General features: G+C 45.9%; 42 protein-coding genes, 1 pseudogene and 1 riboswitch. Of the genes and pseudogenes, 11 read left to right on the top strand and 32 right to left on the bottom strand.

Going from position 1 to position 57,619, the window contains the following annotated elements:
* A partial coding sequence (locus ACHBIF_RS08955) for a transposase (protein WP_394720019.1) occupies positions 1 to 176 on the top strand: 176 nt, incomplete at its 5' end.
* On the opposite strand, the gene ACHBIF_RS08950 is transcribed toward ACHBIF_RS08955, so the two are convergent.
* The 9 genes from ACHBIF_RS08950 to pbp2a all read right to left on the bottom strand — a co-directional run bounded on the left by ACHBIF_RS08950 (position 147) and on the right by pbp2a (position 11,943).
* Positions 147 to 1,760, bottom strand: a complete 1,614-nt coding sequence (locus ACHBIF_RS08950; RefSeq protein ID WP_394720016.1) for an ATP-binding cassette domain-containing protein — start codon at positions 1,758 to 1,760, stop codon at positions 147 to 149. The two genes, ACHBIF_RS08955 and ACHBIF_RS08950, sit on opposite strands and share 30 nt — an antisense overlap.
* A gap of 133 nt (positions 1,761 to 1,893) precedes the next feature.
* The gene (locus tag ACHBIF_RS08945; RefSeq protein ID WP_257104907.1) at positions 1,894 to 3,501 is read right to left on the bottom strand and encodes a CTP synthase; all 1,608 of its coding nucleotides are present in this window, start codon (positions 3,499 to 3,501) and stop codon (positions 1,894 to 1,896) included.
* A gap of 152 nt (positions 3,502 to 3,653) precedes the next feature.
* Positions 3,654 to 4,238 carry a DNA-directed RNA polymerase subunit delta gene (rpoE, locus tag ACHBIF_RS08940; protein ID WP_105111758.1) on the bottom strand — a complete coding sequence of 195 codons (585 nt, stop codon included), beginning with the start codon at positions 4,236 to 4,238 and terminating at the stop codon, positions 3,654 to 3,656.
* 125 nt (positions 4,239 to 4,363) lie between these two features.
* Positions 4,364 to 7,519 carry a pneumococcal-type histidine triad protein gene (locus ACHBIF_RS08935; RefSeq protein ID WP_394720013.1) on the bottom strand — a complete coding sequence of 1,052 codons (3,156 nt, stop codon included), beginning with the start codon at positions 7,517 to 7,519 and terminating at the stop codon, positions 4,364 to 4,366.
* 58 nt (positions 7,520 to 7,577) lie between these two features.
* Entirely contained in the window at positions 7,578 to 8,492 is a 915-nt protein-coding gene (locus tag ACHBIF_RS08930) for a metal ABC transporter solute-binding protein, Zn/Mn family (RefSeq protein ID WP_172095363.1), read from the bottom strand.
* A 115-nt stretch (positions 8,493 to 8,607) separates the two neighbouring features.
* Positions 8,608 to 9,144, bottom strand: a complete 537-nt coding sequence (gene nusG / locus ACHBIF_RS08925; protein WP_105111755.1) for a transcription termination/antitermination protein NusG — start codon at positions 9,142 to 9,144, stop codon at positions 8,608 to 8,610.
* A gap of 107 nt (positions 9,145 to 9,251) precedes the next feature.
* Positions 9,252 to 9,428 (bottom strand): preprotein translocase subunit SecE, encoded by a 177-nt coding sequence (gene secE / locus ACHBIF_RS08920; protein WP_105161231.1) that lies wholly within the window; start codon positions 9,426 to 9,428, stop codon positions 9,252 to 9,254.
* Positions 9,429 to 9,437: 9 nt separating this feature from the next.
* A complete protein-coding gene (rpmG, locus tag ACHBIF_RS08915; protein ID WP_002940258.1) occupies positions 9,438 to 9,590 on the bottom strand; it encodes a 50S ribosomal protein L33 in 153 nt (50 codons plus the stop codon).
* A 49-nt stretch (positions 9,591 to 9,639) separates the two neighbouring features.
* Positions 9,640 to 11,943, bottom strand: coding sequence for a penicillin-binding protein PBP2A (gene pbp2a, locus ACHBIF_RS08910; RefSeq protein ID WP_394720009.1), 2,304 nt, complete (start codon positions 11,941 to 11,943; stop codon positions 9,640 to 9,642).
* A 157-nt stretch (positions 11,944 to 12,100) separates the two neighbouring features.
* Between pbp2a and ACHBIF_RS08905 the strand changes: the two genes are divergently transcribed.
* A complete protein-coding gene (locus tag ACHBIF_RS08905) occupies positions 12,101 to 13,069 on the top strand; it encodes an NAD(P)/FAD-dependent oxidoreductase (protein WP_394720007.1) in 969 nt (322 codons plus the stop codon).
* Positions 13,069 to 13,935, top strand: a complete 867-nt coding sequence (locus ACHBIF_RS08900) for an RluA family pseudouridine synthase (protein ID WP_394720005.1) — start codon at positions 13,069 to 13,071, stop codon at positions 13,933 to 13,935. Before ACHBIF_RS08905 ends, ACHBIF_RS08900 begins: the two co-directional genes overlap by 1 nt.
* 258 nt (positions 13,936 to 14,193) lie before the next feature.
* Here the strand turns inward: ACHBIF_RS08900 and ACHBIF_RS08895 are convergent, their stop codons facing one another.
* The 11 genes from ACHBIF_RS08895 to treR form a co-directional block, all read right to left on the bottom strand.
* Positions 14,194 to 14,778: a DUF4352 domain-containing protein gene (locus tag ACHBIF_RS08895; protein WP_105161228.1), complete on the bottom strand. Its 585-nt coding sequence runs from the start codon at positions 14,776 to 14,778 to the stop codon at positions 14,194 to 14,196.
* A 9-nt stretch (positions 14,779 to 14,787) separates the two neighbouring features.
* Entirely contained in the window at positions 14,788 to 15,627 is an 840-nt protein-coding gene (locus ACHBIF_RS08890) for a mechanosensitive ion channel family protein (protein WP_394720003.1), read from the bottom strand.
* A gap of 63 nt (positions 15,628 to 15,690) precedes the next feature.
* Complete coding sequence (locus tag ACHBIF_RS08885) at positions 15,691 to 17,025, bottom strand: sodium:alanine symporter family protein (protein ID WP_125266549.1); 1,335 nt, start codon at positions 17,023 to 17,025, stop codon at positions 15,691 to 15,693.
* Between the two features lie 111 nt (positions 17,026 to 17,136).
* Positions 17,137 to 17,241: riboswitch (glycine riboswitch) on the bottom strand.
* A 106-nt stretch (positions 17,242 to 17,347) separates the two neighbouring features.
* Entirely contained in the window at positions 17,348 to 18,286 is a 939-nt protein-coding gene (gene msrB, locus ACHBIF_RS08880; RefSeq protein WP_125266550.1) for a peptide-methionine (R)-S-oxide reductase MsrB, read from the bottom strand.
* A 60-nt stretch (positions 18,287 to 18,346) separates the two neighbouring features.
* Positions 18,347 to 19,381, bottom strand: a complete 1,035-nt coding sequence (locus ACHBIF_RS08875) for a DUF389 domain-containing protein (RefSeq protein WP_125266551.1) — start codon at positions 19,379 to 19,381, stop codon at positions 18,347 to 18,349.
* A gap of 86 nt (positions 19,382 to 19,467) precedes the next feature.
* A complete protein-coding gene (gene trxA / locus ACHBIF_RS08870) occupies positions 19,468 to 19,782 on the bottom strand; it encodes a thioredoxin (protein WP_105108141.1) in 315 nt (104 codons plus the stop codon).
* 377 nt (positions 19,783 to 20,159) lie between these two features.
* Positions 20,160 to 20,813, bottom strand: coding sequence for a GNAT family N-acetyltransferase (locus ACHBIF_RS08865; protein ID WP_105111746.1), 654 nt, complete (start codon positions 20,811 to 20,813; stop codon positions 20,160 to 20,162).
* Positions 20,814 to 20,831: 18 nt separating this feature from the next.
* Positions 20,832 to 23,165 (bottom strand): endonuclease MutS2, encoded by a 2,334-nt coding sequence (locus ACHBIF_RS08860; RefSeq protein WP_394720000.1) that lies wholly within the window; start codon positions 23,163 to 23,165, stop codon positions 20,832 to 20,834.
* Between the two features lie 31 nt (positions 23,166 to 23,196).
* Positions 23,197 to 23,742, bottom strand: a complete 546-nt coding sequence (locus tag ACHBIF_RS08855) for a CvpA family protein (protein ID WP_105111744.1) — start codon at positions 23,740 to 23,742, stop codon at positions 23,197 to 23,199.
* 2 nt (positions 23,743 to 23,744) lie between these two features.
* On the bottom strand, positions 23,745 to 24,050 hold the full coding sequence (gene zapA, locus ACHBIF_RS08850) for a cell division protein ZapA (protein WP_105111743.1): 306 nt from the start codon (positions 24,048 to 24,050) through the stop codon (positions 23,745 to 23,747).
* A 53-nt stretch (positions 24,051 to 24,103) separates the two neighbouring features.
* Positions 24,104 to 24,817 carry a trehalose operon repressor gene (gene treR / locus ACHBIF_RS08845; RefSeq protein ID WP_105111742.1) on the bottom strand — a complete coding sequence of 238 codons (714 nt, stop codon included), beginning with the start codon at positions 24,815 to 24,817 and terminating at the stop codon, positions 24,104 to 24,106.
* A gap of 231 nt (positions 24,818 to 25,048) precedes the next feature.
* Between treR and treP the strand changes: the two genes are divergently transcribed.
* Positions 25,049 to 27,043 carry a PTS system trehalose-specific EIIBC component gene (treP, locus tag ACHBIF_RS08840; RefSeq protein ID WP_394719996.1) on the top strand — a complete coding sequence of 665 codons (1,995 nt, stop codon included), beginning with the start codon at positions 25,049 to 25,051 and terminating at the stop codon, positions 27,041 to 27,043.
* An 84-nt stretch (positions 27,044 to 27,127) separates the two neighbouring features.
* A complete protein-coding gene (treC, locus tag ACHBIF_RS08835) occupies positions 27,128 to 28,753 on the top strand; it encodes an alpha,alpha-phosphotrehalase (RefSeq protein WP_394719994.1) in 1,626 nt (541 codons plus the stop codon).
* 387 nt (positions 28,754 to 29,140) lie between these two features.
* Here treC and ACHBIF_RS08830 read toward each other — a convergent pair whose 3' ends face one another.
* Together ACHBIF_RS08830 and ACHBIF_RS08825 are read right to left on the bottom strand one after the other, a co-directional pair.
* Positions 29,141 to 30,271: a LysM peptidoglycan-binding domain-containing protein gene (locus tag ACHBIF_RS08830; protein WP_394719992.1), complete on the bottom strand. Its 1,131-nt coding sequence runs from the start codon at positions 30,269 to 30,271 to the stop codon at positions 29,141 to 29,143.
* Positions 30,272 to 30,503: 232 nt separating this feature from the next.
* Positions 30,504 to 31,487, bottom strand: a complete 984-nt coding sequence (locus tag ACHBIF_RS08825; RefSeq protein WP_394719990.1) for a Gfo/Idh/MocA family protein — start codon at positions 31,485 to 31,487, stop codon at positions 30,504 to 30,506.
* Between the two features lie 121 nt (positions 31,488 to 31,608).
* On the opposite strand from ACHBIF_RS08825, the gene rnhC reads away from it, so the two are divergent.
* From rnhC to ACHBIF_RS08805, 4 genes are all read left to right on the top strand, one after another.
* The gene (gene rnhC, locus ACHBIF_RS08820) at positions 31,609 to 32,496 is read left to right on the top strand and encodes a ribonuclease HIII (RefSeq protein WP_394719988.1); all 888 of its coding nucleotides are present in this window, start codon (positions 31,609 to 31,611) and stop codon (positions 32,494 to 32,496) included.
* A gap of 11 nt (positions 32,497 to 32,507) precedes the next feature.
* The gene (lepB, locus tag ACHBIF_RS08815; RefSeq protein WP_105111737.1) at positions 32,508 to 33,128 is read left to right on the top strand and encodes a signal peptidase I; all 621 of its coding nucleotides are present in this window, start codon (positions 32,508 to 32,510) and stop codon (positions 33,126 to 33,128) included.
* Between the two features lie 51 nt (positions 33,129 to 33,179).
* Positions 33,180 to 35,663: an ATP-dependent RecD-like DNA helicase gene (locus ACHBIF_RS08810; RefSeq protein WP_394719986.1), complete on the top strand. Its 2,484-nt coding sequence runs from the start codon at positions 33,180 to 33,182 to the stop codon at positions 35,661 to 35,663.
* Positions 35,664 to 35,759: 96 nt separating this feature from the next.
* Positions 35,760 to 36,500, top strand: a complete 741-nt coding sequence (locus tag ACHBIF_RS08805; RefSeq protein WP_394719984.1) for a hypothetical protein — start codon at positions 35,760 to 35,762, stop codon at positions 36,498 to 36,500.
* An 88-nt stretch (positions 36,501 to 36,588) separates the two neighbouring features.
* Here ACHBIF_RS08805 and ACHBIF_RS08800 read toward each other — a convergent pair whose 3' ends face one another.
* From ACHBIF_RS08800 to ACHBIF_RS08785, 4 genes are all read right to left on the bottom strand, one after another.
* Positions 36,589 to 38,013 (bottom strand): serine hydrolase, encoded by a 1,425-nt coding sequence (locus ACHBIF_RS08800; RefSeq protein ID WP_394719982.1) that lies wholly within the window; start codon positions 38,011 to 38,013, stop codon positions 36,589 to 36,591.
* 143 nt (positions 38,014 to 38,156) lie between these two features.
* On the bottom strand, positions 38,157 to 39,080 hold the full coding sequence (locus tag ACHBIF_RS08795; RefSeq protein WP_394719980.1) for a 1-phosphofructokinase family hexose kinase: 924 nt from the start codon (positions 39,078 to 39,080) through the stop codon (positions 38,157 to 38,159).
* Positions 39,081 to 39,184: 104 nt separating this feature from the next.
* A complete protein-coding gene (gene dinB / locus ACHBIF_RS08790) occupies positions 39,185 to 40,249 on the bottom strand; it encodes a DNA polymerase IV (protein ID WP_172074702.1) in 1,065 nt (354 codons plus the stop codon).
* A 319-nt stretch (positions 40,250 to 40,568) separates the two neighbouring features.
* Positions 40,569 to 46,577 carry an endo-alpha-N-acetylgalactosaminidase family protein gene (locus ACHBIF_RS08785; RefSeq protein ID WP_394719977.1) on the bottom strand — a complete coding sequence of 2,003 codons (6,009 nt, stop codon included), beginning with the start codon at positions 46,575 to 46,577 and terminating at the stop codon, positions 40,569 to 40,571.
* Between the two features lie 271 nt (positions 46,578 to 46,848).
* Between ACHBIF_RS08785 and pflB the strand changes: the two genes are divergently transcribed.
* Entirely contained in the window at positions 46,849 to 49,197 is a 2,349-nt protein-coding gene (pflB, locus tag ACHBIF_RS08780) for a formate C-acetyltransferase (RefSeq protein ID WP_394719975.1), read from the top strand.
* Positions 49,198 to 49,357: 160 nt separating this feature from the next.
* On the opposite strand, the pseudogene ACHBIF_RS08775 reads toward pflB, so the two are convergent.
* From ACHBIF_RS08775 to ACHBIF_RS08755, 5 genes and pseudogenes are all read right to left on the bottom strand, one after another.
* A pseudogene (locus tag ACHBIF_RS08775) lies at positions 49,358 to 49,939 on the bottom strand (Fic family protein); the annotation flags it as partial.
* A gap of 161 nt (positions 49,940 to 50,100) precedes the next feature.
* On the bottom strand, positions 50,101 to 51,321 hold the full coding sequence (locus ACHBIF_RS08770) for an MFS transporter (RefSeq protein WP_394719973.1): 1,221 nt from the start codon (positions 51,319 to 51,321) through the stop codon (positions 50,101 to 50,103).
* Between the two features lie 242 nt (positions 51,322 to 51,563).
* Positions 51,564 to 52,100 (bottom strand): DUF1697 domain-containing protein, encoded by a 537-nt coding sequence (locus tag ACHBIF_RS08765; protein WP_105110630.1) that lies wholly within the window; start codon positions 52,098 to 52,100, stop codon positions 51,564 to 51,566.
* Positions 52,094 to 53,035 carry a serine hydrolase domain-containing protein gene (locus ACHBIF_RS08760; RefSeq protein WP_394719970.1) on the bottom strand — a complete coding sequence of 314 codons (942 nt, stop codon included), beginning with the start codon at positions 53,033 to 53,035 and terminating at the stop codon, positions 52,094 to 52,096. The genes ACHBIF_RS08765 and ACHBIF_RS08760 overlap by 7 nt, the downstream gene beginning before the upstream one ends.
* The gene (locus ACHBIF_RS08755; protein WP_394719968.1) at positions 53,032 to 53,772 is read right to left on the bottom strand and encodes a CppA N-terminal domain-containing protein; all 741 of its coding nucleotides are present in this window, start codon (positions 53,770 to 53,772) and stop codon (positions 53,032 to 53,034) included. Before ACHBIF_RS08755 ends, ACHBIF_RS08760 begins: the two co-directional genes overlap by 4 nt.
* Before the next feature lie 171 nt (positions 53,773 to 53,943).
* On the opposite strand from ACHBIF_RS08755, the gene ACHBIF_RS08750 reads away from it, so the two are divergent.
* On the top strand, positions 53,944 to 56,214 hold the full coding sequence (locus tag ACHBIF_RS08750; RefSeq protein WP_394719966.1) for a Xaa-Pro dipeptidyl-peptidase: 2,271 nt from the start codon (positions 53,944 to 53,946) through the stop codon (positions 56,212 to 56,214).
* A gap of 42 nt (positions 56,215 to 56,256) precedes the next feature.
* Here the strand turns inward: ACHBIF_RS08750 and ACHBIF_RS08745 are convergent, their stop codons facing one another.
* On the bottom strand, positions 56,257 to 57,426 hold the full coding sequence (locus ACHBIF_RS08745) for an SIS domain-containing protein (RefSeq protein ID WP_394719964.1): 1,170 nt from the start codon (positions 57,424 to 57,426) through the stop codon (positions 56,257 to 56,259).
* Between the last annotated feature and the right edge of the window lie 193 nt (positions 57,427 to 57,619).

The raw sequence follows: 57,619 nt of genomic DNA, 5'->3' as shown, positions 1-57,619 counted from the left end.
CCTCTTGGGAGAGAGGCACGAACGAGAATCACAATAGGCTTATCCGACGGTGGTTGCCGAAAGGAACCACAAAAACGTCCCCGAAAGAAGTCGCTTTTATCGAAAATTGGATCAATAACTATCCCCAAAAATGTTTGGGCTACAAGTCACCGAGAGAATTTCTTATAGGTGGCTAACTCGGAATTGAAATTTGCCTTTCTTCTCTCCAGCACCACTATCTGATCATAGTCTGCCTCATGATATGAACGATGACTAATATGAATGACCGTTGTCCTCTCCAAGTCAAGCAGGGCTTTTTCCACCATGGCAAAAGTCTGAACATCTAAACCTGAAAGGGATTCATCTAGGAGCAAGACAGGTTTGTGGAGCAAGAGGGTCCGCACCAAGGCCAAGCGTTGTTGTTGCCCACCTGAAAGAGTTGATTCTGCATCAAATAGCTCACTTTCCAACTGCTGACGACTTGCAAAACGTTGTCCCAAGCCTACCAACTGCAACCAAGTAAGAACCTCCAACTCGTCAATATCCCTTCCCAAACTAATATTCTCCCAGATGCTGGCATGGAAAAGTTTCACTTTTTGTGGCAAAAAGGCAAGATTAGCTTGAACCACCTCTTCTCCCACTTCCTTCAAAGGCTGTCCATTCAGATAGACCCCTTCATCACCCTGACCCATTTGTCCCATCAGGAGGTAAGCTAAGGTCGATTTACCTACGCCGCTCTCTCCCTGAATCAGATACTTCTTCCCAGGCTCAAAGTTTTGACTCAACCCCGAAAACAGGGGAGTTCCCTCTATAGAAAAAGAAAGATTGCGCACCTGAAGAGAGATGAATGGGTCTTTGATTTTTTTGGAAAAAGGCGGAGCTGATTCCTGTTTTAAGAGCTGCTCACGTAGATCACGAACAGAAGCCATATCTGCGATAGACGATGCAATCAAACTAATCGGCATGGTCAATTCTAAAGAAATACTATAAATTGCCACCAAGGCTCCTACTGTCATTTGACCTGCCAAAATCCTTTGACCTCCCAAAAAGAGAATCAGAACCGTCAATAGATAGAAGAACAAACCAGATAGGACATTCAACAAGGCTGACAGAAAAGCCCTCCGGTCTTCCAGTTGATAGATTCGTTTATATTGATCATTTGTCTTGTCAGAAAAATACTGGCTACGATCGGCATTTTTGATAATGGCTAGACCTGAAAGGAGGTCATTGAGCAAAATCTGATAGACAGCCTTCTCCCGCGAGATGGCCTCCTGAACCCTTTGCCGACTATTTTGAAAAAGGTAGGGTAGCCCAATCGGTACCAAGGTCAAAAGCAGGATTGCTATGGATACCTGGCTATCCAAACCAAAGAGAGCCAGACAGGCAAACAAGAAGGACACCACTCCTTGATAGAGGGAAAACAGGGTATCATAGTAGAGTTCCTTGACCATCTCACTATCATTATGAATAGCTGAAACCCTTGCCGCTACTTCTGATTGCTTGAGCAAGCTGGGCCCCTGCAAAAAACGATTGACTAGAGTAGCCTGAATCTTGTAGCCAACCCTATTCAAAAACTGCTGATTACAGACTTGACGAACAAACTCTGCTAGCAGCATCAAGCATAAAATCGCAAGCAACTGCCAAATCTGTACCATAAAACCAGTCTTATCCCCACTAGTTAGACTATCGGTTATTCCTGCTAATTGGTAGTTAAAGAGCACGTTTAATCCTGCTACCAAGCTAATTGCCACCAATGTCGCGATAAAATGAAGACCCCTCACTCCTTCTCCCTCCTTTTCCTAGATCACTCATTACACATATTAAAAAGCTTAACAGAATCCACCAATTCGTCAAGCCTTGCTCCAAAAAGTTGAGCATCCTAAGGGTGCTCAACTCAAATGCGCTTGTCAATACTTATTTGCTTTCATTCTCAACTGCAGCTGTGACAAAGGCAGTATAGAGTCCTTCAGGACGATTTGGTCGAGATTGGAGTTCTGGGTGATACTGACAGGCCACAAAGAACTTGTTCTCAGGAATTTCAACAATCTCAACCAAGCGGTTGTCTGGCGATACACCTGAGAAGACAAAACCAGCTTCTTCAAATTGCTGACGGAAGTCATTGTTAAACTCGTAGCGGTGGCGGTGGCGACGCTGGACAACTTCTTGGTTGTCATAGGCTGCAGCAGCCTTGGAGCCTCGTTTGAGCTTGCTTGGATAGAGGCCAAGGCGGAGGGTACCGCCCAAGTCTTCCACGCCAATTTGATCACGCATGATGTCAATGATTGGGTATTTGGTTTCTGGATCCAACTCAAAACTATTGGCTCCATCTAATCCAAGAACGTGGCGAGCAAATTCCACACAGGTCAACTGCATGCCCAAGCAGACGCCTAACATAGGCACATCATTCTCACGCGCATAGCGAATGGCTTGAATTTTTCCTTCGGTACCGCGTTGACCAAAGCCACCAGGTACGATGATTCCCTGGGCTTGTCCAAGTCGGTCAGCTACATTTTCTGCTGTCAGGTCGTTGGCATTGACCCAATCCAACTCAATCGCAGCATCGTTGGCATAGCCAGAGTGTTTCAAGGCTTCTACAACTGAAATGTAGGCATCTTGGAGCTCGACGTATTTTCCAACAAGGGCAATCTTAACTGTTTTCTTGAGGTTCAATACCTTGTCAACCATGGCAGACCAGTCTGTCATGTCTGCTGGCGGTGTATCCAATTTCAAATGGTCGCAGACAATCTGGTCCATATTCTGGGCCTGTAAATTGAGCGGAATTTGATAAAGATGCTCCACATCGAGTGACTCAATAACCGCCTCCGGTGCCACATCGCAGAACTGGGCCAATTTATTTTTAATCCCTTGGCCGGCTGGCGCTTCTGTACGAATGACCAACATGTTGGGCTGAATGCCCAATCCGCGCAATTCTTTGACCGAATGTTGGGTCGGCTTGGTTTTCATTTCCCCAGCCGCCTTGAGATAGGGCAAGAGCGTCGTGTGAATATACATGACATTGTCCGCGCCCACGTCTGCTTTCATCTGACGCAGAGCCTCAAGGAAAGGCAGACTTTCAATATCACCGACAGTTCCACCGACTTCTGTAATAATCACATCGGCATCTGTTGTCCGAGCAGCGCGTTTAATCTTATCCTTCAAAGCATCCGTGATATGTGGAATAACCTGAACGGTTGCTCCTAGGTACTCTCCCTTGCGTTCTTTCCGAAGGACTTCGCTGTAAATTTTCCCTGTTGTCACGTTGGAATATTTATTAAGATTGATGTCAATAAACCGCTCATAATGTCCCAAATCCAAGTCTGTTTCTGCACCATCATCTGTTACAAACACTTCCCCATGTTGGTAAGGGCTCATAGTTCCTGGGTCGATATTGATGTAGGGATCAAATTTTTGAATCGTAACTTTCAATCCTCTGTTTTTCAAGAGGCGACCCAAACTCGCTGCCACAATCCCCTTACCAATTGATGATACGACGCCACCTGTTACAAAAATATATTTTGTCATGCAAACTCCTTTCCTCTGCTCATGTCGCATGGAGGGGGTAAGCAACATGAAGAAAAAACAAAAATAGCTCCCTATCAACTAGAGAGCCCTGACCTCAAAAGAGGTGCCCGATAATATACTAACTCAATTCGATGCGTTTGTCAATCTTGAACTTAGTCTTCTGTCGACTCGTCGTCAGAATAGTCGTCATCTTCTTCACCGACATCAACTTCTTCATCATCCGTCAATTCATCATCGAGGATAATTTCATTGATTTCTGAGTCGTATGATTCTACTTCATCCTTCTCATCATCTGGATTTTCATCATCGTATTCTGAACCAGGCTTGTCTTCGTAACTATCTTCATCTTCTGGATCATCGTTGCCATAATCGATAGCATCCTCATCACCATCCATGAAGGCATTGACACGTTTTTTCTTACGTTTTGGCGCATCTTCATCATCTTCTTCGAGAGTAATAACTTCCTCATCAATCTCATCGATGGCATACCATGAACGAAGACCCCATTTGTTTTCGCCTAGCGGAATGAAACTACCGTCCACATTCAAGTCAGAATAGAAAGTTGGCAAGGCTGCACGAATCTCACTGTTTGATTTTTCTAAATAATTCTGAATTTCATTGACCAAGTCATTGAAATACATTTCATTGTCACGTCCACGTTCTTCCAAAATAGCACGAGCTACTTCAATCATGGAAAGTTCGCTTTTTTCTTGTCCTGCAAATACGTTAAGTTCCAAGGCTTTTCTCCTTTTTCGTCTTTCCTTTCTATTTTACGCTAAAAAAAGCAAATAGTCAAAGATAATCTTTATCGTTTTTCTGTAAAAAATACCTGCAGAGCTCAGCGCTACAGGTATTTTGTTTACTATACTTGTTCTTCTAAACTTGGAAGGGAGATGGTCCGTTTGACCCCATCCTTATCTACAAGTCGAACAACTTTGCTTGCTGCATCATATTCGAAAGCTTCAAAAGAAACTCTATAACGGTCTGAGAGTGTGACCAGACTTTGTTCAAAGGTTTTGAAGTCCATGCCAAACTCTTCTGCTCTTCGTTTTAATTCTTCTGTAAACTCGTCAATTTCCTCGGTTTCCTCAGAAATAATTTCTTCATCACTTTCTTCCGTCTCTATTTCTTCTGTCGATTCAGATGGTGTATTTGGTGTAAATACTCCCCAGCCATCGTCTGAAACTGGGCGTTCTTGTGGATTAGTCATGTAGTATTTAACCGTTGCTAGGAAATCTTCTAGACTGTACCCTTCAGGACTTCTTGCACTACCTTGGTCAAACCATTTAAAGGATACATAGTGATAGTGATCTTGATGCGGAATTACCAGAGTCCCGTTGCGTACTTCGGTCGCATAGCCAGCATTGTAGGTCAGTGCTTCGAAAGGAACGACTTTCTTCGCTTCAACTCGGTTATAGATTTCCTCTGCTGTTTCTTTGGCAACTTGCGGCTGTTCTGGCGTTGTTGTCTCGCCTGCACTTGCTTCTGTTTCAGTTGGTGCAGGTGTTGACGGTGAACTAGAATTAGATTTCTCACGTTGAGCCACCATAGCCTCTGCTGGGATTAGCTCGCTTAAGTAATTCAAATCACTCTTGTTAATCCGACGGTAACCATCTGTAATCACACGTGGGATGCGATAGTTATCCGTACCTATTTTCACTTTGGGATCTAATAGGTCTGCTGGATCAAAAATATAGCCATCTTTTGTTGTGTATTTCCCTGCAGACTTAGCTTCAGCCAGTTCTGTTGCAGAGTGAACAATCTGCCAGTTTTTCAACCCTTCACGTTTTTCAATCGGTGTAACATTTTTAGCCAGTATTTCTGCATCACGCTGGTCCAAGAGAGCCTGGACTGCCGCCAACTCCTTGTCTGACAGCTCTTTTTTGGTGATAGATCGGAGGGAACCACCAGTCGCCCGTGGCAGACTGAAGGCGCCGCTGAAGATAAAGCTGGCCGGATCCAGGACGTCCTCTGGGGTAAAGATATAGCCGTCGTTGGTAGCAAAGCGGCCCTGGGCGCGTGCTGCTGCCACTTCCTCAGCCGTGTGGATAATCTGCCAGTTTTTCAGGCCGGTACGCTGAGCCTGGTCGGTCGCATTGGCAATCGGTTTCAGGGCATTTGGATCCATGACATCATCGCCATGACCTGCTGTGGTCCAAGCTGCAGGACGAACCTCTGGGTGCTGCATAATGTAACGAATGGTCGCGATCTGCTCCTTGCTCAGCCAGCTATAAGGCAGGATGTGGATATGGTCGATATGGGGAATGACAAAGGACTCGCCTGTATCGTAGGTCGCGTTGGCTCCCTTCATTGGAATCTTGTCAATGCTGACGTGCATAGCTGGTGCCAAATCTCCAGCAACCTGTGGAGCCGTGTCAAAGCGGTAGTCCTTGTCCAGTTCCATCAGGCGCAATTCTGCAAAGGAAATTTTCATCAGGTCCAATTCATCTCGGCTGTAACGGTAGCTTTTGCCGTCCAGCTGAACTTGGTAGAAGACCTTGCCTGCCTCAAGCTGCTTGCCAGTCACGGCTTGCGGATCAAAGACTGGTTTGTTTACGCTCGTATCAACTGGACTTGGTTGAGTCGGTTGTTCAGGAAGAGCTGGTTGGCTTGGCAGGACTGGAAGTGTCGGCGCCGTCGGCTGACTTGGTTTTGGAGTGGCTGGGTTATTAGCAGGCTTAGTATTTCCTGTCAAGCCTTGCTTTTCCCGAACCCATTCTTCGACTTGCTTGATTTCAAAGTCTTCTAATTCGCCAAAGCCGACATAGTGGAAATGGTCACCGTGGCTACCAATCAAGCCCTGGTCATCAACAGATGTGATGCTGGCCTTGCTGAAGGTGTAGCCGTCGCTGGTGAAATAGACCTTGCCATCCAATCCCTTGCCGTAGGCAGGGATGCGGCGACCTAGATAGGTAACAAATGGCTGGTTAGTGGCTTGGGAATCAGTAGGACCTGGTTTTGGTGCAGGACTTGGCTGGGCTTGATGAGGGGGCTTGGCTGGTGTGGCTGGCTGGGTTGTGCCTGTCGGATAGTCAGTCCGCGTAGGCTGGGTTGCTGTATACCCTGAGCCTGCTCTGCTATTTTCCCCAATCATCCGAGCAATCCGAGCCTCCAGTGGCGACATCTGGCTGTAAGGGATGAAATGATAGTGGTCGCCGTGGGGGATGATGACGCCGGCAGCGGTCTTTTTACTAATCATGCGTGGGTCAAAGACCAGACCGTCGGCCTCTACATGGCGCTGGGAGAGCGGTGTAGCATCCAGCTGGGCCAAGAGGCTGTTCAAATCTTGACCTGAGTGGCTTGAAAGGGCGGTCGAGCCAGTCTGGCCCTGAGATGGGTAAGTGGCCTTGGTCGACTGACCCTTGTTTGAGGACTTGCCGTCAATATAGGCCTGGGCTGCCTGTAACTCGGACGGAGACAGGTCCTTCTTAGGAATAAAATGGAAGTGGCTACCGTGAGGCACGATGAAGCCGTCTCCCGTGTCCTCAATCACATCAGTAGGGTTGAAGACATAGCCGTCATCGGTCTTATAGCGACCATCTGCTGTCCGGCCGCCACCAGCCTCCTGATAGGTCTTGTCCGAAGAGGATACACCTTTCTGTCTCTGAACTTCCTCCTTGGTCCGCACATTTTTCTGCTGCTTTTTATCTTTGAGATAGAGGTAATATTGGCCATCCACCTTAATCACATAGCCATCCTGGACTTCATTGACAATGTGGCTGTCTTGGAGGACATAGGCTGGGTCGGTCATAATCAGCTCTTCGCTGAAAATCGCGTCGAAGGGCACCTTGCCATTGTAGTAATGGAAATGGTCACCGTGGGAAGTCACATAGCCCTGGTCGGTGATTTTGACCACAATCTGCTCGGCGTCAATGTTTTCCTTGGCAGAAACTTCCTCTGGCGTCAACTGTTCAGCCAGCATACTCTTTTCTGTCTGGCTGTCTTCGATGTAGGCTACTCGGTTCTTGCTGTCTCCCGTAGCTTGGTAACGTCCCAGCTGGTAGCTACAAATGCTCATGCCCAGAACCAGGGCGGCTACTGAACCAACTAATTTCTTGTTTTTCGTGTTTTCTCCTTTACTGTAATTCCTTGGCGAGGGTGTCTAAGACGGCATCTAGATTTTCCAGATAGGTTAGATTGTTTTCTGGATCTGCCTCAAGCGGGTCCAAGATTTTCAGGTCAACACCTGTGGAGCTCTTCAAGGTCTGGGCCAGCTTGTCTGACTTGCCCTTTTCCACAAAAATGGTTTTGACATCGTAGGTATCGACAAATTCCTTGATTTCTGCCAATTGTCGTGGATTAGGCTCTTCCTCTGACACACCAGCTATGCCCAGTTGCTGGAGGCCGTAGCGCTTAGCCGTATAGGAAAAGGCTGTGTGCTGGGTGACGAAGGTCTTGGATCTTGTTTTTTCAAAGATAGGCTTGTACTTGTCTGCCAAATTCTGGTATTGCTGCTGGAGCTTGCTGGCATTTTCGTTGTAGTAACTAGCCCGCGAAGGGTCTGCCTCAGCCAGTAAATTACCAATCAAGACCGCCTCCTGCCCCACCAGAACTGGGTCCAACCAGGTATGGGGGTCGTATAGACTGGCCTCGTCCATGCCCTCTGTCACCTCCACATCCTCCAGACCAGGAACTCGCTGTAGCTCTAAACCACTGGAGGCCTCCAGGACCTTGACCTTGGAACCTTGCACATTCGGCTCCAGGCGACCGGCCCAGGACTCCAAAATCTTAGAATGGTAGATAAAGACATCTGCGTCGTATATTCCCTTGACATCTGCTGGCGAGGGCTCATAGGAATGAATCCCATTTCTAGAGCCAATCATACGAATGTCATTGTAGTCACCAGAAATTTCCTTAACCAGTGAATAAATTGGGTAAAAGGAAGTCACAATCCGCAGGCCAGATTGGACTTGGCTAGACTGGCTCTGCTGGCCACAGGCCGAGAGGACTAGTAGCATGAGTGATAAAAAGAGATATTTCATCCACTTCATTAGATTTCTCCTTGTTTTTCGTTAACCAGTTAACTATAACACAAAAATGGTTAACTGGTCAAGTATTTTTAATAAAAAAGACAAAACAGTTGTTGACTGTTCTGTCTGATGGATATTATAATTCTGCAATCTGGCTCAAATTTACTTCTGCAATGGTATCATTACCAAACATGGAGATAACCATCTTAACCTTGTTATTATCGATTTCAGTGATTTTACCAGTGTAGTCTGTGAAGGCACCATCAATGATGCGGACTGTGTCGCCCACCTTGACATCGATATCTCCTTGGACTGTTTGTCCCATAGATACCAGGATTTGGCGGATTTCTTCTTCCAAGAGTGGAGTTGGTTTGGAACGGTTACCGTGAGAACCCACGAAACCTGTAACGTTTGGCGTATTACGAACCACGAACCATGCCTCGTCAGTCATGACCATCTCTACCAAGACATAACCTGGGAAGCGGTTTTCTTCCACTTCTTTCTTCTCGCCGTTCTTTTCTACCTGAACCGTCTGGGTTGGGATTTCCACGCGCAAGATGTTTTCTAACATATTGTAGGTATGCGCACGTTGGAGAAGGTTTTCTTTTACCTTGTTCTCGTATCCTGAATAGGTTTGTAGAACAAACCAGCCTTTATCAAAACTATCGTACATAGTCGTTCCTTTCTTTTGAAAGCTGTATTGAAGACGCTAAAAAAAGCCCGAAGGCTTTCGCTTTTCTTTATTATACCACTTCCATTTTACAAATGGCAAGTATTTTACTAGAAAAGATTGATCAAGCTCATCAAGCCCTTGGACAAAATGAGGTCAAATAGATACACAAGTACCACGAAGAAGGCTGTGTATTCTACGACTGAGAAGAAATCTTTCCAACTCTGCTTGCGCGTTGGCCAGGCAGTGTCTTTTAAAATACGGAAAATATCTGCGACGAATTTCACCTGCTACTCCTATCTAGTTTCCTTGTGGACCGTATACTGACCACAGTGTTTACAAAATTTATTTACTTCTAACCGTGTTGGCTTGGGATTGCTCGATAGGGAAATTGAATAGTTACGAGATCCACAAACTGTACAGGCTAGGCTTGCTTTTTTTAGTGCCATATAGCCCTCCAATAAACCTTATTTTATCATGTTTTAGCTCATTTGACAACTACTCAAACCAACTTCTTATATTGTCTATGAGGGTGCGTGCTCGCTCAGGTAGCTGGGCATCAATGATTTGTTGCTTGGTTTCTTCTAGAAGCTGTCTTGCTCGGTCACTGATTTCCTGGATTTGCTCTGGGCTTATGACCGGCTCTGTCGGTCCTGTCTCCACTTGATTGATAGGCACAATGCCATTCATGGCGTAAGCATTGTCCACTGTAAATGGTGTCCCGCTGGTCTGACTCAAGAGATTGGCCGCAACTGTTTGGAAGAGCACAGGTGCCTTCCAGGAATTATTGGCATCGATATAGTGGGTCTCGTCAGTCTTTTCAAAACCAACCCACTGGCTGATAACCAAGTCAGGTGTATAGGCGATAATCCACTGGTCATTGATAAGAGAGACATCAAAGTTGGTCTCGGTCGTCCCCGTCTTTCCGGCTAGATTGTAGCCGTAGACATCCGCATTGACCCCTGTACCGTTGGTAAAAGTTCCCAGCATCATGGAGGTCATCTTGTCTGCCACTGACTTATCGATCACCTTGGTCGACTGAGAACGGTGGTTCACGATGACCTTGCCATTGGCCGTTTCAATACGGCTAATCAGATGAGCATCCTTCATGGTCCCATGGTTGGCAAAGGCGCCATAGGCCTGGGCCATTTGCAGGGCATTGGTCTCCACACCAGATCCTATAGCCACTCCCAGTACCTTTTCAACCTTATTCATGTTCAGGCCAAATTTTTTCCCGTATTCAAAGGCGCTGTCAATCCCCAAGGTGTCGACAATGGATGCCACAGGCAAATTGTAAGACAGGGCTAAGGCTTGGTACATGGGAATAGATTCCGATGTAGACAGGTCATTATTCTGCAAGGTATAGGTCCCGTAGGTCGTCGTGTGGTTGTCCAGCTCTTTATCAATTTCCCAGCCTGCCGACACTGCCGGAGCATAGGCAACCAAGGGCTTGATGGTCGAACCCGGACTTCTCTTGGCCTGGGTCGCGAAATTGAAGTTACGGAAGGCATAATCTTCGGATGAATTAACCCGCCCAACCAGCGCTCGAACGCCACCTGTAGACGGATCCAGGGCCACGCTTGCCCCCTGAGCATAAGAACTATCATAGGCAGACTGCGGGAAGAGACTCTCATCATTAAAAATCACCTGGAGATTAGCCTGAGAGGTCTGGTCCATCTCCGTATAAATCCGGTAGCCGTTGTTGATAATGTCACTTTCTTTCAATCCATATCGGTCAATGGCCTCTGCAATAACCGCATCAAAATAAGAGGGATAGGCATAGTTGCTAGCCTTGCCCGCATAAGCATCGTAGAGCTGACTGCCCACGTCCACCTGCATTCCTGCATCAGCAGTTGCCTGATCAATAAACTGGGCATCCACCATGACCTGCAAAATAGTATTACGGCGGTTGGTCGCATTTTCAATGGAATAATAAGGATTGTAAATCTCAGGCCCCTTGAGCATGCCGGCTAAAACAGCCGATTGCTCCAGACTCAAATCGCTAGCATTAACCCCAAAATACTTGAGACTAGCATCCTGAATCCCCCAGACCCCGTTGCCAAAATAGGCATTGTTGAGGTACATGGTCAGGATTTCCTGCTTGCTATATTTTTTATTGATTTCAAGGGCCAGGAAATACTCCCTCGCCTTCCGGCTAATGGTCTGGTCCTGAGTCAGGAAGGCATTTTTGGCCAACTGCTGGGTAATGGTCGAACCACCGCCAAACCGGCCCAAGGTGAGGAAGGCCAGCAGAGTCCGCTTGTAGTTGATACCAGAATTTTCATAAAAAGTCCTGTCTTCCGTAGCGATGACGGCATTTTCCAGATTATCCGAAATGGCATCCAGCTCCACATAGGTTCCTTTCTGCCCCGACAGGGTACCAGCTTCCACACCGTCCTTGTCATAGATAACCGTCTTGGCCTTGAGGGCCTCCTGCAAATCGCCAACATTTGCGGTCTTGGCAAGGAAGAAGAGATAGCCTCCCACCGTCAGTATCAGAACACCCAGGATAATCAGCAGAATTTTAGTCAGCTGGTAACGGCGCCAAAATTTGCGAGCAGGCTCTGGAATCCGACTTTCCTTTTTAGGTTTATCGGACCTGTCACGACTGCCTCGGGCTGAGCGACGACTAAATCTGGTTTTCTTCCCACTTTCTAAACCTGGTAGGTCTATGTTTTTCGTTTCTCCCATGTCAGACTCTGCGCTTGTAAATTGGTCGCTAGTATAGGCCTTGGTCTGGTCCAGAGACTCGAAATCCTCTGGCACTTCAATGGGCTCAAACTGCAAATCGTCCTTGTCCATGCCCCCTCCTCTTTCTCTAGTTTTGGACTATTATACTATATCGGCCCAAATTTTTCAGCTACCAATCCTTTGGTTGAACTGTGACAGCCCATAAAATCGGTCTTAGGACTGAAAATATGGTAGAATAGGACTATTCTCTATTGATAAGGAAAAGACTATGACTGAAATCTACGACATTACCATTATCGGCGGTGGTCCTGTTGGGCTCTTTGCTGCCTTCTACGCCCATCTGCGCCAGGCCAAGGTCAAAGTGATTGATTCGCTGCCCCAACTCGGTGGACAACCCGCCATCCTCTACCCTGAAAAATCCATCCTGGACATTCCTGCCTTCCCAAGCCTGACTGGTCAAGAATTGACCGACAACCTCCTGGCCCAACTGGCACCCTTTGACACCACTATTTGCCTCAATGAAACCCTGACAGCTATCCAACCGGGTGAAGTCATCACTTTGACAACCAACAAGGACACCCACCAGACCAAGTCGGTCATCATCGCCATGGGTGGTGGCGCCTTCAAGCCCCGTCCTCTGGAGATTGACGGAGCTGACAGCTATGAAAACGTCCACTACCATGTGTCCAATATCCTGCAGTACGCAGACAAGGACGTCGTTGTCTTGGGTGGTGGCGACTCCGCTGTTGACTGGTCTCTGGCCTTTGAAAAAATCGCCAAAACCACCAGCATCGTCCACCGACGCGACAATTTCCGTGCCCTAGAGCACAGCGTCGAGGACCTGAAAAAGTCTAGCGTCGCCATCCACACTCCCTATGTTCCTAAGGAACTTTCTGGGGAAAATGGCAGAGCTGCTGCTATTCGTTTCGACAAGGTCAAGAGCGAGGACCAGCTCACCCTGAACTTCGACCACCTCTTTGTCAACTACGGTTTCAAATCATCGGTCGGAACCCTGAAAGAATGGGGATTAGACCTGCATCGTCACCGCATTTTAGTCAACAGCAAACAGGAAACCTCGCAGGCCGGCGTCTATGCTATCGGCGATTGTTGCTACTACGAAGGCAAGGTTGACCTGATTGCTACAGGCTTTGGCGAGGCTCCGACTGCCGTCAACAATGCCATGAACTACATCAATCCAAACGAAAAAGTGCAACCAAAACACTCAACCAGCCTATGATGAAAATTGACATTCGCATTCCCCAAGCCTTTCCAGAATTGACTGTCAAAGAAGTCTTGGAAGATTATTTTCTCATTCCCAGAAAAATCCGCCACTTCCTCCGCACCAAAAAACACGTCACCATCAATGGGCAAACCGTTAACTGGCAGAGTTCCATTGCTCCCGGTGACCTGCTAGAATTGACCTTTGATGAGGAAGATTATCCGGAAAAGACGATTCCTATGGGGCAGGCAGACTTGGTCGAAGAGCTCTATCAAGATGAACATCTGATTATCGTTAACAAGCCCGAAGGAATGAAGACCCACGGCAATGAGCCGATGGAAATCGCCTTGCTCAACCATGTATCAGCTTATGTCGGTCAAACCTGCTATGTGGTCCACAGGCTGGATATGGAGACCAGCGGAGCCATTCTTTTTGCCAAAAATCCCTTTATCCTGCCCATTCTCAACCGTCTCTTAGAGGATAAGGTCATCTATCGCGATTATCTAGCCCTCTGCCAAGGTCATCTCAAGCAGGAGAGTTGGACCATTACAGACAAAATCGGGCGCGACCGTCATGATCGCAGGAAACGATTGGTCGATCACCGCAAGGGTCAGGAGGCTGTCACTCATGTCAAACAACTGGAAAAAGTCGGCAAGAACAGCCTGATTTCCTGTCGCTTAGAAACTGGACGCACCCACCAAATCCGCGTCCACCTAGCCCACCACGGTCATGCCCTCATTGGCGACCCACTCTATAGCAAAGTCAGCGCTCCCCGCCTCATGCTCCACGCAGCCCGCCTCAGCCTGACCCACCCACTGACACTCGAAGAAATTAGTGTAGAAGCAAGGTCGGAGAGTTTTGAGAAAGAACTGAAAAAAAGCTGAAGTTTCAGCTTTTTAACTTACATATAATTTTATGTTAATTACCCGCTTTACTCATACTCAATGAAAATCAATCTAGCCCAGCTTCAACTGTTTGGGGAACAGTTGAAGGCTGGAAATAGAGCGAACTTGTTCGCCTCAAAAATGCCGAAGGTAGAACTCTGTCGCTCTCTCGTTTCAAGGCGACAGGCTGAAAACCTCCCCCGGATCTTTTCACTCACCAAGGCTCTTGACAACGGATAAGATGATTTTCGAAGAGTATCAAATCCCCTGGCCAATCAGCTGCTCCGTCCACATGACATCATCATAGACAAAACCAAGATTGGTCTCACCGTCCAAACCATAGATAAGACGGACAGATATCTTCTCACCGGCCTTTATTTTCTCAGCCAGATTGACATCATAGGTCCGTAAGTCCAGGGTCAAAGGGAAGTCCGTTGAAAGGTCAATCAGGTTAAAATAATATTCGTCAAAGTAAATATCTTCCTGACCAGGATTTTCCACTTCCAAATCTACCACATAGGCCGAAGGGTAATAATCATCCACCAGATCCACGCTGTCGTCTTGTCCCATGGATTGCACCGTCACGCGCAGGCCATCCGCAAAGTCAACACTTTCTCCGACCTCGTGCTCTCGATAGGTCCTGGTGCTATCAAATTCCGTAGAAGGCTGGTCCAGAGAAAGCTCGCTAAAGCCAAGACCAATGATGAGTAACAAGCAAGTCACCCCTAGCACAAGACTGGCTACAGCGCCAATTATGGTGGTCCAAAAGAGGGGCTGTTTGTAGAGAGCTTTCTTAGGATAGTACATATAGCCGTCTTCGACGACGAAATCTTTCTGCTGCATAGGAACTCCTTATTTCAAGCTGGCTGTAGGCAGGTCGATGCCTGCCTGGCGTAGGGCATCTTGATAAAATCCTAAAAATTGATGGTAGATATTGCTTTGTTGACCATGTGCTACAAATAGATTGACACGGAAAACAAACTGACCATTGGTCGTATTTTGCGGTCCAAGAACTGTCACACCTGTAATCTGATCAAAGTTGCCAACTTCTCTACGGTTGACTTCCTCAATTACTCGACTTACCTGCTCCAAATCGGTGTTAAATTTAAGCGGAATATCTACCTGAGCTCGCATATCTCCACGAGATTGATTGGACACGACAAGGATATTACGATTGGGAATAAAATGCAAGGTCCCATCTGCATCACGTACTTGTGTCGTCCGAATACCCATGCTCACAATGGTGCCTGAAATAGTAATGGGACCGTTGGTTAACTTAACCACATCTCCGACGTCAAACTGTCGTTCAATTAAGATAAAGAATCCATTGATCAAGTCTGAGAGAAAACCTTGTGCCCCCAGCCCAACAGCTACCCCGGCAATCCCGGCTCCTGCAAGAAGACTAGATACCGGTAAGCCTAAAATGCTCAAGATACAATAAATGAGAATAAAGTAGAGCAAATAATTCAGAATACTCTCCACCAGACGGCTAATCGTTTTTTGGCGACCAATGTCTTGTGTAGATACCTTTAGAGAGGGAACCAAAACCTTTTTCACAGAAGCTTTGGCTATCTTCTTGATAATGTAAAATGCAACAAAGAGTAAAACTAGCGATAGAACCTTATTTAGACCTGCTGTCACAATGACCTCAATATTAAATTGAGAAAAATACTTGATAATAAAATCATTCATGAGATAATTATAGCAGAAAAAACTATAAAAACCTAAAAGACAGCCAAATGACTGTCTTTCATCTTATTTCTTCTTTGCAAAATACTGGCGTGTCTCCTTGATGATAACAGGCGAGAGAGCCAGTAAGGCAATCAAGTTTGGAAGAGCCATGAGCCCGTTCACAATATCTGCGATGGTCCAAATCAAGTCCAACTTGAGGAAACCACCTAAGGCAACCATAGCTACAAAGACCAGACGGTAAGGTAAGATGGCTTTGGTTCCAAATAGAAACTCAATACAGCGTTCCCCATAATAAGACCAACCCAGAATGGTCGTATAGGCAAAGAGAACTAAACTGATGGTCAAGGCCAAGACACCTGGCTGTCCAAATACTGTCGAAAAGGCTGCCTGAGTGAGCGGAGCCCCTGCCAACCCTTCTATAGACCACTGACCAGTTACTAGAATCGTCAAGCCTGTCAAGGTACAGATGATGAGTGTATCGATAAAGGTACCCGTCATTGAAATCAAGCCCTGTTCTACTGGATTATCTGACTTAGCTGCTGCTGCTGCAATAGGCGCCGAACCTAGACCAGATTCATTGGAGAACACCCCACGCGCAATCCCACGCTGGATTGCCTGTTGCACGGTCGCACCTGCAAAGCCACCCACAGCTGCTGCTGGGGTAAAGGCTGATGTAAGAACCATAGCTATGGTTGGCAAGAGCTGATCCCAATGCAGAGCCAAAACGATTACACTTGCCAAGACATACAAAATCGCCATAAATGGGACAATTTTAGTTGAAACATCAGAGATTTTTTCAATCCCTCCGAAGATAAAGAAAGCGATGGAAATGGCAGTTACGATGCTGACCAACTGGGGAGCCAGACCAAAGCTAGCAGACATGGATGAGGCAATGGAATTAACCTGAGAAAAAGTTCCCATCCCCAAGAGGGCCACTAAAACTCCTGAAATGGCAAAGAAAACTGCTAAAGGCTTCCACTTTTGTCCCATCCCCAAGGTGATATAGTGCATCGGACCTCCTGCTGCTTGCCCATTGGCATCCTTGGTACGGTATTTAATGGCTAAAAAGCCTTCTGCATATTTGGTTGCCATCCCGAAAAAGGCCGCCACCCACATCCAGAAGAGGGCACCTGGTCCACCTGTAGTAATAGCTGTCGCAACTCCGACAATATTTCCTGTACCAACTGTCGCTGCCAAAGCTGTACAAAGGGCCGCAAAGCTGGACACATCTCCCTGACCAGACTGGTCACTGGAGAAAATCAAACGAAAGGCCGTTGGCAACTTACTGATTTGAAAGATTCCCAACCGAAGGGTAAAATAGACACCCGTTCCGACCAATAGTAATAAGAGGGGCAGACCCCACACAAGGTTATTAATGTTTTGCATCAATTCTAACATAGCTTCCTCCTAAGTATGATTCCTAATCCTATAAAGCTGCCGGAAAAACAAAAAGAGGCTGAACACTTCAACCTCTAGAATCAACGTGAAAAATACAGAAAAAGCCTATTTTTTCAACGCTCTGTCCTTTTACCTGAGAGTTTCAGTAGCTCTACTTTTCCAAGCAGGACTACCTTGCCCCTTCGGTGCCAAAATGGTCTCTCCAGAGTTCCGTCCATTGAACAGTCAGTTTCCCTTCTACCCAATATCAACCGGTTATTCAGTTTTATCTTGCTCTATTCTAGACTATTTTTCAGGAAAAATCAAGCAAGTTTTCAAAAAATTATTGCAACAACTCCAAAAACAGTCCATATCCTGCTTCTTCCATTTCCTCTCTCGGGATGAAGCGAAGGGCTGCGGAGTTGATACAGTAACGGAGACCGCCTTTATCACGTGGTCCATCATCAAAGACATGACCTAAATGAGCATGACCAGCCCGACTGCGGACTTCAATACGGTTCATGCCGTGGGACTTATCTTGGAAATAAGTCGCCACTTCCTTGCTGATTGGTTTGGTAAAGGAGGGCCAGCCGCAGCCTGAGTCGAATTTGTCTGTCGAGAGAAAGAGCGGCTCGCCAGTCGTAATATCGACGTAGATGCCAGCTTGGTCGCTATTCCAAAACTCATTTTCGAAGGGTCTTTCCGTCGCAGCTTCTTGAGTGACTTGGTACTGGAGGTCGGTCAAGCTATCCTTTAAGACTTGTTGGTCTGGCTTTTGGTAGTCTGCAACATCAATCAGAGGGATTTTTGCCTGCCCAAGATCGATATGGCAGTACCCTTGGGGATTTTTCTTGAGATAATCCTGATGGTAGTCTTCGGCGGGGATGTAATGCGCGAGTGGCTCCACTTCAACGGCTAGGGGACGTCCGCCAAAGAGCTGGGACTGCTCCGTCATAACCTGCTCGATGGTCGGTAAATCAGCTTCATCGGTGTAATAGATACCAGTCCGATACTGACGACCTTTGTCAGGTCCCTGCTGATTGACAGAGAAGGGGTCAATGACGCGGAAATAGTAGAGGAGAATTTCCCGCAAATTGATACGAGTCTCATCATAGGCTAGATAGAGTGTCTCTGCGTGGTCTGTTTGTTTGAGGAGTTGATAATTGGTCGTCTCCACCTGTCCATTGGCATAGCCAACGCTAGTGTCAAGAATACCATCGATCTGGGAAAAGTAGCCTTCCATCCCCCAGAAACAACCGCCTGCTAGGTAGATTTCTTTCATGTGAGTTTCCTCCTATATCATCTAATCTATTCTTAAAAGTAGGACGCATACTCCTCCCGCCTACTCTATCTCATCTTGAATTTCTTCATTTTTTGTATCTGTGTTGGACAACTTTTGCTCAATATACTGGTCAATATACTGGTAAACCTCCTTAGCATCTGCCTGTGACAAGCTGGCAACCTGGTTGACCTTGACCGTCAATTTCTCTAATCCGTATTTCGACTTTTCCTTGACTAATTTTTCCAATTCTTGTTCGGTCAGTTCTTGTCCGACAATGGTAATCTCCAACTGATTTTTAGTTTTATTATAAGTCCGGCTAAGAATAGTGTGAGAGGTAAATTTCTCACTAATGTATTGATTCATGGCATCCTTACGGGCATAGTCTAAGACCAGATTTCCTGCTGAAAGCAGACTCGGAATGGTCAAGGCAAGGACTAGAGCCGTCATACCATATCTCAATTTTGGGTTCAATTTGTTCAATTCAACTGCCTTGGTCCGTCGCATCATAAAGCGGGAGCCGAAAAAGGTGGTCAACATGATGAAGATACAGTTGATCAAAAAGAGGTAGAGGGCTCCAAAGAAGTACTGGGTATTACCATGAGCCAAGCCAAAACCTGCTGTACAAATAGGAGGCATGAGGGCTGTCGCAATGGCAACACCGGGCACAATATTATTGGCCTCTTTTTTCCGACTGCCAATCACTCCAGCAATTCCGCCAGCAATGGCAATAATAATATCCCAGACTGTCGGCGAAATTCTAGCAGTCAACTCTGTACTGGCTACTGTAATCGGCGAAAGATAGAAATAGATGCTGGATACCAGCAGGCTAATAACAACTTCGACAGCCAGCAACTTCAACGCCTTCTTCATCAAGGCAAGGTCATAAATCGCCAAGCCCAGACCAAGCCCAACAATCGGTGTCATCAAGGGGGAAATCAGCATAGCACCGATAATCACTGCCGAGCTATTCATATTTAAACCAACAGAAGCAATAAAAATCGCACACATTAGGATAACTATATCACGAGTCTGTAAATCCAACTCTTCAAAGAGCTTATCACGGTATTCCATGGTTGTAAAATACTTGTTTTTCATATTCTCCACTCTCAGTTTTTTAGGTAACTTTATTATAACAATCTATTTTTTGATAGATAAAAAGGACTTTTCTCAGTCCTTCCTAGCTAGGCAATTTCTGCCAAGATTGCTTTGATTTGGTCTTTGGTATGCACACCTGCTACTTGTTTCACAACTTGTCCATCTTTTTTGAACAAAAGGGTTGGGATAGACATGATTCCAAATTGACGAGCTGTGTTTGGATTCTCATCAACATCCATCTTGTAGATACGCAGTTCATCTTCATCCACTTCGCCTGCTAATTGCTCTAAGATTGGTGCTTGCATGCGGCATGGACCACACCAAGGTGCCCAAAAGTCAACAAGGACTACGCCTTCTTGTGTTTCAACTTCAAAGTTTGCATCTGTAATAACTTGAACCATGATTTTCTCCATTTCTGATTTTGGTACTATCATTCTACACCAAATGAAGAGAGAATGCGAATTTTTGCTACGGGATGAGAGTGGAGATAGGCATGTCGAAAAAATAGTGACTTAAAACGGACTATTGTCAAGCCAAGCTAGACCGCAGGGAGCAAGCGTGAAATAGAAAATGGTTCTTCCTGTCAAATCCAGTTGTAGCAACGGGACAAGATGACGGAGTAGGTGCTACGGAGCAAGAAATTGAATAGACATACTTTGGATATCTTAAATTGAAAAGCAGATTGAACAAGTGAAACTAGACCGTAAGGATACCAGAGGGGACTAATAATCCCTTTGACTTGCCAGGTTCATTGCCAAAAGAAAAAAGTTGAACCTTTTCAACTTTTTTCCGTCAAATCCACCACGTAGGTCAATTCTTGATAGGCATCTTCTATGTCAAAGAGACCCAAGCCAGCTTCTTCACTGACTACATAAACACCTTCTCTCAAATAGTAGGGAACTTGCTGACCTTCAATATCTGAAAAGGACAATCTACCTCGCTCTAAATCAATTCCAAAACGGATGGTTGGGATGTCTTTGGGTGCTCCGACGACTAGATAGTCCGAGCAAACTAGCTGTCCGCCCCATTTTTGATACAAGTGATTGGCTACATCTCCCTCTCTGGTAAAGATGGCTAGTTTCTCTACACCTTGCTCTCTCAACTCCTGCTCTGCTTTTTCAAAAAGCGCCTGGGCAATACCCTGACCTTGAAAATCAGGGTGGACTGCTAGGTTAGTAAAATAAGCTGTCCGCTTACTTGGTGCGTAAATATAAGACTGGCTGCACTCTTCCGTGTAAATATCGATGTCGATTAGACCAACAATTTGTCCGTTTACTTCAGCCACCCATTCCACGCGGTAGTCATAAACGTCTGTCATTAGTTCGGGCTTCTCTGTTTCTCTATCATCAAAGAATGGGGAAAAGAGGTAGCTGAGTGCCTTGCAATAAACCCAGCCTTTTTCATCACTGGTTTGATAGTTTCTGATAATCATAATGTTACTCATAGCTCCTTACTTAAAGGTCACAATGGTACAGCCTGATCCACCAGCATTTTGTGGGGCGTAGCCGAACTCCTTGACCTGCTTGTTGCGACGGAGGTACTTGGTCACTCCTTCTCGGATGACTCCAGTACCGATACCGTGAACAATATCGACTTGGGCCATATTGTTAAGCAGGGCCTGGTCGATGAATTCATCCAATTCCATCATAGCCTCTTCGTAGCGTTTGCCACGGAGGTCTAAGCGGGCTTTTGGTCCTCGTACATTGGCACGTTTAACTGTATGAACCTGGCGCTTCTTAGGCTGCTCTGCCTTCTCCACCTTAACTAGCTCAAACTCCTCCTTAGTCAAGGTCATCTTAATCAAGCCCACCTGTGCTTCCCAACGGCCGTCCTTTAGTTGATTGGTCAAGGTACCACGTTGTCCATAGGCTGTGACGATAATATCATCACCCACCTTGGCAGCACGCTGGATTTTGGCTTTTTTCAGCACCTTGTTTTTAGACAAATCCACCACTTCAGGCGCCAATTTTTTCAGCTCGGCCTTGGCTTCGATAATCTGATGGGGTTTGAGGCTGGCTGCTGCATGGAGATTTTTGAGAATGTCCTCACTTTCTGCCAAAGCCAAGTCAACGATTTCCCTAGCTTCCAGACGGGCCTTATTGAGCTCGTTTTCTCTCTCACGATTGAGTTCGTCATAGAGTTTGCGGAGAGCCCTGTTCATCTTGAAGTTTTCTTGTTCTACTTCATGAATCTTATCTAGTCGATGGCGACTTTCAACTGTCTGACTTTCCAATTTCTCGATAATGCGGTTCACATCGCTATCTGTATCGGTCCAAGACTGGGCTGACTGGATGATGATATCCGATAAACCTAAACGCCGGGCAATTTCAAAGGCATTGGAGCGACCAGGAACACCCTGCATAAACTTATAGGTCGGACGCAGGCTATTGGTATCAAATTCCATGCTGGCATTTTCAATACCAGAGGTCTCTATACCGTAGGCCTTGAGCTCAGGATAGTGGGTGGTTGCCATGGTCTTGATCCCCCGCAGGCGAAGGTCATCCAAAATAGCCATTGCCAGCGACGCACCCTCCTGCGGATCTGTACCCGCCCCCAACTCATCAAATAAAATCAAAGAATCTTGATCCGCCTCCGCTAAAATCTGCACCGTGTGGGTCATGTGACTGGAGAAGGTTGATAAACTCTGCTCGATGGACTGTTCGTCTCCAATGTCCGCAAAGATTTCCTTGAAAATCGCCACCCGACTCCCCTTGTCAGCCAAGATTGGCAAACCCGACTGAGCCATGAGATGGGTCAAACCCAAGGTCTTGAGCATGATAGTCTTACCACCCGTGTTGGGACCTGTAATCACGATGGCCGTCAACTGACTGCCAAAGTAAAGGTCGTTGGGCACTGGCTGGGCAATCAGCGGATGACGAACATTGAGCAGGGCGATATCCTGCCGCTCAGACAAGAGGGGCACAACCGCCTCATGGTTACGGGCAAAAAGATGCTTGGCACGGACAAAGTCCAAATGACCAATCACCCAGGCATTGTTACGGATAATACCCGCATGAGGGCGGAGCATGTCAGACAACTCCTCCAAAATCCGATTGAGCTCATGGCGCTCCTCAGCCCGTAGATGGCTGATGTCTTCATTCAAGGTCACCACAGCCCGCGGCTCGATATAAACGGTCGAACCTGATGCGGAAATATCATGGACCACACCTGCAATCTTATTGCGGAAGGTATTTTTGACCGGCAATACATTGCGGCCATTCCGGCTGGCAAGGATGGCATCCGACAGCATATCTGCCTTATTTTTAAGCAAATCCTGCATGACCTGGCGGACCTGATCCTCTGCCTCGCGGATTTTCCTACGGACGCGGGCCAATTTTTCAGAGGCAAAATCCTCGATAAAGCCAGCGTCGTTGACCGACTGCAAGGAACCTTGCAAATGCGGAAAGAGCTCGATTTTCTCAAAATGTTTGTCCAACTGGCTCAGCTGGATATTTTCCAGATTGCCATAAAAATCCAAGAGGGATTTGGACACCTCCAGGACTTTTTTGACAGCTAAGAGCTCCGTAATATTGAGGTCCGTATCCAACTCCAAACGACGCATGGCTGGATTGATGTCTGTAGTCTCAGACAGGCTGAAATAGGGATTTTCCACAAAAATCTGCCCCATGTCTGTCAATTCATCAAAGGCCTGCTGGATACGGTTGATGTCCACCATGGGCTCCAGTTGCCGTAATTCGTCCAAGCCCTGGTCTGTCAGCAGATAGGGCTCAATTTTTCGTCTTACTTTGTGAAATTCAAGGGTTTCAATAATTTTATGATTCATACTTTCCTACTTAGAAAAAGAGTAGGTTGCCCTACCCTGTAATATTACTTAGCCAGACAGCCTTGAAAAAATGAGCCGTCGGAATGTACTGGATTAGCAGATTTGCTAGGAAACTTTTCTGGAGTTGCTCCTGTACAAGGTCCACAGGAATAGTCGCCACCAGGACCAAGACCATTTGCAGAGAAAGCAAGGCCACCACTACCGCAATGGCACCACTGATAAGGTTTGATTGGATTGTATCAGGATTGTAGGCTTCCAAGAGGTGGACAAAGATTCCAACAAAACGCATGATGGCATAGACCAGGAGATAGACTGTCAGAAAGGCCAAGCCTGCATAGAAGACCTGGTCCAAATCAAACAGGTATTTTTCATCAAAATAATAGTTAAAGCTACCCTGGGTTGCATTGGCAAAGGGTACCCATAGATAGAGAATCCCTGACAACTTCTTATAGGTCAAGGCCGCCACCAAGATAGCAAAGAGGCTAGAAACACCGTAAAAGCCTTGAAGGACCAGTCCTCGACTATAGCCGATATAAAAACTCCAGGCTAGGAGGATAAGAATTGCAATTGATACCATGTCTACTCCTCAAGCTCATCTAGGTCCAGCAGGGTCACGTTCTTTTTTAAGACCTTTTCTTTCATGGCCGCCAATTCTGCCTCTGTCTTTTCAAAGGCCATCTCGCGGGTCAGCTGGACTGAGAGGGAATTGATAGCCAACAGCAAGGCCAGGGTTTCAGGGTCTGCCTTGGGCATTTTCTCCTTGATGGCCTGGTATTTTTCCTGGGCTAGCTTCTCCACTTCCGTCATAAAACGATTGTCATGCTCGGTCGTCAGGGTTAATTGTTTTTCACCAAATGTAAATTTATATCGATTCAGATTTGCCATTGTACACCTCGCTTCCTATTATACCTCAAAATGGCTATTTTCGCCAATTCCTACTATATAGAGTGTTTTCTACGCGCAAAGTCTACAAAGCGGAATTTGTCGATTTTGTGCTTGCTTTCAGTGTATTGGAATTGCTTGGTATCTCCCAGATAGACGCGGGATTTGATGAGGACCAGATAGTCATCTTCATTTTTCATGAGCTCTCGCTCCTCACGGCTGGTCGGCTCAACAGTAATTTCCTTTTGGGCATAGGCAATATCCAGCTTGAGGGTCTTCTCCAGATAATTGTAAATGGAAGATGCAGCAATTTCCTTGGTAATGGTCGGCACAATATCCGCAGACAGGTAGTCAGTATCCACAACCGACACCTTGCCATCAATAGAACGTGTACGGACAACTTTCCAGACCTTGCTATGGGGTTCAAACCCAGTCAAATTCGCCAAGTTGCTACTGATAACAATCTGATCCAGGCTGACTACTTCTGTCTTGGTCTCCAGCTGCAAAGACTCAGCCAATTCCTGGTAGGAAGTCAGACCAGAAACAGGGAAATTCAGCATTTCTTGCTTGAGAACTAGGGAACCTCGGCCCTGAACTTTCTGAATCATACCTCTTTCTGTCAACATAGACAGGGCCTTGCGGACAGTATCACGACTGACACCGTAAATTTCTTGCAGGCGCTGCTCGGTCGGCAGACTGGTTTCAGCAGGGTAGGTATTTGTACGGATTTTTTCCTTTAAGTCATTGTAAATTTCCTGGTATTTCTTCATGATGTCTCCTTAATTTGTAGCCACTTTATCATACAACTACTCTAGTATAACAGAAATTTTATGAAATTTTATAAAAAAATGTTAAAAACGCTTGCAATATTTTTTGAAATCGGATACAATGGTCTTTGTAAACAAAATTTGTTCGTACAAATTTTAAAAAAGACATACTTTTGGGAGATGTCTAAAAATATAAGGTGACGGATTCCATAAGCCGTCTAGAAGGAAAAATATATGGGAAAATTTGAAAAAGAAGCCAAACAGCTCTTAGACGCTATTGGTGGAAAAGATAACGTCAACGCAGTAACCCACTGTGCAACACGTATGCGCTTTGTTCTTGCGGATGACAAAAAAGCAAACGTCAAAGTCATCGAAGACATTCCTGCTGTAAAAGGAACCTTTACAAATGCAGGTCAGTTCCAAGTCATCATCGGTAACGACGTTCCAATCTTCTACAATGACTTTACAGCTGTGTCTGGTATCGAAGGCGTATCAAAAGAAGCTGCTAAGTCAGCCGCTAAAAGTAACCAAAATGCCATCCAACGTGTCATGACCATGCTGGCGGAAATCTTCACACCGATCATTCCTGCCCTTATCGTCGGCGGTTTGATCCTCGGTTTCCGTAACGTCTTGGAAGGCGTACAAATCGAAGCACTTGGTCAAGCTATGAAAGATGGAGAACTCCTCTTTGACGCAAGTGGTAAACCAATCTGGAACACTATCGTTCAAGTATCACCATTCTGGAATGGTGTCAACCACTTCCTCTGGTTGCCAGGTGAAGCCATCTTCCACTTCCTACCAGTAGGTATCACCTGGTCTGTTTCTCGTAAGATGGGAACGACTCAAATCCTTGGTATCGTTCTTGGTATCTGTTTGGTATCACCACAGCTCCTCAATGCCTATGCGGTACCTGGTACAGATGCAGCAACCATTGCCAGCGACTGGTCTTGGAACTTCGGTGCATTTAGTATTGCTCGTATCGGTTATCAAGCGCAAGTTATCCCTGCCCTCCTTGCCGGTTTGGCACTGTCTTACCTAGAAATCTTCTGGCGTAAGGTTGTTCCAGAAGTGGTCTCAATGATCTTCATACCATTCCTATCACTTCTTCCAGCAATTATCTTGGCTCACACTGTCCTTGGTCCTATCGGTTGGACAATCGGGCAATGGTTGTCAACAGTTGTATTAGCTGGTTTGACTGGTCCATTGAAATGGCTCTTTGGTGCGGTATTCGGTGCCCTTTATGCACCGTTCGTAATCACTGGTCTTCACCACATGACAAATGCCATCGATACACAATTGATTGCGGATGCTGGTGGAACTGGTCTCTGGCCAATGATTGCTCTTTCTAACATTGCTCAAGGTTCAGCAGTATTTGCCTACTTCCTCATGAACCGTAAAAATGAAAAAGAAGCGCAAGTTTCTCTTCCTGCAACAATTTCTGCTTACCTTGGTGTTACAGAACCAGCCCTCTTCGGTGTTAACGTGAAATACGTTTACCCATTCGTAGCGGCTATGATTGGTTCAAGTATTGCTGGACTTCTCTCTGTAACCTTCAACATCCAAGCTGCCTCTATCGGTATCGGTGGTCTTCCAGGTATCTTGTCTATCAAGGCTGAATACTGGGGTGCATTCTTTATGACAATGATTGTTGCGATTGTTGTCCCAATGATTTTGACAGCTGTTTTCAAACGTACAGGTGCATTTTCAAAAAAAGAAGAAACTGTTGAAGAAGTTGTAGTCGTAACTGAAACTGTCGTTGAAACTGGTTCTGCTATCGAATTGATCAGCCCCCTAACTGGTCAAGCAAAAGAATTGTCACAAGCAACTGACCCTGTCTTTGCATCTGGGGTCATGGGACAAGGTGTCCTTATCGATCCTAGCGAAGGCATCTTAGTTGCACCTGTTGACGGTGAAGTATCTGTCCTCTTCCCTACTAACCACGCTGTTGGTATCACTGCTACAAACGGAGTTGAACTCCTTATGCACATCGGTATGGATACTGTCGGATTGGAAGGTAAAGGCTTCACAGCTCACGTCAAACAAGGTGACAAAGTAAAAGCTGGCGATAAATTGATTAGCTTTGACATCGATGTCATCAAGGCTGCTGGTCTCGTCGCTGAAACACCAGTTATCGTGACCAACCAAACGGATTTCAATACAGAGGTTCTTGGAAGCCTTCCTCGTTCAGTAGAACGTGGCCAAGCTATCTTGAAAGCAACAAAAGCATAAAACAATATAAGTGTAGAGAGTTGGTAACCCCAACTCTTTGCCGTTGATACAATCATTCTCGAGAAAGGTATTGGTAACATCATCATGACCATTGACAAGCGCAAAGTTGTCTATCAAATCTACCCCAAATCTTACAAAGACACAACCGGAAACGGTGTCGGTGACCTGCGTGGGATCATTGAAAAACTTCCTTATCTAAAGGAATTAGGCATTGACATGATTTGGCTCAATCCCTTCTACCCAAGCCCTCAGCGGGACAACGGCTATGACATCTCTGATTATACAGCCGTCAATCCTGATTTTGGCACCATGGCTGACTTTGAAGAAATGGTGGCTGTCGGCAAAGAATTGGGCATCGAATTCATGCTGGACATGGTTCTCAACCACTGCTCGACAGACCACGAGTGGTTCCAAAAGGCCCTAGCCGGCGACAAATACTACCAGGATTTCTTTATCCTGCGTGACCAGCCAACTGACTGGGTGTCTAAGTTTGGTGGCAATTCCTGGGCTCCCTTTGGAAATACTGGGAAATACTACCTCCACCTCTTTGACGTGACCCAAGCCGACCTCAACTGGCGAAATCCTCATGTCCGTGAAGAACTCTTCAAGGTGGTCAACTTCTGGAAAGACAAGGGTGTCAAAGGCTTCCGCTTCGATGTCATTAACCTGATTGGTAAGGACGAAATCCTCGAAGACTGCCCAATCAATGACGGTAAGCCTGCTTACACCGACCGCCCGATCACCCACGACTACCTCAAGATGATGAACAACGCCACTTTTGGTAGCGAAAAAGGCTTCATGACCGTCGGGGAAATGTCTGCCACCACCATTGAAAACTGCATTCTGTACACGGCTCCTGAGCGTGAGGAATTGTCCATGGCCTTTAATTTCCACCACCTCAAGGTGGATTACAAGGATGGTAAAAAATGGACCATCATGGACTTTGATTTTGAGGAACTCAAGCGCCTCTTCCACACTTGGGGCGAGGAAATGTCTGTCGGCAATGGCTGGAATGCCCTCTTCTACAACAACCACGACCAGCCACGCGCCCTCAACCGCTTTGTCGATGTGGAGAATTTCCGCAAGGAAGGAGCAACCATGCTAGCAGCCTCTATCCACTTGTCCCGCGGTACGCCTTATATCTACATGGGCGAGGAAATCGGTATGATTGACCCTGACTACGATAGCATGGATGATTATGTCGATGTCGAGAGCCTTAATGCCTACCAAATGCTCTTAGAACAGGGAAACACACCTGATGTGGCCTTCAAGATTATCCAAGCCAAGTCGCGTGACAATGCCCGCACACCCATGCAGTGGGATGCTTCTGAAAATGCCGGTTTCTCAACAGGTACTCCTTGGCTAAAAGCTGGTAAATCGTACAAGACCATAAACGTTGAGACCGAAAAAACAGGCCCAATCTTCACCTTCTACCAAGACTTGATTCGACTTCGTAAGGAATTACCAATCGTGTCTGAAGGGGATTACAAGGCTGCCTACAAGGACAGCGACAAGGTTTACGCCTTTGAGCGCCTCCACGACGGTCAAAAACTCTTGGTCCTCAACAACTTCTTCCCAGAAGAAGTTCAACTAGAGTTGGCAGACGATTACGCACAAGGCAGCATCCTCATTGACAACTACAGCGACACCAAACTCGGAAAAACCATTCGACTGAAACCTTATCAATCCCTTGCCATTTGGGCCGATTAAAGACCAAGACTCGGAAGTTTCTCCCGAGTTTTTTAGTGTTTCTTTGATTGTAATCGCCTTTTGATAAAAAAATAAAGGCTACCAAAAGCATAAATCACAAACAAGATTGTGCCAATCAGAAAGAGGATGTACAGAACATAGGGATGGTTGGACCATAAACGTCAGAACCAATACCACCAGCCAGCGCTGTCCCCAGGTCATCTTACGCTGAAGTAACTAATAGAGAAAATCCTCTCCTGCATTGGTCCGGGTTTCCAGATATTCCTTCCATAAGCCAGATACAAAATTTGGCACAACCAGCCCTCCTCTTATTTTTAAACAGTATATCCTATTTTTGCAATCAAAAACAGAAAAATCGAACCTGTTTCGATTCGATTTCCCGTATTTTTATGGATTGAATGACACATGGACATGGTCATAGTGGTTTTCAGTGATACTTCCGCGGTCTGGCATTGGATTCCAGGTATAGGCTGGTCCGTAAATGCTTGGATATGGTGAGTAGAAACGTTGCTTCCAAATGATGTAGGAAATGTTGCGGGCACCCATATTGGCAATGGCATAGTCAGCAACCTGGTCACCGAGGGCTGAGCTCACTGGCACCATGAAATCAATAGCCAATCCCTTGCCGTGGTCTTGGGGATCTCCAGGACGGTATCCTGAGAAAGACGTAATACCGAAAGTATTTGCAACTTCTTCTTTAAATGCTGCAACTTGGGGCTGGAGGCCACTATTGTCATAAACTACCGTAGCAACTGGTGCTGCTGTTTCAACCACTGGAGTCTCTACCACCGGCTCTGCTGCTACAACAGACTCACTTGCTGGCTCCACTACTGGAGTTTCAGCTACTGGCTCTGCCACTGGTGCTTCAACTGGAGCAACCTGTTCTGCTGCTGGAGCTGCCACCGCTTCTGTTGTTTCGGGTATAGAAACTTGGGGCACTTCTACTGTAGCTACCTCGGCTGGAATATCGGCAGGGACTTCTGTTTCAGCTACTGGAGCAGTCGGTTCTGTCGCTGGAGCTGGGACTTCTACCTCGTCGAGATGAACAACTGTATCGTCGATGGTCGCCTGGTTTGTCTGCAAATCCACCGTCGCTTGAACAGGCTCTTGATTGGCTGTCTGAGCAGGTGCTTCAATTTCGATTTGGGTCACTTGGTTATTTTGGTCAACTGTCGTGGTCAATACCGTATCTGGGAAAATCAGGTTTACATCTGTAATTTGATTGACCTTGGCTAGGATTTCCATATCCAGATTCATGGCGTCAGCAATGGCACTCAAGGTATCGCCATACTTGATGGTGTAAGTGAGTTGGCCCCCTTGATTGACCAATTCAGCGCTAATCTCAGAGACATTGCGTGGTGTCCATTCCAAGGCGGAAATTGTCGGAGCTGCCAGGCCAGTTGCCAAGAGTGACAAGGCTACAGAGGATGCGTAGAACATTTTCTTATTCTCTTTCAGTACAGATCTTTTTCTCTTTCTTTTCATATAAACCGGTTTGTTTGTCTGTTTACGTTTCACAAAACATTCCTTCTTTCTTTTGAGATAGACCTATGATAGCGGAATTTTTTTTGCAAAACAAGCCTTTCCCAGGCTTTTAAACAAGCTGTAAACAAACCAAATTGATTGTCACTTGAGCGTTATATTTGTCACAAGATTGTCATAGTGACCTGATATGTGGCACCAAGACTGACTATCTCCTGCCATAAAGAAAAAAGGTTAGACTTCTCCAACCTCTCAAAACCTAGACTAACTACATCTCCTCCGGATACACCAAGCCCCACTCCTCACGCAGTTGAGTCATGATGTCCATGACATCGATCGTGTAGGCCAGATACATCTTATTTTCGAGACCAGAGACGGCGCGCTCCATGTCGGCTACTTCATAAGAAAGAGCTTTAGCAGTGTCACCAGTCTCAATCACTTCCTGCCGACCATCCTCTGTATAGGTAATAACCGCCTTCTGCCCGCGAGGGTATTCATAGAGTTCGATATAACCCTTATCATAAGCAATGGTCCCACGCTTAGGCTGTTTGGCATGGAGACTGAGGGCAATCGTAGCCATCTCACCCGCATCATTGGACAGGAGAATACCGACCTGTTCATCGACACCCGTTGGAGCCAATTTGACCTGGGAAGCGACTTGATTTGGTTTTTCAGTCATAAACCAGCGAACAAAGGACAGGGCATAGACACCGATGTCCAAAAGGGCACCTCCAGCTAAGTTCTTATTGAAAAAGCGGTTGGTCATGTCATATTCCTTGTAGCTGCCAAAGTTCATCTGAATCATCTTCAACTCTCCCAGCTTGCCACTTGCAGCCACTTCGCTCAACTGACGATAGATTGGCATGTGGAAAATGGTCATGGCCTCCGCTAGGATAACATGGTGTTTCTCCGCAAGGTCAATCGCTTCTGCCAACTCATCCTTATTTAGCGTGATGGACTTTTCACAGAGAACATGCTTGCCCCCAGCCAAGGCCTTACGTAAGTAGTTAATATGGGTATTGTGCGGCGTTGAAATGTAGATAATATCCACTTCTGGATCCTCAAACACTTCATCGATTTCCGCATAAACTTTCTCAATGCCATATTTTTGCGCAAATTCTACACCCTTGTCATAGGTACGGTTGGAAACGGAGTAGATATTCCCTCCCATTGCTTGTAGAGCTTGGGCCAATTCATTGGCGATAACACCCGTTCCCAGAGTTGCCCACTTATATTGAACTTGATTTTCCATCTTAACCTCACTTTCCTATTCACAGTAAAGTTTCTTACTGTGAATACAGGTTCTAAAACTATTATAGTAGATTCTACTCTTTTCCGCACACTCCAAGTCGCATTTATGATACAATAAGAACATGACGACCGCTGTACTTAAAGTGACTGCCTCAGACAAGGCACAGATGCTCCACCACTACGCCCGCTACCAGCAGGCCAGTAAAAATCCTTACATCGAAGCATTTTTCAAACTTCCTGGCGCCAGCCTTTCCATCTACACTTCTGGAAAAGTCGTTTTCCAAGGGGAAATGGCAGAGCTGGAAGCCAGCCGTTGGGGCTATGAGCAGGCTCAGACTGAGCAGACCATCTCCGGGCAGAACCTGCCCATGATTGGGACGGACGAGGTGGGTAACGGGTCTTATTTTGGCGGTCTGGCTGTCGTGGCTAGCTACATCACACCTGATGACCATGCCTTTCTCAAGTTGCTGGGCGTTGATGACTCTAAAAAAATGACAGACCAAAAAATCTGCCAACTCGCCCCTCTCTTAAAAGAGAAAATCCCCCACCAAGCTCTGCTATTGTCCCCGAAAAAATACAACGAGGTCATCGAGCAAGGCTACAATGCCGTATCAGTCAAGGTGGCACTCCACAATCAGGCCATCTACCTGCTACTCCAAAAAGGGGTACAGCCGGAGAAAATCGTCATTGACGCTTTTACATCTAGCCAAAATTACCAGAAATATCTCAAAAAAGAGGCCAATCACTTTGCCAACCCTGTCACCTTGGAAGAAAAGGCTGAGGGCAAATACCTGGCCGTCGCGGTATCATCCATTATCGCACGCGCCATGTTCTTGGAAAATTTGGCTCAACTAGGGGACCAACTAGGCATGAATCTGCCATCCGGTGCCGGCAGCAAGTCCGACCAGGTCGCAGCCAATATTTTGCAGAGATACGGAATGGCGGGGCTCAGCCAGGCCGCCAAACTCCACTTTGCCAACACACAAAAAGCAGAAAAATTATTGAAATAAGAGGAAACCACATGCGTTCAACTAAAAAAAATTCCCTTGCTCGCTTCCTAGCTGAGTGGGGCATCTTCTCTCTGATTATTATCGGCTTCTTGCTCTCACGGCTCTTTATCTGGCAGCCTGTTTCTGTCGATGGACATTCTATGGATCCAACCCTTCATGACAAGGAGCGCTTGATCATGGCGCGCACGACGACCATTGACCGTTTTGACATTGTCGTGGCCAGCGAAGTGGACTCGCAAGGCAAGGAGAAGCTGATTGTCAAGCGGGTTATCGGTATGCCTGGTGACTCCATCCGCTTTGAGAATGACGTTCTCTATATCAATGAAGAGGTGGTGGATGAGCCTTATTTAGCAGAGTACCTGGCAGCCTTTAAGGAAGATAAACTCCAGTCCACCTACTCCTATAATAAGAGCTTCCAAAACCGTGCAGCAGCTGCTACTGCCTTCACACTGGATGCCAATGGCTACCCAAGCCTGTCTTATGTCGTACCCGAAGGACACTACTTCCTCATGGGAGATGACCGCCTGGTTTCTCTAGATAGCCGTAATGTTGGTCCATTCACCAAGGCCAATATCAAGGGAGAAGTCGTTTTCCGCATGTGGCCCCTCAACCGCATTGGTACCGTAAAATAAACTAATTAGGAGTGAGACAACTGTCCCACTCCCTTTTGATAAGGAAAAATCATGCAAGAAGTATCTTTCACCGGAACTATCGACCGGATTATTTTTGAAAATCCCAGCAATTTTTATAAAATCCTGCTCTTGGAAATCGAGGAGACCAATGCGGATTATGACGACTACGAAATTATCGTGACCGGCACCATCGCAGACGTTATTGAAGGCGAAGATTACCGCTTTTACGGCAACTTGGTTACCCATCCCAAATACGGTCAGCAGCTGCAAATCTCCCGCTACGAACGCAGTAAACCAACTGCCTCTGGACTGGTCAAGTATTTTTCCAGCGACCATTTCAAGGGTATCGGCCGCAAGACGGCTGAGAAAATTGTCCAGCTCTACGGCGAGGATACCATTGATAAAATCCTAGCCGAACCTGAAAAATTGACCCAGATTACAGGATTGTCCAGCAAAAATCGGCAGGCTTTTGTGGAAAAACTCCGCCTCAACTACGGCACAGAGATGATTTTGTCCAAACTAGCCGAATACGGCATTCCCAACAAACTCGCCTTTCAAATCCAAGACCAGTACAAGGAGAAAACTCTGCAAATCATCGAGGAAAATCCCTACCAGCTGGTCGAAGATGTCCAAGGAATGGGCTTTACCATTGCCGATAAAATCGCTGAAAATCTGGGCATCGAGAGCGACTCACCACAACGTTTCCGAGCCGGCATGCTCTATTGCCTGCTCCAGCGCTCTATGGAGACGGGCGATACTTATGTCGAGGCGCGTGATTTGCTAGAGGCCAGCATTGACGTGCTGGAAAAATCCCGCCATGTCGAGTTGGACCCGGCTGCCGTAGCGCAGGAATTGACCGGTCTCATCAATGACGGCAAGGTCCAGCAGGCAGGCACCAAAATTTTTGACAACAGTCTCTACTTTGCTGAGGAAGGCATTCACAAGAACCTCAGCCGCCTCATGGGCAAAAATGGTTTCAAGCCCTTCCCACGCAAGGACGTCGAGACTGCCATTGCAGAGCTGGAAAGCATGTCATCACTGATCTACGATGCTATTCAGAAAGAGGCTATTGTCCGAGCTATTACCAATCCGCTCTTTATCCTAACTGGCGGACCCGGCACAGGCAAGACCACAGTCATCAACGGTATCATCGCGGTCTACGCTATCTTGCACAAGATTGATTTGACGAAAAACCGTGACGAATGTCCTATCCTCTTAGCCGCTCCAACCGGCCGAGCCGCCCGTCGGATGAATGAATTGACCGGCCTGCCAGCTGCGACCATCCACCGCCATCTGGGCTTGGTTGAAGGTCAAGAAGAATCCTACCGCGATGATTGTCTGGATGCGGAATTTATCATCGTCGATGAATTTTCTATGGTCGATACTTGGTTGGCCAACCAGCTCTTCCAGAATATTTCCTCTCAGACGCAGGTCCTCATTGTCGGAGATGCGGAGCAATTGCCATCGGTCAGCCCCGGTCAGGTCCTGGCCGACCTGCTCAAGATTAAAAAATTGCCCAGCCTAACGCTGGAGAAAATCTACCGCCAGTCCGACGACTCGACCATTGTCACACTTGCCAGTCAAATTCGGCAAGGCAGCCTTCCAGCTGATTTCCGTGAGAAAAAGGCAGACCGGTCTTATTTCGAGGCGCAAAACGAACAAATCCCTGCCCTGATTGAACGCATTATCGGTGCCGCCATCAAGTCGGGCATCCCAAGTCAGGAAGTGCAAATCTTGGCACCCATGTACCGAGGAGCAGCAGGCATTGACCAGCTCAACATTATGACCCAAAACCTGCTCAATCCAATAAGCGAGGGGCAATTGGAATTTGCTCATAACGACCAGATTTTCCGCCAGGGCGACCGGGTCATCCACTTGGTCAACGACGCTGAAAGCAATGTCTTTAATGGCGACTTGGGCTACATCACCGACCTCCTGCCTGCCAAGTACACCGACAGCAAGCAGGACGAGATTTCCATCAACTTTGACGGTAGCGAAGTGACCTACCCCCGCAATGAGTGGTACAAAATCACTCTGGCCTATGCCATGTCCATCCACAAATCTCAGGGGAGCGAGTTTCAGGTGGTCATTCTGCCCATCACCCGTACCAGCCACCGGATGCTCCAGCGCAATCTGGTCTACACGGCCATCACCCGCTCTAAGAGCAAGCTCATCCTGCTGGGAGAAATCTCCGCCTTTGACTACGCGGTCAAGAATGCCGGTACCCTGCGCAAAACCTATCTGGTTCCCCGTTTCCAAGGGGATCTTGAAGAAAAGGCAGAGCGGCCAGAGCAGATTTCACCAAATCTGCCTACAAAATCTGACCAGTCTATCTCGTCTGAACAGCCCGCACCAACCAAAGTACCTGTGGAAAAAACTGTATCTGCACCCAGCCAACTTTCCCTACTGGACCAAGAACCTATGGAAAACACCCCCATCCAGCCCACTAGCTACATTCTGACCGAAAAAAATATCCTCACCATCGACCCCATGATTGGCCTGACCGATGAAGATATTGCTCTATTTTTCAAATAAACCGCCTTTGTTACAAAAATATTACAAATGTTACAAAATTGTGTTGACACTATCCTTCTATTTTGCTATACTAAAATCAAACAGGAGGATTTTTATATGAAAAAGAAAATAACAAACGGTATTATACTCTTATCTGCAGCTATTTTATTAACAGCCTGTGGAAAAGAAACTACCCCGGCTACATCCACTAAGACCAGTGAGAAAACAGAACAAACCAGCTCTAGTAAAAAAGCTACAGACAATTCTACTAAGAAAGAAACTGATACAAGCTCTAGCCAAGCAACCGAATCTAGTGCTACAACAACTACTTCGTCTCAAGCAGAAAGTAGCTCATCTTCAAACCAGACCAAACAAGAAGAAATTGCAAGCCAGCCTAGCTCAACAACTATGACAGGAGACCAGCTATTGGCCTTGCCATCAGTAGCTCTTCCGACAGAACTTGTCGGTACTTGGACAGGCACTAGTCCACAAGCACGTATGGTCGAGGTAACCGTCGCAGCTGATGGGACTTTCACTGTTACTCAGGACTTCCGTCAAAGCGAAGATGAGGAAGTAACCGACTGGAATGTCCAACACCGGACTGCTGTCATTACAGACTTGATTTCACCTAAACCAAACCATTACCTGGTTCGCAAGTCGACAGGAGACGGAGTAGCTTTACTTCCTGGTGTAACAGGCATTGGTGATGCTGGAGGTCAACTCTTGCCAGGCTTCATTCTAGAAAATGGACAATACAAGGTTATTATGCAAGGTGTTTCAACCAATCCAGCATTTCCAACAACTATTGATTTAACTGCACCTGCTCAAATAATGGCAACCCTGAATAAGGAACAATAAGTCCTACCAACTAAGCTCGACTAGACCTGTCGGGCTTTTTCATTTTTTTTCGATGACCAATCTGAGTACAAAAAAACTAGGCTGTCACCTAGTTTCCATTGCTTGCTTCTTCGGAAGTTTCTGTTGCCTCTGGCGCCGGGACTTCTTTGGCCGGATTCATATTGACCCTGTGCCACTCATTGATGACGTAGGCGAGGGCGACCACTTGATTGTAACCCATAGGATCGATTTCGGTATCGTCCTCAGATGCGCCACCAAAATGAGCTGTATAAAGGGCAATGCTGTAAGGTGTTTCCTCCATGACAATGGCATCCAGATTGAGGGCTTCACGGACATAGCCGGGTTTTTGGTAGATGGTCACCCCGTGAACATACTCTTCAAACCAAGTTCCCGGAAAGGCATCATCTAGGTACTTCATCAGGTCTGCGTATTTGTCCTGACGCTGATAAAGGTAATCCAAGACCTGCGAATAATAGCTCGTTGTCGTCTGATTGCCATTAGCAGAAATAGTTGGCACGTCAGGATTTTTCGATTTACCATAGCGGCCAAACATGGTGTAGGCCTTGTCCATACCACCGATGCGCTCCGCTAAGGCATAGGCTGGAGTATTTTCAGACACTACAATGGAGCCGTATTGCATATCTGCGATCGTCATCATCCCATTATAATTGGCAACATAGGCGTCATGCTCAGGCTTGTATTCATAAGTTGTGCCGGTAATATCGTAAGCCTCTGTCGCTGAAACTTCACCTTTTTCCACCGCATCTACCACCAACATATTGAGGGGTAACTTATAGGTGGAGCCAGCGGTCATAGGCTGGGTATCGTTCATGGAGAAGACTTCATTGGTTTTGAGATTCTTATAGGTAAAGGCCACCTGTGATGGGTCCAATCCCTGCTCCAAGAGATAGGCCTTGACCGTATCTTCTAAACTCAGATTAGGATAATCATAATAGAGATAGAGACTGTTCATGTAAGCCAAATCTTCCTGCATGACCAAGTCTTTGGCCTCCTGAGACTTATGAACAGGCTTGACCACTTCTTTTTTGGTTTCTGTTTCCTTCGATCCACTCGCCGCTGCTTGGTTGGAAGAATCGGCTTTGCCTATCCCTTTCTTGGTCGAATCCAGATTGAAAAGGGCAACCATACCAAGCGTAAGGAGGACTAGTAAACCTAGAGCGATAGGAATATAGTCTGTCCAAACCTGCTTTTTACCATGCCGCGACCCACGTTTTTTTCTTCTTTTTGGCAATTTCCAAAATGAAAGAAATTTATCCACAGTCGGTTTGACAACTCCCTTAATCCTGTCTGTGTTTGGAAGAAGACGCTTTTCTGCAAGTCTTCCTGGTACAATCTGCTTCTCTCTAGACTGATCTAGCGCAATCGTTCTTGGAAAACGCTGATGAATCTGACCACGATTTCTCTTAGATGGAACTCTTCGGGGATATTTTCGCTTGGCAGACTTGGTCCAAACCTGTCGCCGAGATTTTCTTTGCTCATTCTCTCTTGTCATAACTCTACCAGTATAGCTGATTTACTTGGTCAAAACAAGCATTTATCATTGGAAAAGAGCTGATATAAGAAATTTTATTTTTTTCTGAAAATTTTTAACATAAAGCAAAGCATCCCCGTTTCCGAGGATGCGATAAGGAATGACTAGATTAATTCTTCAAATCGAACTTCTGCTAAGATTTCTGCGAATTGCTCTGGCGCAACTTCGGGGAAATAATTGAGGCAGTTGGCAGTTGCATAGGCAGCAGCCTCCTTGAGGAAGATTTCTGGCTCTTGGTTTTGGCTGATCCCCTTGACAAGGAGACCCAGATAGAAATCTCCAGCTGCAATTGGATTTTTAGCCTCTTTCTTAGGGGATTGGATACGGAAAAAGCGTTGACCGATTTTGGCCAGACTTCCCTTGCTGCCTAGGGTCACGATAAGATTTTCGTGAGGAGTCACTTCTTTGAGGATGCGCAGTACATCTTCTGGGTCATGTTCATCCAACTCTGGATAGATGTCCTTGAGCTCCTCATTGTTAATTTTAATCAGGGCTGGACGAGCCTCGTAAGCGGCACGAAGGGCTGCACCACTGGTATCCACAATGGTGCGGACCGCAGGGAATTTTTCAATAAACTGCTGGATATAATCATCCGGCATCCCCTTCATCAGACTGCCTGAAAAGACCAAGGTATCACCTGGTTGCAGGCTTTCCTCGATTTGCTTAGTAAATTGATCCAGGAGTTCTGCAGTCAATTCCAGGCCTTTTTCATAGAAGAGAACCACATCCCCTGTCGATGTTTCAACGTAGATATTACAGGTGCGGGTGTTTTGCCCAGACTGAACCACCTTGAGGGCATTGCCCTTGTCAGCATTGAGTTCCTCGATGTAGCGACCAATCGCTCCACCTAAAATAGTATGGATAACATAGTCCGTCTGGCCGTTTTCCTTGAGGGCATAGGCCACATTGAAACTCTTGCCACCTGGATAATCCCGGACTTCAAAGGGACGTAGGGGAATATTTTTCTCAATAGCCTCAACCAAGAGGGTTCGGTCAAGAGCAGGGTTGGGACAGACAAGATGAATCATAGCAATCTCCTTTTTTGATGTGATGTTCTATGATTATTATAACAGATATGTTGATATATGGTTGAAAAAAATAATAAAAAGAAACCAGAAATTTTCTGATTTCCCTATTTGAAATTGGTAACGGTCACACCCAGCAAACGAATGCCCTTTTCTGGCTGGCCGACTTCTTCAAAGATTTGGCGGACTTCCTTCTCAATCCTATCGGCTTGGTCAGTCGCCTCCGAAAAACTATGGCGCTTGGTCAGGGTCGAAAAATCTCCGTAGCGGATTTTGAGGACAATGGTCCGTCCTTTTTTCTGGTGCTTGGTCAGACTAACCGCCACCTTCTGACAGAGCTTGCCCAACTCTTGCAGAGCATCCTCTTCGCGATAGAGCAACTTGCGGTAGGTCCGCTCCTTACCGATAGACTTGCGGATGCGATTGGTTTTTACGGGTGAATTGGAAATACCCCTGGCCTTGCGGTAGAGATCAAAACCAAAACGACCGAAAGTGTCAATCAAAGTCATCTCCGATACATCTAACAAATCTGCCCCAGTATAGACTCCCATCTGATGCAATTTTTCGACGGTCTTCTTACCAACTCCGTGAAGTTTCTCGACAGGGAGACTGGCCAAAACCGGCACCGCATCCTCCGGCTTAATCAGGGTCAGTCCATGCGGCTTTTCCATGTCCGAGGCGATTTTAGCCATAAATTTATTATAGGAGACGCCAGCTGATGCCGTCAGGTGTAGCTCCTTCCAGATATCGTACTGGATGAGTTTGGCAATCTTGATAGCCGAAGTGATGCCCAGCTTATTTTCTGTCACATCCAGATAGGCCTCATCGATGGACATGGGCTCGACTAAATCCGTATAGCGGTGGAAAATTTCGCGGACCTGGAGACCAACTTCCTGGTATTTATCATAGTTCCCTGAAATGAAAACCGCCTGGGGACAGCGTTCATAGGCTTCTTTGGAAGACATGGCCGAATGAATTCCAAAGGCACGCGCCTCATAACTACAGGTGGACACCACCCCCCGACCGCCAGACAACCTAGGGTCCGCTCCAATAATAACAGGCTTTCCTTTCAATTCAGGATTGTCCCTTACCTCAATGGCAGCAAAAAAAGCATCCATGTCTACATGAATAATTTTTCTAGATAAATCATTGATTAGAGGAAAAATTAACATGAACACTCCTTTCTGCTCCTTCCTACTAGACATATTATAGCCTATCTAACAAATTTTTTCATAAAGCGAACATTGACAGGCAATTAGTACTCAATGAAATTCAAAATCAGACTAGGCGACGCATATGCAGATAGAGCACCACTACTTCGCATTTTTAGATAGTAGAATTTTCAAATGTATAAACTTAGACGTGTCCTGTCTCTAATTCCATTTTGCTATAAGTTTGCGAAAAGCTTCGATAAACAATACAAAAGAGGCAGGTCCAATACCTACCTCTAATGTATTTGGAGAACAAGTTAATTATTTTTTTCTGAAATGACTACTCAAATCGTCTTCTTCGAGCCGCCATAGCCATTAGACCTACTAAACCAGCTGCTAGGAGCAAGCCTTGTTCAGTTGTTTCACCTGTTTGCGGTAAAGTAGCTGAAGTAGCTTTTGCTGGTTTTGGACTAGCAGCTTCTTTCGCCAAGCTTGCAGGATCAATACTTGGAAGAGCAGCTACTGTAGGAGCATAGTTAGGAACTAAGCCTCCATCGAAAGCAGGTAACGGTTCTGCTTTAACACTATCACCTTTTGCAATCACAAGCGGTGGCAATTCCCCTAACGGAAGAGGATCTGCTTTGGTACTTTCTCCTTTTGCAGTGACGATGTCCTCATCTTGTTTGACTGGCTCATCAACTGTGCCTGGATTTGCAGGCGTTTCGGTAGCATTCAAGCGAGCAACTATAGCATCTAAGATATTTGCTGTCAAAAGATTTGCAGCTTCGACAGAAGCCATAAAGTCTTCCACTTCTTTGACAAGAGCTGTCTTACCTGCTGAACGTGCTGCAGTAAGTGCTGCTTCATATGCTGACTTATCAAGGGTGGCTTCTTCCTGAACAGGTGTCAAGAAACGGAATTCAGCAGCAGACATAAATTGATCTGCAGTATCACCGTATGAGGCAGTACCTGTAATCACAATCTTCTTAGCCTTAATTGTCTTACCGAAATCAATTGTCTTAGTAGCACTTGTTGCTGGCCAATCCGCACCAGTAAAGGTATGTTCCACGTTTTGATCATCAGTAATTACCAATGTCAATGCTTTCAAGATACCGTTGTGGCCTGATTGTCTCGGCACATATTCAAAACGTTGAATGTCTACTGGTCTACGAAGGTTAACTGTCGCTGGCTCATTAATATGACGGCCATTCCATGGTGTGTGCCAGATAGTAGACGGATTGCCGTCAAAGGCTTTAGCTAGTTCTTCACCTTCTTGAGCGTTAGCCTGAGCCAAGCCAATATCTTCATTTGTGATTGCTGTTTTCTTCACTTGAAGATTTTGACGGGCTGTATTGGCAGTAGCAATCAAGGTACGAGCGTCTTCGATACTAATATCCTCAGGAGCTGCAGACACTGCTAACAAAGCTTCTTTGTACGGTGCCAAACTTGCTTGAGTATAGTTTTCATTCAAGACTGGGGTATTTAAGTTATAGTAATCTGTTGTCAACAAGTGACCAGTCAAGGTAACTTCTTCGATCACCAGATTATCTAGCATAAAGTCATTGTAGCCTCGGAAGTTGGCATTTCCACCAGTATCTCCCTTAGTATCACCACCACGGCGAGTTGAGAAGATACCAACCCAAGTATTGCCAGACTCTGCACCTGTAACTAAGAAACTTGCTTTCTTAGCCTTATCACTATCTTCCCATGAATTGTTCAATGGATTCAGCGTTAGGCTACCGGCATCATTGTTATAACGTCCTTCACCGATAGCAAAGGCATAAGTTCCATTGGAACCAGCTTCATAATCAAAGCTTACACGATAGGCCTTGCCAGCTTCAAAGCGGAAGTTTTGTGGAATAGTTTGGTAAACAATGCTATTGCGAGCTGTCAGACCATTTGTCTTGAGTGACCAAGTGCCTTCAATGACATCGTCCACCTTCTTACCATTCCAGCCACGTTGAGTGTATGGAGCATGTTTTTCTGCAAGGTGGGTACGGTTGTCCTCAACTCCTTCAATACCACCGATAACAAATGGGAAAATACCTTGTGGAACACTCTCAAAGTTTTGCTTGAAGGTACCAGCAGTTGTATTGTGACCTCCTGCAAACATCGTTGAGTCATTTTCAAAGACACGAATTTCATCGAAATAGGTTGCTGCATCATCTGCATCGCGAGATAGGGTCAAACGTACATTATCCACATTGTCTCCAGTTGTGAAGAATACATACATGTTTTGGAAGTAACTTGTATCCTCAACCGTTGCGTTTTGTGGCAATGTATTATGAGCATAGGCTTTTACATAGTTCAGAGCAATAGACTCATTTGTATAGTTTGTAACTTCTGAACTACCTGTATTGACCGTAATGCTAGCTTTTGCAGTACTACGGTTGTCTACCCCTACATAAGCTGCATAGCTGGTATTTGGTTTCAGACCAGTCAATTTTTGACTGAGACTAACTTTGGATGTATTGCCTTGGATACGGAGCATATCGTTGGCACCTTGGGATTTGACCAAAGTAGCCTTGCTAGTATCACCATCAATTGTCCAATGGTCTAGCTTACCAGAGTTAAAGCCTTGGTCATAGATATGCATGCCGTCACTCCAGGACATCTCTGGATTTGTCTGTGGAGATTTATAGAGGACATACGGCACATTTGCATCTGCTTGAATGGTAATTTGACCATTGGTTACTGCCAATTCTTGAACATCTGTCTTACCTAGCTCAGTAAGTTTGTAGAGATAAACCTTATTACCAGTCCAATCTGAAGGAAGGGTCCAAGTTGTGGCACCTGCTTCTTCGTTGAAGTAGTACATTTTGTGTTTGTCACTAGTCAGGTCATTACCATTCGCATCCCAGTTCCAAGGCGCCAAGTAAGCTGCTCCATCTTGAATCGTACGACCATTCAAGGTTACTGTCCGTTGACGGTAGCCAGCATTGTTAACATCATTTGACTTACGGGTCAAGACCAAGGTATTGTCAGACTTGTCTTTCAAAGTGATTTCCATCTCTGGCGTCCAAGTATAGGTTTCACCGTTGTCCGTCATACGAACAGGGTCACCATTCTTCCAGTTGGTTACTTGGAAGTGTTGGATATACTTGGTCATCAGGTTGTTGGCAAACAAGTTGGTAATGTAACCATTATAGTCACTACGTCCTTGCCATCCTTCGAAATCTTTCATATCGTAGCCGCCAAGTAGTGGATAGTTTGCAGCACCACCATATGCAGGATAATCACCAACCCATGAATCTTTTTGGTGGTTACGAATGAAGCGGGCGATATTAGAGTTGATACCTTTCAGAGTAAAGCCACCATAGGTCAAATCTGCTGCCCAGTGCTGGAAGGTCGAGTCATACTCACCTGCATAACCCCATTCAAAGGCATTTCTCCAACCTTGCATATTGATTTCTTTGGCAAGAACATGAGTTTCCCAAGCATTTTCGCCACCAGACTGACCATTACCCCACACATCGACATAGATAAAGTCTAATCCGTCACCCAGTTCTTTCTTCAAATCTTCCCAACGTTTCAAACGGTTGTGGGCCAAATCATAATGACCACTGATGTTGATACCTTGATCAATCCAGTTCCAACCATAGGCGTAGTCCCCATTTGCCTGACGACGAAGAATCTCTTCAGAGAAGTATTGGGATTCTGGATAGGTTTCAGATGCATTGACGTGAATACCTAGTTTTGCACCATATGGTTGTGATTTTTCAATCAAGGTCTTGAAGTCTTCTGTGCCACCGATACGTTTACCAATATCTGCATAATTCAAGTGTCCAGAGTCATGACCTTCACTACCATAACCTTTCAAGAGGATACTTTGTCCCAAGCCATCTGTATGAAGGGCAATTTTCTTAATACCATCCAAGGTCATCAAGAATGGGTTTTGAGCCTGTGATCCAAAGTTCATAGCAATACGGTAAGCTACCAGTTCCGGTACATATTCATGCCCTTTTGGATTGTTCATGATGTCACGGTAAGCTATAGCCCCATCTTGCCAGTCTACCTTATTATCATTGTTTACATCAGCTGCAAAAACTACTTTTGCACTTGGCAATTCGAGAGTATATTCTGGATAAACGACACCGTTGTGGGCTCCCTCCCATCTCCATGGAGAGGAAGCAATTCCTAGATGAACACCAGTTTCACCATCAACAGTATATCGGTGGCTATTTGTTGTCAAGCGTGTAAAGTCACTTGCACCACCACCATAGCTATTTTGTGAATTACTCCAAACTGCTGCCGCAAATTGATCTGTTGAAACAAAGCCGTACATGTATCCTTGACGTTGGTAATTCACACCATCTTGCAATTGAATATGCTCATCACCTGTACGATGGGTGTGGGTCGACATGCGGCTTCCATCAAATTTTGCATCGGTTTGATGGCTAGCGACTGAAACCAAATTATTTTCATCAAAAGCAATGGTTTGGATCAACTTGGCAACATCATCAATCTCTGCTCCATAGGTCACTTGGTTGCGGTTATTAACTTCCAAAACATCAAAGTGAAGTTCTTTACCTTCTACCTTGATTTGAACCTTGATAGAAGCGTTGATTTTGTTAGCTTCATCCACAACATCCAAAACATAGTGAGCGGTCTTGTCGTCAACTTTGTTATAGGTAACGGTTGGCGTCACTTTCACATTGTTGATGCGTAGTGAATTGAGGGAATGAACCTGTCCAAATACCTTGTTCCCGTTGAAAGTATATTCTCTAACACGTGGGAAGGCCTGGTCAATCTTGGCAGTCAATTCACCTGAATTGAGTTCATCATAGGCAACTGCCGCATCATTGACAACAAAAGCTGGTGTTGGGGTTTCTTCTTTTTCATCTGCAGGGGTCACACCAGTTTGGTCATCTGCTTTTATATCAACCTTGGTTAATTGCTGACCAAATGTACCTAATTTCAAAGCAACTCGTTTTTCAGCTGACAAGGCTTCTTTCACAGCTGTTTCCAAGTTTAGTGTATCAAACAACTGTACATCATTGTTAGTAGCATTCAACTGCCCATCTGATTTGTATGAAATCGATAGAGTATTTTTACTATCTTTTACAGGAGATGTAGTGACTGTCCGTTCACGTAGCCAGTTTCCTGTACCGTTAACCTTGTACTCCCAGAACCATCCTAAATTATCATATCCAACAAAGAGGAAGTTGTTAACATCTTTGTATTTGACAAAGACTCCAAAACGGCCTTGGTTGTCTTCGGAACGCTCTACAAATTCCAAATTTACATTGACATTGCCTTCTGGGCTTGCTTCCAATCCAGCTTTTTCAAAGATGGCAATGCTATCTCCATTATTGTTTTGTGCCGTTGAAGAAAGTGCATTGTAACGAACTCCACCTTCTTCCTTGATGGCTACAGTTCCTTTGATGGCAGAGGTAGATGTCCACTCTGGCTGGATATCAGCTGGTGTTGGGGTTTCTTCAACCGGTTGTTCATCAGTATTTGCTTCATCGCTATTGAGACCAGTCTGGTTAGTTGCCTTAACATCTACGATGGTCCGATCTGCACCATAGCTTGTTACTTTGAGTTTGGCTGCATTGCTAGTCCGAAGATCTGCCAATACTTCTGCCGGAATTTGAATGGCATTGAAAAGTGCTGTTTCTTGATTCTCTGCAGACACGATCGAAGCAGACAATTGTCCTCCTGTTGTCAAGTTGACATTGAGACGATAAGCAGTATCTTTTGCTGGTTCATTGACACGAGTTCCACTATACCAGGTTCCGCCATTAGCTGCCGCAGGAGACTTGTACTCCCAGAACCATCCCAAATTATCATAGCCAACTAAAATATGTTTAGAAGCATCAGTATGGTTCAAATAGACACCGAAGCGACCTTTTTCAGCATCTGAACGTTCAATAAGATCTAGAGAAATAGCCGCGCTACCATCTGCATTCATTTTCAAATCAGGGCTAGTAAATGTACCTGTTGAAGCACCGTTATCTTGGCCACTAACAGAAGACAAACGGTTGTAACGAACACCATCTTCTTCACGAACTTCAACAGTACCTGCTGGGTTGGAGCTAGCTGTCCACTCCGCTGCAACTTCTTCCGTTGTGTTTGTTGCTGGCGCAAGGTTGAGTTCTGGAGTTACTGCTGCCTCTGCAGTTTCTGTCGCAGCTCTCTCTTCGACCTCCTCTTCAGCCGCAGCTTCCTCCGTAGGGGCCAGAACAGCTTCTCTGGTAGCACCTTCTGCTACAGTTATTTCATCAGCCTTGATTTGAACACCAGAAAACAGGCTCATTCCAACAATGACCGATGCTGCACCAACGGTTAGTTTTCTAATTGAGTAGTGATTTTTCTTAGAAAACAAATCTTTCGAATAATTTCTCATTGTTTACCTCCTTATGATATGTTGAGAAAATTGGTTTATACAGCTTTATTTTACAAAAACGCTTACACGATGTCAATATGTTAACATGTTTTTGTTTTGTTTTTTTTGACAAAAATCTTTTTCTATGAAAGTTTAATAATTTTTTCACATTTTTTTGAAACCACTTACCACATTTTTCAAGTGTTTTCAAGTGTTTTGACCTTGCAGAAAGTGCTTACATATGATATACTAAAATATGTGAAAAACAAAACTATCCTAAAGGAGAACCCTCATGTCAACAAAAGTAAAAACTAAAAACGTTACTGAAGACATTTTCGCCCAAGCCTGGGAAGGCTTCAAAGGTACCGACTGGCAAGATAAGGCTAGTGTAACTCGTTTCGTACAAGCCAACTACACGCCATATGATGGTGATGAAAGCTTCCTTGCAGGCCCAACTGAGCGTTCACTGCATATTAAAAAAATTATCGAGGAGACAAAAGCAGGCTACGAAGACACTCGTTTCCCTATGGATATCGACCGTGCAACTTCTATTGCTGATATTGGCCCTGGCTTCATCGATAAAGAAAATGAGCTCATCTTTGGTATCCAAAATGATGAACTCTTCAAGCTTAACTTCATGCCAAAAGGCGGTATCCGTATGGCTGAGACTACTCTCATCGAAAACGGCTACACTCCAGATCCACTCTTGCATGAAATTTACACCAAACACGCAACCACTGTAAATGACGGTATCTTCCGTGCCTACACAGCTAACATCCGCCGCGCCCGCCACTCACACCACGTTTCTGGTCTGCCAGATGCTTATTCTCGTGGTCGTATCATCGGTATGTACGCACGTTTGGCACTTTACGGGGCTGACTATCTCATGGAAGAAAAAGTAGCCGACTGGAATGCTATCACTGAGATTGATGAAGAATCCATCCGTCTCCGCGAAGAAGTCAACATGCAGTATCAAGCTCTCCAACAAGTTGTTCGCTTGGGTGACCACTACGGCGTTGACGTCCGAAAACCAGCCATGAACACCAAGGAAGCTATCCAGTGGACCAACATCGCCTTCATGGCAGTATGCCGTGTCATCAACGGTGCTGCAACTTCCCTCGGTCGTGTACCAATCGTTCTTGATATCTATGCAGAACGTGACTTGGCTCGCGGAACATTTACAGAATCAGAGATCCAAGAATTTGTTGACGATTTCGTATTGAAACTTCGTACCGTTAAATTTGCTCGTACAAAATCATTCGACGAAATCTACTCTGGTGACCCTACCTTCTTGACCACTTCTATGGCAGGTATGGGTAATGACGGTCGCCACCGTGTTACCAAGATGGACTACCGTTTCCTCAACACGCTTGACAATATCGGCAACTCGCCAGAACCAAACTTGACCGTTCTCTGGTCTGACAAATTGCCGTATGCCTTCCGTCGCTACTGTATGGCTATGAGCCACAAGCATTCTTCTATCCAATACGAAGGTGTGACAACCATGGCCAAAGACGGCTACGGCGAAATGTCTTGTATCTCTTGCTGTGTGTCACCACTTGACCCAGAAAGCGAAGACAAACGCCACAACATCCAGTACTTCGGCGCTCGTGTCAACGTTTTAAAAGGTCTCCTTTCAAGCTGGAACGCTGGTTACGATGATGTCCACAAAGAATACAAGGTATTTGACGGTGTTGAGCCAAACCAAGAAGAAATCTTCACCTACGACCGTGTCATTAAAGACTTTGAAACTGCCCTTGACTGGTTGACAGATACCTATGTGGATGCCATGAACATCATCCACTTCATGACCGACAAGTACAACTACGAAGCAGTTCAAATGGCCTTCTTGCCAACTCACCTTCGTGCAAACATGGGCTTCGGTATCTGTGGATTTGCTAATACAGTCGACTCCTTGTCAGCTATCAAGCACGCGCAGGTTAAACCAATCCGTGACGAAGATGGCTTTATCTATGACTATGAAGTAATCGGTGACTTCCCACGCTACGGTGAGGATGATGACCGTGTAGATGATATTGCCAAATGGCTCATGGAAGCATTCTATACTCGTCTTGCAAGCAAGAAACTCTATAAGAATGCAGAAGCTGCCGTGTCTATCTTGACTATCACTTCAAACGTTGCCTACTCTAAACAAACTGGTAACTCACCAGTTCACCGTGGGGTATTCCTCAACGAAGATGGCTCAGTCAACACTTCTAAAGTAGAATTCTTCCCACCAGGTGCCAACCCAACTTCTAAAGCTCGTGGTGGTTGGTTGCAAAACTTGAACACCCTTTCTAAATTGGACTTCAACCATGCCAACGACGGTATCTCATTGACAACTCAGGTTTCTCCAAAAGCGCTTGGTAAGACCTTCGATGAGCAAGTAACAAACTTGGTGACAATTCTTGACGGTTACTTCGAACAAGGGGGTCAGCACGTTAACTTGAACGTTATGGACTTGAACGACGTTTATGAGAAAATCATGGCTGGTGAGGACGTTATCGTTCGTATCTCTGGATACTGCGTAAACACTAAATACCTCACTAAAGAGCAAAAAATGGAATTGACCCAACGTGTCTTCCACGAAGTTCTCTCAATGGACGACCACGCAGCTGAAGTTTCAGGTGCGAATGCTTAATCAAAACAAACTGAAAAGGACTTGCAATGCAGGTCCTTTTTGCTGTATAAGAATTTTCTTCTGAAGAAACAACGGACTCCCTTGATAATTATTCGTTTCCGTCACCGCCTCATTAAGAAGATACTACCGAGCCATAGGTGCTGCTTATTCTTTATAGTACCTATTCCACATGATCGAGAGATAGGATGGATAAATACATATCTAATCTCTCATTCAAATAAGGGGCAAACAAATCTTCCATTGCTGACAAACTTCCTTTGGCATGAAAGTCATCAAAGGCCATGTAGTAAGCTAATCGATCTGAGAATTTTATATCAATCGGAGAGTAGCCAGCCTTCATCAGCTCCAGGTTAACCAAAAGCCGACCCGTCCTACCATTCCCATCAATAAAGGGATGGATACTTTCAAAGGCGATGTGAAAACGAGCCATCTTGGTCACGATGTCTTCCTGACTTTGAACATAGTCCGCCAGCCATTGCTCCATAAAAGGCTGGGCAGGTTTATTTGCAGCTACCATGATACGTACCGGCACTTTTCGATAGACGCCCCTATCGTCTTTTTTATCCGATAATACCAGATAGTGAATATCCTTCACGACCTGCTCCGTCAAGGGAGTATCCTCTGCCACCAGGGTCTGCACATACTCAAAAGCTTCCCTATGACCAAGGGCCTCAAGGTGATCTTTCCAATATTTCTGGTCAATGGTCAAACCGCGCAAGACCATATCTGTCTCACGGAGGGTCGGAAGGATAGGCGAAAAACGGAAGGATAGGGAGAGGATTTTCGGAAGGATAGGGATAACATAACAACTTTGATAGAATGACAGATCATCAAAATCAGACTGAAATCGGTAGTATAGTGACTCTAAAAATCAATCACATTCAGCAACCAAATTCTCTTCATCTACTGAAATTGGCTATACCGTTCTTTCTTCAAATTTTGAATAGAGAGCATGGCTACAAAGCTAATTAGGTAAAGACTAGATAGAAAGACCATGACAGTAGCTGGGCTGGAAGCATCCAGAATCATACCGATAATGACAGAGGAGAAGCCTCCTACTGCCCGACCGACGTTTAGGATAACGTTATTGGCTGTAGAGCGGATGTGATGTGGATAAAGTCGGGTAATCATAGCACCATAGCCTGCGAACATCCCATTTACAAAGAAACCAACAATCATACCACCCAGAATCATAGTCACTTGGGAATTGGCAAACTGGAAGAGATAGACACAGACGGCCGAGGCAAGGAGAAAGGCACTGTAAACTGGCTGAGGACCAAATTTATCCAGGAGATGGCCAAAAACCAGCATACCGATACACATGCCAAGAATGGTAGTGACCATCCACAAAGAAGAATCTTTGACACTAATATTTAGACTGGTTTGAATAATGGTCGGCAACCAATTCATCATACCGAAGTAGCCTGCGATTTGCACCGTTGTCATAACCATCAATGCCAGTGTCTGGACTGTCAAAGCAGGCGTTTTAAACAATTGACTAACATGAGCGACTTCCGTATCTTCCTTGTCCTGGTCTGGAGAATGGTCTAAGATGGCATCATCTTTTATAGCCACTTGCATCCATAAGACCAGAAGGAGAGGCAAGAGTCCAAAAAGGAAGAGCCCCTTCCAGCCTAAACTTGGAGCCAACCAGCCTGCCAAGAGAGCCGAGCTGATAGAACCAATCTGGCCTGCGATACCATTGAGGGAAGAAATTCGTCCCATCTTTTCCTTGGGGACAATACCTGCCATAATAGCAATAGCGACACCATACTCACCACCGACCCCGATGCCGGCAATAAAACGCATGAGGTAAAGGTAAGGCAGGCTATTGGTAAAGTAGATGAGTCCCGTGGCAACTGCAAAGATGACAATGGTCCACTTGAAAACCTTAAATTTATTGTAGCGGTCAGCAAGGACACCGAATACTAGTCCACCCAGTAGCATACCCAGATTGGTGATGGTCGCAATCCAGCCAGCCTGGGCTCCAGAAATGCCCAGCTCTGCTATGATATTAGCCATAGAAAATGACAGGAACATGACATTTAAATCGTCTGTTCCAGAAGCCACAATGGCCGCCGCTAAGGCACATTGATTATTTTTATCGAGTTTCAAACCCAACATAGACAATTCTCCTTTTCAATGGTGGCTCACAGACCACCTTTATTAAAAATTGAGAAAAGCTCAAACAAAAACAGGAACTACCGTCCCTGCTCTTAAAAGTGCATTAAAATAATGTGGAAAAATACCTTTCCATCTCTCATTGATTCACTTTTATGCCTCACAGGACACAGTTAAAGCTATTAACAATTTTTACCAGTCTACTAAAAAAGAGAAGAACTGTCAACTAAATTTATGCAGTACTTCTAAAAGTAAGTCCCCAACTTCTCAAACGTCTTATCATTCCGGATGGTCAATTGCTTGTAAAAGGGAGAACCAGCTAATTTTTTATGATAGGCCGTGCCGTGGTAGCCTGCCTCAGAAGTCACCACCCAATAAATAGCCCGGTCCGTCAGCTGGAAAATCTCAGCTCCTAGCACAAGGTCTGCCAAATAGTTTTTCAATTTGTCAAACTCAAGTTTCTCTGTAAAAAAGAGTACATTCTTCCGGAAATAATCTTCCTGCCACCAAGCTGGTAATTGGACTAGCTCCGCCCCGTAATCTTCTTCGCTCAGAAGAGCAAAGGCCTCAACAAAAGGATAATTCGCCGCAAAAAACTGGTCAAAGTCCGCCACGATATCCGCTCTGCTATGGGCCGACGAGAAAAATAAATTCCCAGAATTGATATAGGTCTCAACATCTGTGTAGCCCATGGCCTCTACCTGCTGGCGGAGCTCCGCCATGACGACCTTATTGCGTCCGCCAACATTGATGCCCCGCAGTAACAAGACATATCTCACGATACTTCCTCCTCCAAAACCTGTTTTATCAATTTCATGACCTGATTGCGGTCCAACTTCCACCGAGCCCGCTCGTCCTTATCGTAGGTCCGATTAGACAGGAAAATAGCGGCCTTTTGCAAGGGACGATTGTACATGATAAAGGTCCCTGTATAGCCCGTATGGGACAACCAGTCCCCCTTTTTATCCCAGGCCAGTGACCGCTTGCGCTTGTCATCAAAACCATAGTCCTGGGTCAAATCTGCCGCAAAGTCCGCTGTCAGATAATGCTCCAAGAAGATTTCCAAATCCCTAACCGTCGAAAACAGGCCTGCACTCCCCGCGTGGAGCCCCAAGACACGCGCCTTAGGATCATGCACTACACCCGCCTCGATACCACGCACCGTCGGCACCGCCTGACTGACTGGTCCATAAGAGGTTTGGGACATGCCAAAGGGCTCTAGAACGCCTTGACTGATTAGCTGGTCCAGACTAGCTCCACCCAGTTCCTCCAGCAAAAAGCCCAGCAGGAGAAAATTGATATCAGTATAGAAAAAGTCCTTCTTCTCCGTCACCCTAATCTTCAAAATCGCTTCTTTGAGCTGGTCGGCATCCAGACTATCCCGATTGGGAATAAAGGGATCAATGCCGCTGGTGTGGGTCAATAATTGCCGAATGGTCACTTGACTATTCTGAAAAGCAGGATAGTAAGACTGCAAGGACCTATCTAGCTCCAAAGCTCCGCTATTGACCAAAAAAGTCGCAAGAGTGCCTACACCAACTACCTTTGACACAGAGGCCAAATCATAAGTCAAACCCGCCTCAACTGGTGTCTGACCATCCTGGGTCCCCAGATAGTACTCCTGCCACTGACCCTTAGAAAAAAGAGCCAGACTGGCACCAGGATAGACTCCTGCCGCAATCTGCTCTGAAATCTTGTCTAAAATTGCTTCTCTCATTTTTCAAACCACAATTCAATACCGCTTGGGTCTGTTGTTTGGATAAAGGTCGCTTTCTTGTCTTTGAAAAACGGAACGTCCAGCTTGCTCTCCAAATCAGACCAATCATAATCACTCTCTACCGCAAAACGGAGGCTGTCCAAGTCCCAGATCTCTTCTGCTGGTGTCAGTAAATCTTCACCCTCTGCCCCAACAAAACGCAAAAAGACCTGGTTGGGCAAGATAGTCTCATAAAAATCCTGGCTAACTACTGGATGAGGGCTGTTAATCCAAACAGACTCCACCTCAAAATGACTTAAACCAGCGAAATCAGCATCCCCCTTAAAAGGAACTGGTGGCAGAATAGCTGTTAAATCATCAATGCTTGCCTCACTGTGGAGCAAAAAAGTATCTCCCTCAGGTGATACTGCCTCAAAACCATAGCCATTATGCCCCTTGTAGAGCTTGCTGTAAACCGTTCCATTAGCCAACAGAGCCTCAATTTCGTTAACCTTCTCGACCTTGATAATGATTTTATTGAGCTTCTTCAGTCCACGAACAGCCCGGCTGCGATTGCCTGGCGATTCCTGCAAAACCAGCTTAATCTCGCTGTCTTGATGACCAGCAAATTCCGCAAATGGGCCGTCTTCCAGCTTGGTTTTCATCCCCAAATTATCTTCTAGGAAGGCTTGATTAACACTTCTATTATTGACCCGCAGCACAGGTACTACGGGTTGATTTTCCCTTAACACAATCATTTCCCTCCTAATATCATTCCTAGATATTATATAGAATTTTACTTAATTTTACAAATGATTTCCTGTAGATTTCGACATTTTTCCTTACAGAATTTCTAACTATTCTTAGACAAATTTGCCCCTTTTCCGCTATAATGGAAGGTAGACAATTTCAGAAAATAAGGAGCTCCTATGCGTTTTAATCAATTTTCATACATCCCACAAAATCGGGAAACCATTGTAAACGAACTCCATTCTATCGGCTTTGCGGTCGATAGTCAAGCAGAAATAAAAGAAATCCTGGAAATCTTCGTAAGAACCTGTCATTTTCTGACAACCAACACAGACTTTGCCCTGTCCAATATGATTGCAGACTGGGAGACAGACCTCTTGACCTTCTTTCAGTCGGACCGCCAAGTCACTGCGGAAGTTTTCTACCAAGTAGCCTTTCAATTGCTGGGCTTTGTGCCAAACTTTGACTATACTGATGTTGCGGCTTTTGCCGAGAAAACCAATTTCCCAATTGTCTTTGGCGACATCATTGACAACCTCTACCAGCTGCTTGCCACCCGCACCAAGTCAGGCAATACCTTGATTGACCAGCTGGTAGCGGATGATTTGATTCCTGAAGATAATGCGTATCATTTCTTCAATGGCAAAGCCCTTGCGACCTTCTCGACCAAGAATCTAATTCGCGAGGTCGTCTATGTCGAAACGCCTGTGGACACAGCAGGAACTGGGCAGACGGACATTGTCAAGGTTTCTATTTTACGTCCTCACCACGAGGGGGGCATTCCCGCTATCATTACCAATAGCCCTTATCACCAAGGAACCAATGATGTCGCAAGCGATAAGGCTCTTCACAAAATGGAAACGGAGCTAGCTAAAAAGACTCCCGGCAAAATTGAGGTGGGCACACCAAGCTACAAGACCCTTGAGCTAGACCAGCGTGACTTGCCGACGAGCCCAGCGACTGAAAAACTGGGACACATCGGCTCTTATTCACTCAATGACTACTTCCTATCACGCGGTTTTGCCAGCCTCCATGTGTCTGGTGTCGGCACGCTGGGATCGACTGGCTACATGACATCTGGCGACTACCAGCAGGTTGAGGGCTACAAAGCGGTGATTGACTGGCTGAACGGTCGCACTAAGGCCTATACAGACCATACTCGCTCGCTAGAGGTCAAGGCCGATTGGGCCAATGGTAAGGTAGCGACGACGGGACTGTCTTATCTCGGTACCATGTCCAATGCCTTGGCAACAACTGGCGTGGACGGATTGGAAGTCATCATCGCAGAAGCTGGGATCTCCTCTTGGTATGACTACTACCGTGAAAACGGGCTGGTGACCAGCCCTGGTGGCTATCCAGGCGAGGACCTGGACAGCTTGACTGCCCTGACCTACTCCAAGAGTCTGCAAGCAGGCGACTTCCTCCGCAATAAAGCAGCCTACGAAAAAGGATTGGCAGCAGAACGAGCTGCCCTGGACCGCACCAGTGGCGACTACAACCAGTATTGGCAGGACCGCAATTATTTACTCAATGCCGACAAAGTCAAGTGTGAGGTCGTCTTTACCCACGGCTCACAGGATTGGAATGTCAAGCCTATTCATGTCTGGAATATGTTCCACGCTCTGCCAGACCACATTAACAAGCACCTCTTTTTCCACAATGGTGCCCACGTTTACATCAATAATTGGCAATCCATTGATTTCCGTGAAAGCATGAACGCCCTGCTCAGCCAAAAACTCCTTGGCCACGACAATGCCTACCAACTTCCGACCGTCATTTGGCAGGAAAATACTGGCGAGCAAAGCTGGACCACACTGGAAACCTTTGGCGGAGACCAGCAAATCAGCTTGGGTCTGGGACAGGCTGAGGCAGCTATTCAAAACAACTATGATGAGGAAACCTTTGCTAAATACGGCAAATCCTATCCAAGTTTCCACCAAGACTTGTTTGCGGACAAGGCCAATCAGATTACGGTGGACATTGAACTGGACCAAGATGTCCAGCTCAACGGTAGAGCCTGCTTAGAACTCCGTGTCAAATCCAATCTAGCCAAAGGGCTCTTGTCTGCCCAGTTATTGGACTTTGGACCAGCAAAACGCCTGGCACCAATCCCAGTACCGCTGGCTCGCCTCAGCTTAGACAACGGTCGCTACCACGCTCAGGAAAATTTGACCGAATTGCCATTCAAAGAAAGCCCACAACGAGTCATCACCAAAGGCTATCTTAACCTGCAAAATCGCTGTGACTTGATGACCGTTGAGTCCGTCACACCAGATGAGTGGATGAACCTGACCTGGGAACTCCAGCCAACCATTTACAAGCTGAAAAAAGGCGATAAACTCCGCCTGGTCCTCTATACGACCGACTTTGAAATCACCGTGCGCGACAACACAGACTATCGCATCACAGTGGACTTGGCACAGTCCAAGCTACATTTACCGCATGCATAAACCAGAAAACGAGCTGCACCTGCAACTCGTTTTTTTTACTGCCTATTTTTCTAAAGGATGAATAATCACACCTTGCACCACTCGATTCACCGTTCCGGTTGGCGACGGAGTGTCTGGCAAGTTCTTGCACTTGATGGCTGCCATGATAGACACCGTTTGGGCAAAGACCACGTATGGGAAGGTCAAGAAGACGTCTGGTAGCTCTGCTCCGCCTTCTGCTAGGACGAAATTTGGTGCCTCAGTGCCTTCCAATTTCGATGCAGAAAGGGCAACAATTCGCTCTGCTATTGCGTCCCCATGCACCTCATTCACGAGGTCCACATCGTACTGACGTGTATAAGCATCATTTGAGACAAATTGGAAAATCAAGGTCTTATCGTTGATGAAGGATTTTGGTCCATGACGGAAACCGAGCGGAGACTCGTACATGGTCGCAATCTTACCAGCGGTCAATTCCAAAATCTTCAGCTGAGCCTCGTGGGCAACCCCGTAGAAACCGCCTGCTCCCAGGTAAATCACGCGCTCAAAATCCAGATCAATAATCCCTTGGATGAAGTCCTCACGGTCCAAGACATCCTGGCCAAGGCGAGCAATGGTGTCGACCCATGCAGCTTTTTCTTCTTGGCTAGCTGGCGAGAAGACAAGCAGGGCCGTCAAGGACATACAGCTGTAAGAACCTGTCATGGCAAAGCCCTTATCGTTGGAGCCGGCTGGTTGCAAGAGCAAGAGATTGTCTGCATCTCCCTCTGCCGCTTGAGCCAATTTCCCTTCAGGTGCACAGGTAATGGTTACTTGGTAAAGGGTGTCAACCAGTGTCTTGGCAATTTCCACCGCTGCCACACTCTCTGGAGAATTTCCAGAACGGGCAAAGGATACCAGGATAGTCGCTACATCAGCCTGAAGATAATCATGCGGACGACCAACCAATTCTACCGTACCAATGGCTGAGAAGCGAATGCGTTTCAAGTCATTGACATTATTGAGGTAGTTGGCGATGCTCTGACCAACGAAGTCAGATGTCCCTGCCCCTGTCAAAATGACATGGACAAAATCATGTTTCTCCTTGATGTCAGCCACAAAGCGCTCTATGACTTCAAGCTTATCGAGATAGAGCTGGTAGGCCTCGCGCCAGAGTCCAGGCTGTTGGAAAATCTCACCCGCTGTAATATGGGCACCCAACTTTTCAAGTTCTTCTTTTGCTAAACGGAACATAGGTCCTCCTTGTTTTATCTGGTTATAACCAGTTTTTCTTTTATTATACAAGAAAGTACCTACAAAGTCAAGTTAAAATAGATTGATATATGCAATTTTGGTGATTATATTTATTACGAAAGTTCTATAATGAAGTTAGCCACCTTACCTTAGCCAAGAATTAGATGTTTCACTATATGTGAGTAAGTTGATG

The organism is Streptococcus sp. A11 (genome assembly GCF_043674225.1).
Lineage (GTDB): Bacteria > Bacillota > Bacilli > Lactobacillales > Streptococcaceae > Streptococcus > Streptococcus suis_V.
This window is presented reverse-complemented; position numbering and strand designations above follow the sequence as displayed.

Bases quoted from the DNA above. Each gene is read 5' to 3' on its own strand.
- ACHBIF_RS08860 (WP_394720000.1), bottom strand. From the start codon at position 23,165: ATGAATCATAAAATTATTGAAACCCTTGAATTTCACAAAGTAAGACGA.
- ACHBIF_RS08895 (WP_105161228.1), bottom strand. From the start codon at position 14,778: ATGCAGCAGAAAGATTTCGTCGTCGAAGACGGCTATATGTACTATCCT.
- ACHBIF_RS08760 (WP_394719970.1), bottom strand. From the start codon at position 53,035: ATGAGAGAAGCAATTTTAGACAAGATTTCAGAGCAGATTGCGGCAGGA.
- ACHBIF_RS08750 (WP_394719966.1), top strand. From the start codon at position 53,944: ATGCGTTTTAATCAATTTTCATACATCCCACAAAATCGGGAAACCATT.
- ACHBIF_RS08855 (WP_105111744.1), bottom strand. From the start codon at position 23,742: ATGGTATCAATTGCAATTCTTATCCTCCTAGCCTGGAGTTTTTATATC.
- treC (WP_394719994.1), top strand. From the start codon at position 27,128: ATGACCATTGACAAGCGCAAAGTTGTCTATCAAATCTACCCCAAATCT.
- nusG (WP_105111755.1), bottom strand. From the start codon at position 9,144: ATGTACGATAGTTTTGATAAAGGCTGGTTTGTTCTACAAACCTATTCA.
- rnhC (WP_394719988.1), top strand. From the start codon at position 31,609: ATGACGACCGCTGTACTTAAAGTGACTGCCTCAGACAAGGCACAGATG.
- ACHBIF_RS08770 (WP_394719973.1), bottom strand. From the start codon at position 51,321: ATGTTGGGTTTGAAACTCGATAAAAATAATCAATGTGCCTTAGCGGCG.
- ACHBIF_RS08810 (WP_394719986.1), top strand. From the start codon at position 33,180: ATGCAAGAAGTATCTTTCACCGGAACTATCGACCGGATTATTTTTGAA.
- lepB (WP_105111737.1), top strand. From the start codon at position 32,508: ATGCGTTCAACTAAAAAAAATTCCCTTGCTCGCTTCCTAGCTGAGTGG.
- ACHBIF_RS08900 (WP_394720005.1), top strand. From the start codon at position 13,069: ATGAAAATTGACATTCGCATTCCCCAAGCCTTTCCAGAATTGACTGTC.
- rpmG (WP_002940258.1), bottom strand. From the start codon at position 9,590: ATGGCACTAAAAAAAGCAAGCCTAGCCTGTACAGTTTGTGGATCTCGT.
- ACHBIF_RS08755 (WP_394719968.1), bottom strand. From the start codon at position 53,772: ATGATTGTGTTAAGGGAAAATCAACCCGTAGTACCTGTGCTGCGGGTC.
- ACHBIF_RS08930 (WP_172095363.1), bottom strand. From the start codon at position 8,492: ATGAAGTGGATGAAATATCTCTTTTTATCACTCATGCTACTAGTCCTC.
- ACHBIF_RS08890 (WP_394720003.1), bottom strand. From the start codon at position 15,627: ATGAATGATTTTATTATCAAGTATTTTTCTCAATTTAATATTGAGGTC.
- ACHBIF_RS08885 (WP_125266549.1), bottom strand. From the start codon at position 17,025: ATGTTAGAATTGATGCAAAACATTAATAACCTTGTGTGGGGTCTGCCC.
- ACHBIF_RS08785 (WP_394719977.1), bottom strand. From the start codon at position 46,577: ATGAGAAATTATTCGAAAGATTTGTTTTCTAAGAAAAATCACTACTCA.
- ACHBIF_RS08825 (WP_394719990.1), bottom strand. From the start codon at position 31,487: ATGGAAAATCAAGTTCAATATAAGTGGGCAACTCTGGGAACGGGTGTT.
- ACHBIF_RS08905 (WP_394720007.1), top strand. From the start codon at position 12,101: ATGACTGAAATCTACGACATTACCATTATCGGCGGTGGTCCTGTTGGG.
- pbp2a (WP_394720009.1), bottom strand. From the start codon at position 11,943: ATGGACAAGGACGATTTGCAGTTTGAGCCCATTGAAGTGCCAGAGGAT.
- msrB (WP_125266550.1), bottom strand. From the start codon at position 18,286: ATGAAAGAAATCTACCTAGCAGGCGGTTGTTTCTGGGGGATGGAAGGC.
- treR (WP_105111742.1), bottom strand. From the start codon at position 24,817: ATGAAGAAATACCAGGAAATTTACAATGACTTAAAGGAAAAAATCCGT.
- zapA (WP_105111743.1), bottom strand. From the start codon at position 24,050: ATGGCAAATCTGAATCGATATAAATTTACATTTGGTGAAAAACAATTA.
- pflB (WP_394719975.1), top strand. From the start codon at position 46,849: ATGTCAACAAAAGTAAAAACTAAAAACGTTACTGAAGACATTTTCGCC.
- ACHBIF_RS08795 (WP_394719980.1), bottom strand. From the start codon at position 39,080: ATGATTCATCTTGTCTGTCCCAACCCTGCTCTTGACCGAACCCTCTTG.
- trxA (WP_105108141.1), bottom strand. From the start codon at position 19,782: ATGGTTCAAGTTATTACAGATGCAAACTTTGAAGTTGAAACACAAGAA.
- ACHBIF_RS08935 (WP_394720013.1), bottom strand. From the start codon at position 7,519: ATGAGCATTTGTAGCTACCAGCTGGGACGTTACCAAGCTACGGGAGAC.
- dinB (WP_172074702.1), bottom strand. From the start codon at position 40,249: ATGTTAATTTTTCCTCTAATCAATGATTTATCTAGAAAAATTATTCAT.
- ACHBIF_RS08875 (WP_125266551.1), bottom strand. From the start codon at position 19,381: ATGAAAAACAAGTATTTTACAACCATGGAATACCGTGATAAGCTCTTT.
- ACHBIF_RS08800 (WP_394719982.1), bottom strand. From the start codon at position 38,013: ATGACAAGAGAGAATGAGCAAAGAAAATCTCGGCGACAGGTTTGGACC.
- ACHBIF_RS08945 (WP_257104907.1), bottom strand. From the start codon at position 3,501: ATGACAAAATATATTTTTGTAACAGGTGGCGTCGTATCATCAATTGGT.
- ACHBIF_RS08805 (WP_394719984.1), top strand. From the start codon at position 35,760: ATGAAAAAGAAAATAACAAACGGTATTATACTCTTATCTGCAGCTATT.
- treP (WP_394719996.1), top strand. From the start codon at position 25,049: ATGGGAAAATTTGAAAAAGAAGCCAAACAGCTCTTAGACGCTATTGGT.
- ACHBIF_RS08865 (WP_105111746.1), bottom strand. From the start codon at position 20,813: ATGATTATCAGAAACTATCAAACCAGTGATGAAAAAGGCTGGGTTTAT.
- ACHBIF_RS08745 (WP_394719964.1), bottom strand. From the start codon at position 57,426: ATGTTCCGTTTAGCAAAAGAAGAACTTGAAAAGTTGGGTGCCCATATT.